Origin of the sequence: Corallococcus carmarthensis (genome assembly GCF_003611695.1) — a bacterium.
Lineage (GTDB): Bacteria > Myxococcota > Myxococcia > Myxococcales > Myxococcaceae > Corallococcus > Corallococcus carmarthensis.
Genome location: NZ_RAWE01000012.1, coordinates 56,528 through 99,904, shown reverse-complemented (window position 1 = coordinate 99,904; position 43,377 = coordinate 56,528). Strand labels below are relative to the sequence as shown.

Below are 43,377 nucleotides of genomic sequence, written 5' to 3'. Positions count from 1 at the left end.
GCTTCCCGCCCTCCCCGTCCAGCCGCGCGACGTCGCCGCATGGGAGCGCGAGCAACTCCAGGGCGCCACGCGTGAACGGCTGCTGGCGTACTGGACGGAGCACCTGGGCGGCGAGTTGCCGGTGCTGACGCTCCCCACGGACCACCCGCGTCCGCCGGCCCAGACGTTCCGTGGCGCCACGCTGACCCGTGACGTGCCCCGGGGAATGCTCGCGGACCTGGAGGCGCTGGGGCGTCGAGCGCAGGCCACACCGTTCATGGCCCTGCTCGCCGCGTTCTCCGCGTGGCTGTCGCGCTACTCAGGACAACGGGACGTGGTGGTGGGCACGCCCTTCGAGTCCCGGGCACCTTCCGAGTCGAAGGGCCTGATGGGCTTCTTCGTCAACACGCTCGCGCTGCGGGTGGACCTCCAGGGGACGCCCTCGTTCCGCGAGCTGCTCGCACGCGTGCGCAAGGTGGCGCTCGATGGCTACGCGCACGGCGCGCTGCCGTTCAACGACGTCCTGGGAGCCTTTGGCGCGCGGCGCGAGCTGTCCCATGCACCGCTGTTCCAGGTGATGCTGGTGGTGCAGGACCGCCTCGCGCCGGCCACGCTCCAACCCGGGCTGACCGTCGCGTCGGGCGGAGAGGTCCACACCGACAAGGCCCGCTTCGACCTGACGCTCGTGGTCGACTTCCCACCGGAAGGGCCCACCTTCTCGCTCGAATACAACACCGACCTGTTCGCGCCCGGCACCGCCGCGCGAATGCTGGAGCACTTCACGGCGCTCCTGGGCGCGGCCATCGCAAGGCCGGATGCGCCCTTCGACACGCTGCCGATGCTCTCCACGCAGGAACGCCAGCGGATGCTGGAGTCCTGGAACGACACCGGCAGCCAGCCTCCCACGGGATGCAGCCACACCCTCTTCGAGGCACAGGCGCGGCGTGAGCCCGGCAAGGTCGCCGTACGGTCCGGCGGCGTGTCGTGGACCTACGGAGAGCTGGACGCTCGCGCCAATCAGGCCGCCGCGCATCTGAGAAGTCTGGGCGTAGGCCCGGAGGTGCGCGTCGGGTTGCTGATGGAGCGCAGTCCGGAGCTGGTCTGCGCGGTGCTCGGAATCGTGAAGGCGGGCGGCGTCTACGTGCCGTTGGATCCCGCGCATCCTGATGACCGGCTCACGTTCATGATGACCGACTCGCGGATGCGCGTCGTCGTCTCCGGCTCCGGCTTGGGGGCGCGCGCGGAAGCGTTGGCCGCGGGCCTTGCGTCGAAGGGCGAGCCCGCTCCGACAGTGGTGGATTGGGTGCGCGACGCGGAGGTGCTGGCGCGGCAGCCGACGACGCCCCGGGACAGCGGCGTGGGGCCGGAACACCTCGCGTACGTCATCTACACCTCGGGCTCCACGGGACGGCCCAAGGGCGTGGAGGTGGAGCACCAGGCCTTCTACAACCTGGTGCTCGCGAAGATTGATGGCTTTGGCATCTTCCCGGACAGCACCGTGCTTCAGTTCGTGTCGTTCGGGTTCGACGTCTCCGTGTCGGACGTGTTCATGACGCTCGCGGTGGGCGCGACCCTGCTGCTGCGTCCGGCGGACGTGGTGGGCGGCGCGGAGCTGGCCACCCTGCTGCGCGATGAAGCCGTCACCGTCATCGTGTTGCCCGCGTCGGTGCTGGCCACCCTGCCCTCCACGGAGCTGCCCGCGCTCAAGTCCGTCATCGCGGGCGGCGAAGCGTGCTCGGCCGGGCTCGTCGACCGCTGGGCCCCGGGCCGCCGCTTCATCAACGCGTATGGGCCTACGGAGACGACCATCTGCACCACGATGGCCCGTTGCCAGCCGGGCGGCGGCGCGCCACCCATTGGCCGTCCCATCCCGCATGCCCGGGTGTACGTGCTCGACGCGCGGCTGGAGCCCGTGCCTCCCGGCGTCACGGGAGAGCTGTACATCGGGGGCGCGGGGCTCGCGCGCGGATACCTGGGCCGGCCGGACCTCACCGCGGACCGCTTCATTCCCAATCCGTTCGCGCAGACGCCAGGAGCGCGGCTGTACCGCACGGGCGACCTCGCGCGGTTCCTGCCGGACGGCTCGCTGATGTTCGTGGTCCGCGTGGACGACCAGGTGAAGATCCGCGGCTTCCGCATCGAACTGGGAGAGATTGAAGCCACCCTGCGTCAGCACCCCGGCGTGCACGAGGCCCTGGTGGCCGTCCACGAGCGAGGCCCGGGCGGCAAGCAACTCATCGCCTACGTGCTGGGCACGCCCGGCACGCCCGTGGCCCTGGACGGGCTCCCGCGCTTCCTGCGCGAGCGCCTGCCCGAACACATGGTGCCCTCCGCCTTCATCGCCCTGGATGCGTTCCCCCGCACGCCGAATGGCAAGGTGGATCGCCGCGCGCTGCCCGTGCCCGCGCACGACGCCAGTGCACGGACCTCACCGCCTGTCGCGCCACGCACGCTCACCGAGGAGATCCTCGTGGAGCTCTGGTGTGAGGTGTTGCGCCTGCCCACCGTGAGCGTGGAGGACGACTTCTTCGCGCTGGGCGGCCAGTCCATCCTCGCCGCGCAGGTCATGTCCCGCGTGCGCGAACGCTTCGAGGTGTCCCTCTCCGTCAGGGTGCTCTTCGAGTCCCCCGTCCTCGCCGCCCTCGCCGAACGCATCGAGCAGGCCTTGATGGCCGACATCGACGCCCTCAGCGACGAAGAGGTCGCCCGGGAGTTGGACACCGGCACCTCCCGCGCATCCTGAAGCTCCGCTGCCTCCTCGTCTCCACCCCCGAGAAGCCATCACGATGAGCGATCCGAATCCGACGTTGGATGCCCGTAGGGCCTTGCTGGAGAAGCGCCTGAAGAAGGCCAGGGCCAAGGAAACAAACGCCCCCGTCATTCCGCGCCGTCCCACGAACGAGGAGCCGCCCGTCTCCTCCGTGCAGCGGCGGCTGTGGTTCCTGGGCCAGTGGGAAGCGGACAGCGCGGCGTACAACATCCCGCTCGCGCTGCGCCTCACCGGGGCCTTGCACGTCGACGCGCTGGAGGCCGCGCTCCAGGAGGTCGCGCGCCGCCACGAGGTCCTCCGCACGACCTACGCGACCCGCGATGACGCCCCCGCGCTGGTGACACATCCGGCGACCCAGGTGACGCTCACCCGTCACGAAGTGGCCCCGGACGCCGCCAGCCGCGAACAGGTCCAGGCCGCCGTCGATGCCCGGGCGCGCCGTCCCTTCGCCCTGGAGCAGGACCTGCCGCTGCGCGCGGACCTGTGGCGCGTGGGCGACGCGGAGCACGTGCTGCTGCTCACGCTGCATCACATCGCCGCGGACGGCTGGTCCATGGGCGTGCTGCTGAAGGAACTGAGCGCGCTCTACGCGGCGTTCGTCGCGGGCCAGCCCTCGCCATTGGCGGAACCCGTGCTCCAGTACGCGGACTTCGCGCACTGGCAGAACGCGAGCATGTCCGGCGACGGCCTCACGTCCCACCTGGAGGCGTACAAGGCCCGGCTGCAAGGTGCCCCCGCGCTGCTGGAGCTGCCCACGGACCGGCCGCGCCCTTCGGTGCGCACCTCGAATGGCGCCATCGAGTCCTTCGACCTCACGCCCGCGCTGTCCCAGGCGGTGCGGGCGCTGGCGCAGCGCGAGCGCGTCACCCCGTTCGTCGTCCTGCTCTCCGGCCTGAGCGCGCTCTCTCACCGCTACACCGGCCAGGAGGACATCGTCCTGGGCACCACCGTGGCCGGGCGCGACGCCTCCGAGCTGGAAGGATTGGTGGGCTGCTTCGTCAACACGCTGGCCCTGCGCACGCGGCCCGTGGGCAGGACGAGCACGCGCGAACTGCTCCAGCGGGTGCGCGATGAGTTCCTCGCCGTCGCCGACCACCAGGCGCTGCCGTTCGAGAAGCTGGTGGAGGCGACGACGTCCGAGCGCAACCTGGCGCACGGCCCGCTGTTCCAGGTGCTGCTCTCCGTCAACAACATCCCCCGGAGCACGCCCGCGCTCGGGGACCTGGGCGTGGAGGAACTGCCGCTCGACACGCGCACGTCCAAGTTCGACCTGAGCTGGTCCGTGGACGACGTGGACGCAAGCCTCACCGGCTCCGTGACGTACAACACCGACCTCTTCGAGCGGGACACCGTCGTGCGCATGGTGGGCCACCTGCGCGAACTGCTCGCGGGCATGGCGGCGCGGCCGGAAGCGCCCCTGGCCACCCTGCCCCTCCTGCCACCGGACGAGTACGCCCGCGTCGTCCGCGACTGGAACGCGACACGGACGGAGTACCCGCCCGCGCTGGACGTGGTGCAGCGCTTCGAGTCCCACGCGGACCGCACGCCGGACGCCCCGGCCGTGGCCTACGAGGGCCGCCGCTACACCTACCGCGAGCTGGATGCGCGCGCGTCACGGCTGGCGCACCACCTGCGGAGCCTGGGCGCGGGGCCGGAGTCACGCGTAGGCCTCTACCTGGAGCGCTCGTTGGACACGATGGTCGGAGTGCTCGGCATCCTGAAGGCGGGCGCGGCCTACGTGCCCGTCGATCCGTCGTATCCGGCGGACCGCGTGCGCTTCATGCTGGAGGACGCGGGCGCGCGCATCGTCGTGACTGAAGGGCACCTCGCGGATCCGCTCCACGGTTCGTCCTCGCTGAGCGCCGTGTGCCTGGACCGTGACGCGGAAGTCCTCGCGCGCCACCCGGCCACGCGGCCCGAGCGCCTCCACGGACTGGAGCACCTGATGTACGTGCTCTTCACGTCCGGCTCCACCGGCAAGCCCAAGGGCGTGGCCGTGGAGCACCGCACCTACGGCAACTACCTGGAGGGCATCCTGCGCCGACTGGACGCGCCGCCCGCCAGCCACTTCGCCATCGTCTCCACCTTCGCGGCGGACCTGGGCACGACCATGGTCTGGGGCGCGCTCACGACGGGCGGCTGCCTGCATGTCCTGTCGCACGACCGCGCGGCGGATCCAGCGGCCTTCGCGGACTACCTGAAGCACCACCCCATCGACGTGCTGAAGCTGGTCCCCAGCCACTTCGAAACGCTGCGCTCACTGCGCGCGCTCCCGGACCTGCTGCCCCGCGCGAGGCTCGTCTTCGCGGGCGAGGCCTGCCCGTGGGACCTGATCGCCACCCTCCGGCAGGCCGCGCCGGACCTGATCATCCAGAACCACTACGGCCCCACGGAGACGTCCGTGGCCACGCTGACCTACGTGCCGCCGCCCACGCTGCCCGAGCACCGAGGCCCTTCACTGCCGCTGGGCAAGCCGCTGGGCAACACGCGCGTGTACGTGCTGGACGCGAGGGGACAGCCCGTCCCCGTGGGTGTCCCAGGCGAGCTGCACGTCGGAGGCGCGGGCGTCACGCGCGGCTACCTGGGGCGCCCGGCCCTCACCGCAGAGCGCTTCATCCCGGATCCCTTCGGCGACACGCCGGGAGGCCGCCTGTACCGCACCGGCGACCTGGCGCGACTGGGACCGGACGGCACGGTGACGTTCCTGGGCCGCATCGACCATCAGGTGAAGATCCGCGGTTACCGCATCGAGACCGGTGAAATCGAAGCGCTCATCCAGACCCACGCGGGCGTCCGCGACGCGGTGGTGCTTCTGCGCGAGGACACGCCCGGCGACAAGCGGCTGGTGGCGTACGTGGTGCTCGCGGAAGCCGAGGCGTCCACGCCGGACGCGGTCCTCACGGCCGTGCGCACGGGCCTCCGGGCCGCGCTGCCGGACTACATGGTGCCGACCGCGTTCGTGATCATCCCCTGGCTGCCGCTCAACCCCAACGGCAAGCTGGACCGCTTCGCCCTGCCCGCGCCCAGCTCGGAACGCGCGCCGTCCGCCGGCCCTCGCGTGGCGCCGCGCAACGAACTGGAGGCCAGCATCGCGGCCGTCTGGGCAAGCGTGCTCGGCGTGAGCGAGGTCGGCATCGACGACAACTTCTTCGAGCTGGGCGGCGAGTCCTTCAAGGCAGTGCGCGCGGTGCGCGGCATGGGCCGCGACGTGAGCGTGATGGACCTGTTCCGCTTCCCCACCGTGCGCAAGCTGGCGGAGCACCTGTCGCGCGGCACCACGGAGAAGCAGGGCCTGCTCCACCGGCTGACGAAGGCGGAAGCAAAGGCGGACGGCGTCACCTGGGTGTGCGTGCCCTTCGGCGGTGGCAGCGCCATCTCCTATCTCAACCTCTCCGAGCGGATGGCGGCGAAGGACGCGCTCTACGCGGTGGAGCTGCCCGGGCACGACTACGCGCGCCGCGACGACGCGCTCCAGCCCTTCGACACCGTCGCGCGCCAGGTGGCGGACGAAGTCCTCCAGCGCGTGACGGGGCCCATCATGCTGTATGGCCACTGCCTGGGCGCGGCGATGGCCGTGGCGGTGGCGCGGCACCTGGAGGAACGCGGAGCGCCGCTGCTGGGCATCATGGTGGGCGGCTCGTTCCCGATGCCCCGGCTGCCGGGCGCGCTGTTCGACATCATCAGCAAGGTGCTGCCCACGGACGGTCTGGTGTCCACGCGCTCCATCGTGGACGGCCTGCTGGTGACGGGCGGCGCCTCCGGTGGCGAGGACCCGGTGGAGCTGGAGTTCCTGGCGCGCAACATGCGCCACGACGGCCGCGAGGCAGAGGACTTCTACACGCGCGCCTACCGCGGAGAGACGGGCCCGCCCCTGCGCACGCCCCTGGTCTGCGTGGTGGGCGAGCGCGACCGCGCGACGGAGTTCCACCAGGAGGAGTTCCTGGAGTGGGGCCGCTTCAGCCAGTCCATCTCGCTGGAGGTCATCCCCCACGCGGGCCACTTCTTCCAGAAGCACCAGGCGACGGAGCTGGCCGCGTTGGGGCAGCGTCAGGTCGCGCGCTGGAAGCACGGCCCCGTCGCGGACATCGAGACCGCCACAGCGGCAGTGCCTCGCGAGCCCGAGCGGACCGCCGCGCCTGGCTTGGGCACGTTCCTCACCGTGACGGTGGGGCAGCTCGTGTCGATGGTGGGCACGGGCCTGTCCACGTTCGCGCTGGGCGTCTGGGCGTACCAGCGCACGGGCGCGGTGTCCGGCTTCGCGCTGATGTCCACGCTGGGCCTGTTGCCCGGCATCCTCGCGCTGCCCATCGCGGGGGCGCTCGCGGACCGCTGGGACCGGCGGAAGATCATGATCGCCTGCGACGCGCTGACGCTGGGCACGGCCGCCATCGCCGCCGCGTTGTCATGGTCCGGGGCGCTCCAGATGGGGCACCTGTATGTCCTGGCCGTGGTGAGCGCGGTGACGAGCGCCTTCCGGCAACCGGCGTACACGGCGGCCGTCGCGCAGCTCGCGCCCAAGCGCTACATCGGCCATGCGAACGGCTTCGCGCAGCTGGGCGGCGCCACGGGCGTGATGCTGTCGCAGATGCTGGGCGGTGCGCTGATGCTGGCGCTGGGGCTGCACCGCATCCTGCTGCTGGACGTGGCGACCTACACCGTCGCGCTGGTGACGCTGCTCGCGGTGCGCTTCCCCTCCGCCCTCTTCCGCAAGCAGGAGGAGCCCTTCCTCCAGGAGGTGACGCAGGGCTGGCGCTACCTCCAGAAGCGCAAGGGCCTGCTCGCCCTGGCCGTGTTCTTCGCGCTGGGCAACTGCCTGGCCAGCGTCGCCAACGTGCTGGTGACGCCGCTGGTGCTGTCCTTCTCCTCGGCGGCGCAGCTGGGCTCGGTGATGGCCATGAACGGCGCCGGCATGCTCCTGGGCAGCCTGGTGATGAGCCTCTGGGGCGGCACCCGGCGGCGCATGGACGGCATGATTGGCTTCATCGCGCTGTTCGGCATCTCCGCGGTGGGCATGGGGCTGCGGCCCGCGCTCGGCTTCCCCATGGTGGGCATGCTGGGCATCGGCGTGTGCACGGCCTTCATCAACGCGCACTGGCTGTCGTTGGTGCAGGTGAAGGTCGGCCTTGAGTTGCAGGGCCGCGTGCTGGCGGCGAACCAGATGCTGGCGCGCTCGCTGATGCCGCTGGGCGCGTTCGCCGCGGGCCGGTTGGTGGACGGACTCTTCACGCCGCTCCTCGCGGATGCACGCGTGGCTTCCGCGCTGTCGCCGCTGTTGGGCGAGGGCCCGGGACGCGGCATCGCGCTGCTGGTGGTGCTCACCGGCGTGCTGTCCCTGGTGCTGACCGTCCTGGGCTTCCTCTACGCGCCCCTGCGCCGCGTGGAGGACGCGCTGCCAGACGCCATTCCCGATCCCGTCATCCTGGACAAGGACGCCCTGCAACAGCAGGCCGACCTCCAGCTGTCGAAGGCCGCCTAGTCATCGTCCCCTTCGAGGAACCCCTTCATGCGCGTTCACCCCGACGACGCCTCCTGCTGGCTGTTTGACTTGTCCGACCTCTCCGGCGACGGAGACGCCCCTCCCGGCACCGACCTGCACGTGGCCCGGCAGACGGTGCACTGGGCCCGGACCTACCTCTCCGCGCCGCACGCGGAGCTGGGACGGCCGGGGCTGGTGTGTCCCTTCGTGCCCCGCTCCCTGGACCTGTCGCTGTTCTTCCCCACCGTCCGCCGTGGCGCGGACCTGACGCCCGGAGACATCGAGGCGACGGTGCTCCGCTACCGCGAATGGTTCCCCCAACTGGAGCCTCGCGAGGGCCGGGATGCGCAGTACAAGTCCATCCTCCTCCTCTTCCCGGACCTGAGGCCGGAGGACTACACGCGCCTCATCGACGAACCCCAGGAACGGCTCAAGCCCGTGTTCGTGGCGGACGGGTTGATGGTGGGCCAGTTCCACGGCGCGCCGCCCACGAACCCCGGCCTGTGGAACCCGGACTTCCGGCCGCTGAAGAGCCCCATGCCCATGCTCGTCATCCGCCACATGGTGACCAGCGACCTGCCCTTCCTCACCGACGCGCGCACGCTCGTGGAGTCCTACCTGGCCCGCTTCAACGGCAGGCTGTCCGCGAAGCAGCAGGAGCTGATCGCCCGGCTGCACCCGGGCGTCCTCGAACGGCGCTGACGAGGGCGGCCGCCCTGTGCCGAAGACACGCATGGGACCTGAGTACAACCTGCAGCCCGGCCTCGCGCCGGGCCCTCGAAGGCCCGTCCCCCTTCGCCGCCAGAGGAGGACTGGACCTTCAGGGTAGGCTCCGTCCTCGTGACTCCAGAACCCTGAGCTGTGACAATGAATTCATGTTTTACGTTGTTATCCAGGCGTGTTCCGGCGTCCGGAGACGGGGCGCGGGACACGATGCCCGGAGGCACGGCGGGCGAGGCATCAGGGACCCATTTTACTTTGGACCCCCTGGCGCTGGAGCATGTGTCTCGAATGTGTCGCTCCCGCGTCTCTGCTCTCGACTTTCGTCCCAGCTCCACCACCTTCCGCGGCCCCCGGAAGACCCACGCCTCGAAGGTCGCGGCCGTGGCGTCCGTGCTGCTGATGCTCCTCGCGTTCGCGCCCACCGCGCACGCGGAAGCGGCCCGGACGGCGGCGCAGCCCGCGCTCGACGGGTGGCGCTTCCGCTGGGGGGACTCGCCGCTGGGGCCTGACGGCGTTCCCACGTGGGCGACGGAGCCGGAGGACGCGGCGGGCTGGCAGGCCGTGGACGCGCTCAAGGAGCCCCCGGGCCGCGGGACGAACACCTTCCTCTGGCTGAGCATCCCCGTGCCGCAGGGCCCCTGGTTGGAGCCCGCCCTCTTCCTGGGCAACGTCGCCAACGCCGTCGAGGTCTACGCCGGCGGCCAGCGCGTCTACGTCAGCGGGACCCTGACCCCCACCGGCCAGGAGACGATGGAGAGCATGGTCTGGCACCTGGTGCCCGTGCCGCCCGCGTCGTTGGGCCACCGCGTGCTCCTGCGCATCCAGGCCCATGGGCCCGCCATCGGCATCACGCGCGACGCGAAGGTCGGCTCGCACCGGGATCTGCTCGCGGAGGTGACGCGCACCGGGCTGGCGCCCTTCGTCATGGGGACGCTGCTGCTCGGCATTGGCGCGGTAGCCCTGGGCGCCGCGCTCCTGCGCCGCCAGTGGCGGATGCTCGCCGCCCTGACCGTGTTCTCCGCGGGCTCGGGCGCGCTGCTGCTCGGCTCCAGCGGGCTGTTCGCGGCGCTCTGGAACGGGGCGGCCCAGGGCAGCGTCGTCACGCTGCTGGGCTCGTACGCCATCCTCCCCTCCCTGGCGTGGTTCATCTCGGATACCGTCGGCGCGGACAAGCTGCGCTGGCTCCGCCGGGGCGCGGCCGTCGTCACCGTCCCGGCCATCCTCCAGGCGATCATCGTGGTCGCGGACCTGGGCGCCGCGTGGCGGCTCCTGCCCGCCTTCATCCTCTACTCGCTGCCCGGGCTGCTGGTCTGCGTGGGAGTCGCGGTGGTCCAGGCGTGGAAGGGAGACAAGGACGCGCGCATCTTCGTCGCCGGCCTGGGCGTCCTCACCTTCGTGCTCCTGCTCAGCACCCTGCCGATGCTGGGCCTGATGGAGGTCACCGACAGCCAGGTGCACTGGGGCTTCTTCGCGCTCACGCTGTCGCTCGTGGGCATCGTGGCGCGCCGCTCGTCTGAGGTGGTGCGCTCGCTGGCGGAGTACACGCACCAGCTGGACGCGCGCCGCAAGGACGTGCGCCTGCTGGCCGAAGGCATGGGCCGCGGCGCGGACGAGCTGGCAGCCGTCGTGCAGCAGCTGCACACCTCCAGCGAGGAGCAGACCGTGGGCATCAGCCGTCAGGCGGCGGCGCTGCGCGAGCTGGAGCAGACCGTGGAAGAGATCCGCCAGGGCTCGCACCTGACGGCGGACAAGGCGCGCCTGCTCGCGGCGTCGGCGGAGAGCGCGGAGGCGGTGGGCCGCGAGGGCGGAACGGCCCTGGAGCGCACGCTGACGGACCTGGCCGCCATCCGCACCGAGGTGTCGGAGATGGCCGCGCGCATCCTCGCGCTCGACGCGCGCACCCGCGAGGTGTCCGGCATCGTCGACGACGTGAAGACGCTGGCGGACCAGTCCAACATGCTGGCCATCAACGCCGCCATCGAAGCGGTGCGCAACGGCGACAGCGGCAAGGGCTTTGGCGTGGTCGCCAAGGAGATGCGCCGGCTGGCGGACCAGTCCATCCGCGCCACCGAGCGCATCCGCGACGTGCTCGACGGCGTGAGCATGAGCATGCGCGAGGCCGCGCAGATGAGCGAACAGGGCGAGGCGCGCGTGCAGGTGAGCCTGGACGCGGTCCGCAACTCCGGCGCCCAGCTGCAGAAGCTGGCGGGCATCATCGGCGACACCAGCGGCAGCGTGCGGCAGATCACCCAGGCCGTGGCCCAGCAGGACTCGGGCACGCATCAGATTGCCCAGGCCATCCAGGAGCTGTCCGGCCAGATGCAGCGCACGCTGCAGGCCGTGGAGGAGACGCGGACCGTCACCCGCTCCGTGCAGACGCTGGCGGAGGTCATGTCGGGGGCCGCGGTCAAGACGCTCCGCTCCGGCACGCTGGACGAGCAGCAGAAGCCCGCGGCCGCGTGAAGCCCGGGCCCGGCCCGGCTACACTCAGGGAATGGTGCCCCTGACCGACCACTCCGGACTGCCGCCCGAGCGGCGCGCCACCCTGGAGCGGCAGCTCGCGCCGCTCACCCTGCTCCAGGACGTGGTGCGCTGGGGCTTCGCGAGCACCCCGCCGCGCGACGTGGCGGCGGTGGTGGTCCAGGACGAGTTCACCCACGACGTGGTGCTGCCCTGGGAAGAGACGCGCTACCTCGTCTTCGACACCACCTGACTGGGCGGAGTCACCTCGGTCTCCGTGTGGGACCACTGCCCCAACGCCGATGAACTGCTGGACGCGCGGCTGCGCGCTGGCTGGACGCCCACGCCGACGAGCACCGTCGACGGGGACGTCGTCCTGGGCCACGCCGCCTGCCGGGTGCCGGCCCGGGCCGCGCGCTGACGTCCCGAGGACACTCCGCCAGGGCGATGCGTGGAGAACGCGACGTCCGGAGCGCGCAGACGCGCGGACGCTGACGAAGCCATGACGTGCCGGAAGTACGAGCACCGCATGGAAGAGAGTGTGAAGCCCCGGTTGCGCGGCCTGTCGCACATGATCGCGTTCGTGGCGGCGCTGCTGGGCTGCGTGCGGATGGCGCTGGTGCCGGTGCAGGGCGCGCAGTACGTGGCGAACCTGGTGTTCGGCGGCAGCCTGGTCCTGATGTTCGGCGTGAGCGGGGGCTACCACTGGCCCACCTGGAGCGCGGCGACGTACCAGCGGATCCGGCGGTTCGACCACGCCGCCATCTTCATCCTCATCGCGGGGAGCTTCACGCCCATGGCGACGCTGGCCCCCATGGGCGGCTGGAGCCAGCGGCTGCTCTGGCTCATGTGGGGCGCAGCGCTGACGGGCGCCACGCTCACGCTCGCGGGCATCTCCGCGTCACGAGGGCTGCGCTCGGGGCTCTACGTGGCCCTGGGCTGCGTGGCGGCCCCGGTGATGTGGCACCTCCCGGGGGTGATGGGCCCGGGCCGCGTGGGGTGGCTGTTCTTCGGGGCCGTGCTCTACGCCGTGGGCGCGGTGGTGTACGCGCGCCGTTGGCCAGACCCCGTCCCCCACGTGTTCGGCTACCACGAGCTGTTCCACCTCATGGTCGTCGCCGCGGCCGCCACGCACTACGCCGTGCTGATGGACTTCGTGGGGCGGTAGGGCGCGTCAGGGATTGCCGTGTCCGCAGCGCCCTTCCTTCGATAAAAGACCGTGACCATGCATTTCGGCGCGTGTATCGCAATCCTGCTTCTCATTTCGGGCTGTGCTGCGACAGAGCCCATCACGAAGGAGCCCGCCGCCAACGGTCCGCGGCTTGCCAACCTTCAGCGAGCCGCGGCGCTGCCCTGGAGGGACGGTGGGCGGTGCGTTGTTCGCGAAGTTTCTCGGCCTTGGCCCGTGTTGGTGGAGCGGTGCTATCAGGCGCTCGACCATGACCGGGTCGAGTTCCACGACAACACGGGGAGATGCGCGGTCGCATCCACGGGCGCCGCTGCCGTGGGACTCGGGTTCTGCGTGCTGGCGGCTCCGGAGATCAAGGAGGAACTGGATGCGTATGAGCTACGCCATCTCTACCCCGAGGAAGCAGGGACCTCACGAGGAACGATGGTTGCATCCCGAGATGCTGTAGCGAAGCGGAAGCCCGAGTTGGAACCGGAGCCAGCGGGGAAGGACTGGCCGCCCCCGATGCCCCCCATGCCTGTGGATAGGACGCGGCGCGCCAGTTGCGAGCCTGTACCGGTACCTCACGCAGGCGAGGACAACGCGCACAACGAATGCGCCGACAAATTCCCACCCAACCGCTACCCCGGTAACGACGTGCTCGTAAACGGCAAGCGCTTTGATGCGCTGCAAGTCGGCGTGCGTGTGCTGTGGGAGATCAAGACGTATCAATTCGATACGTACAGTGACTACCTGCGAGAACGGGTGATCGAACAGCAGGTGGAAGAGTTCCAGGAGGATCGGAACATCGCGGAGGCATGTGGGTATCGCTTCGTCGTTGGGGTGAGCAGTGCCGCACACAAGGAAGCGCTGATCCGACTGGATTCCAGCCTCCAGATCGTCGTCACGGGATGCAAACGATGACCACACGAAAACGCCTCGAGCTGAACGTCTACGCGCCCGCGCTCGTGCGGGATGACGGCCGGACACTCGCTGTCGTCCGTGGTGTGGAGCTGGCGCTGCCTGGCTTGCGCTTGGATTGGGAAATAGACAAAGAAGGGCGTCCCATTGAGGTACTGCAACGCGAAGCCTGGCTCGCTGAGGCAGCAACACGCGGAAAGCTCCCATTGCTATGCAATGGCGACGAGAGCCACCCCGTGACTATTTCCGGGCTGCGACGATTCGCCAGCGCGAGCGCTGGCGGTCAACCACAGTTCCAGGTCCATGCGAAGTTGCCATTGGACGCGCCCGTCGTCACGGCAGCAGCGGACGTGCTTGAAGCTGTGGCAGAGGGCGTACGCGCATACTGGGGACAGGCAACGCCGGACGGCGCTGCTCTGGACATCGCGTATCAGGTCGCCCCCACACTGGAAGGACCACCGTCCCCACGCCGGGGGTTGCCCGCCCTGAAGCTTTTCCAGCACATCCGTTCGCCCGAGATTCCCTACTACCTTGGCTGGCTGAACTACTGGTCGGCCGCTTCCGCAGGGGCCATCGGGTTTCCGGATCCTGCTCGCGACACGGACTTGCTCTCTCGAGCGCGGCGCACCGCGACGGGCGGGTGGATCGTGCAGCTCACCGAGTCGCCCCTCGACCTGGACGACCCCGCCCATCTGGAAACGCTCAAGCGGGCCTACGGGCGCTTCCCCGAAATCGGCGGGCGTGGGGCGCCTTGACCTGGCTGGTGAGCGCCCGAGTCATCCGACCAGGACGCGTCAGGGATTGCCGCGTCCGCCAGACGCGCCGTAGATCTGCCCGGTGGTGTAGCTGGCCTGGGCGCTGGCAAGCTCCACGTACACGGAGGCGAGCTCCGCCGGCTGGCCGGGGCGGCCCATGGGCGTGTTCTCCCCGAACTTGACCAGGTTCTCCTGCGTCTGGCCTCCGCTCACCTGGAGCGGCGTCCAGAACGGCCCCGGCGCGACGCCGTTCACCCGGATGCCCTGCTTCGCCAGCTGCTTCGCCAGGGCCTTGGTGAAGATCATGATGCCGCCCTTGGTCATCGCGTAGTCGAGCAGGTTCTCCGACGGGTCATACGCGTTCACCGACGTGGTGTTGATGATGGCGGAGCCCGGCTTGAGGTGCGGCACCGCGGCCTTGGTGATCCAGAACATCGCGTAGAGGTTCGTCTTCACCGTCCAGTCGAACTGCTCGGCGGTGATGTCCAGGATGTCCAGCCCGCCCACGACCTGACGGCGTGAAGGCGCGTTGCTGGGGGAAGGCATCCGACGAAAGCGGGTCCGGGAGCCATGGGGCAAAGGCATTCACATCAACGGACCGCCAGGCGACAGCCGGGCCCTTGGGGTGGAGAGGGATTGTCGGACACCGCACGCCGCATCGGCCGTGGCTCCAGGTGTGGCGCTCCGTGGCGGGTTGGAACCTTTCCCCCGGAGGAACCACCATGGCCGACCCGACGCTCACCACGCAGTGCTGCATCGCGGGCGGAGGCCCGGCGGGGATGCTGCTGGGGTTGCTCCTGGCCAGGGCCGGCGTGGAGGTGAAGGTGCTGGAGAAGCACGCGGACTTCCTTCGCGACTTCCGGGGCGACACCCTCCACCCGTCCACGCTGGAGCTGATGCACGAGCTGGGATGGCTGGACGAGCTGCTGGCCCTTCCCCACTCGGAGCTCCTGGACCTGCGCTTCCAGATCGGCGCGCACCTCCTCACCGTGGGGGACTTCCGCCACCTCCCCACGCACGCGCGCTACCTCGTGTTGATGCCGCAGTGGGACCTGCTCGACTTCATCGCGCGCAAGGCGGCCCTGTACCCCGGCTTCCAGCTGCTGCGCCGCACGGAGGTGACGGACCTCGTGCGTGACGGCAAGGGCCAGACGGTCGGGGTCCGCGCGCGCACGCCGGAGGGTCCGCTGGAGGTGCGCGCGTCGCTGGTGGTGGCGGCGGACGGCCGGAAGTCCACGCTGCGCGAGCAGTCCGGCCTGAAGGTGAAGGTCCTGGGCGCCCCCATGGACGTGCTCTGGTTTCGCGTGTCGCGCAGGCCCGAGGATCTGGATCCGCCGCTGGGCCGCTTCGTGCGCGGAGAGTTCTTCCTCCTCATCAACCGGCGTGACCAGTGGCAGTGCGGCCGGGTCATCCGCAAGGGAGGCATCGAGTCCGTTCAAGCGCGCGGACTGGACGCCTTCCGGGCCGACTTCTCGAAGTCGATGCCGTTCCTCGCCGACCGCGCAGGAGAGGTCACAAGCTGGGACGACGTGAAGCTGCTGACCGTGCGGGTGGATCGCCTGCGCACCTGGTATCAGCCCGGCCTGCTGTGCATTGGCGACGCGGCGCACGCGATGTCACCCGTGGGCGGCGTGGGCATCAACCTGGCGGTGCAGGACGCCGTGGCCACCGCCAACCTGCTCGCGGGCCCCCTGCTAGCCCGGAACGTCACGACCCGGGACCTGCGCCGCGTCCAGCAGCGCCGCGAGCTCCCCACTCGCCTCACCCAACGGGCCCAGGTGCTCATCCAGAACCGCGTGGTGGAGCGCTCGCTCCAGGGCCGGGCCTTCAACACCGGTGGGCTGCCGCTTACCCTCCGCCTGCTGCAGCGCATCCCGGCGCTGCGCCGCATCCCGGGGCGACTGATCGGCCTGGGCGTCCGTCCCGAGCACATCCACTCGCCGGCCGCTCCGCCCCTTCACTGAGGAACGCCGAACCGCCTCTCCCCACGGCCCGGCTCCGGGCACGGTTGTTCCGCAGCCGCCGTGCCCAAAGCTTCGCGGGGAGTGCCTGACGCATGTGCATGTCAGGCCGGGAGGAACCATGGCGAGCTCACGAACGATGGCCTTGCATGAGGCCCGGCCCCAGGAAAACACCTCCGGGGAGGACCTCCTTTCCCAGCGGTGGAGCAAGACCGCTTCGGCGGTGGTCGCCGGGACGCTGATGTCCCTGGGCCTGAAACGCCGCTCGCTCGGGGGGACGCTGGTGGCCCTGGCCGGCGGCGCCCTGCTCTACCAGGGCCTGGGCTCCCGGCGGCATGCGCCGGCCACGGTGGCTCGGAGGGCACGCCGTGCGCTCAAGGGTGGGGAGGCACGGCGCGGCAAGCACCTCCTGGAGGTGGAGCGCACCATCACGGTGGGCCGTCCGGCGGACGTGCTGTACCGCCTGTGGCGCGAGCCCTCCACGCTGAGCCGCCTCATGGCGAACTTCGCGGACGTCACGCCCACGGACGGCGACGGACGGCACTGGCAGGTCCACGGGCCGCTGGGACGCGAGATGAGCTGGGACTCCCACCTGGTGGAGGACCGTCCGCCGGAGTTCATGCGCTGGGAGTCCACGGGGAACAGCCCCATGGAGACCGGGGGCTGGGTGCGCTTCAAGCCCGCGCCCGCGAACTGGGGAACGGAGGTGACGCTGCACCTCGCCTTCTCGCCGCCGGGTGGCGTACTGGCGGAGGCGCTGGCGAAGCGGCTCCACGCCATCCCCGCCATGCAGATGATGAAGACGCTGCGCCGGTTCAAGAGCCTGGCGGAGACCGGAGAGATGCCCACGCTGGACCACAACCCCTCCGCTCGCGTGAGCGCGGACTGACCCCGGGAGCACGAAGCCATGCGAGCCCTCTGCTGGAATGGAGTGAACGACCTGCGCGTGGAGACCGTCCCCGACCCGGAGATCGTCAACCCGCACGACGCCATCCTCCGCGTCACCATGTCGGCGACCTGCGGCTCCGACCCGCACTTCATCGACAGCTACCTGCCGACGATGAAGCCGGGCGCCATCATCAACAAGGGCCTCACCCTGCGCACCGCGCAGCAGCACGGGCAGAAGTACATGCACCGCCTGCGGGAGCACGTGGTGAAGGGCGAATTGGACCCTGCGTTCCTCGCCACGCACCGCTTCTCGCTGGAGGACGCGCCCAAGGGCTACGAGCTCTTCAAGAAGAAGGAGGATGGCTGCGGGCGCGCCGTGTTCACTTCTTGAGCGGCGGGCGCGCGCCCTTCCCACAACTCAACACCCGCGCGAGGGGCGGAACAGCCAGTCATCGCGGGACCGGGATGAGCCCCATAGAGCAGGGAACATGACCGTGTTCCTTCGAGCCTCCTTCTGCTTTGGCGCCGCGCTGTTCCTGACGGACTGCGCGCACCGCTCCGCCCCTGAATCCTCCGCCGCGTCCTCGAAGGCGCCCGCGCTGCCCGCGCCCGACCCCCGCTTCAAGGTGGAGCGCTACAGCGCGGTCGTCGGCTGGCCGGAGGGCAAGCGCCCCACGGCCCCGGAAGGCTTCGAGGTGACGCGCTACGCGGACGGCCTGCGCAACCCGCGCTGGACCTACGTGCTGCCCAACGGCGACGTGCTGGTGGCGGAGGCCAGCTCGGAGTTCAAGAGCGAGCAGGACAAGGAGGAGGCCATCGAGTCCGGCAAGGTGCGCTCGCAGAACCTGGGCCACAGCGCCAACCGCATCACGCTGCTGCGCGACGCGGACCACGACGGCACGCCGGAGGTCCGCGAGGTCTTCCTGGAGGGCGTGAAGCAGCCGCTGGGCATGCTGCTCCTGGGAGACCGCTTCTACGTGGCCGGCACGGACGGCGTCTGGCGCTACCCGTACACGGCCGGTGAGACATCGCTGCAAGCTCCGGGCAAGGCCCAGGGCGAGCAGCTCCTGGAGCTGCCGGCGGGCGGCTACAACAACCACTGGACGCGCAACCTGCTGGCCAACGCGGACGGGACGAAGCTCTACGTGTCGGTGGGCTCCGCGAGCAACGTGGCCGAGCACGGCCTGAAGGAAGAGGAGCGCCGCGCCAACATCCTGGAGTTCAACCCGGACGGCACCGGCGAGCGCATCTACGCGAGCGGTCTGCGCAACCCCGTGGGCATGGGCTGGGCGCCGGGCACGCGCACGCTGTGGACGGCGGTGAACGAGCGCGACGACCTGGGCGAGGACCTGGTGCCGGACTACCTCACGCACGTGGAGGACGGCGGCTTCTACGGCTGGCCCTACGCGTACTTCGGCGCGAACGAGGATCCGCGCATGGCGGGCAAGCGCCCGGACCTGGTGGCGAAGACGCGAGTGCCGGACGTGGCCCTGGGCGCCCACACCGCGTCCCTGGGGCTGGCGTTCTACGAGGCGCAGGCGTTCCCGGAGAAGTACCGGGGCGGCGCGTTCATCGGGCAGCACGGCTCGTGGAACCGCTCGGAGCTGTCTGGCTACAAGGTGGTGTTCGTGCCGTTCAAGGACGTGAAGCCCTCCGGTCCGCCGGAGGACTTCCTCACCGGGTTCATCGCCAACGCGGCCCAGGCCCAGGTGCACGGCCGTCCGGTGGGAGTGACGGTGCTGCCGGATGGCGCGTTGCTGGTCGCGGATGACGCCAGCAACACGCTGTGGAAGGTGGCCGCGAAGCGCTGAGCGGGAATGCCTCGCACCCCGCAGTCCGGCAGAAAGCGATATCCTGCGCAACCCTGACGACTGGCTTCGACCCTGGCTGTTCCTTTCCCGCCCTGGTGAGCGCAATGACTCTCTTTCGTGCACGGGTGACGTCCCAATCCCTGACGCGGTGGTGCCTGTGCCTCGTCATGGCCACGGCGGCTGGCGCCTGCCGCTCCGAGAGCAAGCCCGAAAGCCCACCGGAAGCGCCTGCCGCGTCGGTGCAGGCCGCCGCGGCGGAAGAGCCCGTGGACCTGCATGGCACGGGAGGCGTCGAAGGCGTCGATGCCGCGTACGACCGCTCCCGTCAGCCCGCGAAGTTCATCGCCGCGCTGGGCATCGCTCCGGGGCAGCGCATCGCTGACGTCGGCGCGGGACAGGGCTACTTCACGCAGCGGCTCGCGGAGGCGGTGGGCCCCACGGGGCGGGTGGTGGCCACCGACATCAACGACGAAGCCATCCGGCGGCTCCGCGAGCGGGTCCTTGCACGCAAGAACGTCGAGGTGCGGAAGGTGGAACCGGACGCGCCGGGCCTCGAAGCGGGAACGTATGACCTGATCCTCCTGTCGGAGGTCGACCACTTCCTCTCGGACCGGGTGGACTACCTCACCCGGCTGCGCGCCGCGCTCACGCCCCAGGGCCGCATCGCGGTGACGCACCTGAGGGCCATGCGTCCCCCGCTCGCCGCCGCCGCCCAGACCGCGGGCTACGCCGTCGTCTCCGAGTACAACGACCTGCCGGACCACTACCTGCTCTTCCTGCGCCCCACCGTCAGTCCCTGACGGTAGCCCCAACCGTCCAGAACCCAGGCCTTCGCGCGCGGGAGCGTCCACTCCACGGCAGAACCCGGCCCCGGGCCTTCAACGGCGCCACCGGGCTTCGTCGAGCGGCCTACCCTTCCGCCGCGCGAACGCAACGGACGCGGCAGGCCGCCGCGCCGCTCAAGGGGAGACGAACGCCATGGGTATCAGCAAGGGCAGTGCGCAGTGGAACGGCGGGCTGAAGGACGGCAAGGGTTCGATGAAGCCGGGACACGCCGCGGAGGTCCCCTTCTCGCTCGGCACCCGCTTCGAGGGTCAGCCCGGCAGCAACCCGGAGGAGCTCATTGGCGCGGCGCTCTCCGGCTGCTTCTCCATGGCCCTGTCGGTGGGGCTGGAGAAGGCGGGCCTGAAGCCCACGCGCATCCAGACGAACGCGGACGTGCAGCTGGAGAAGCAGGGTGAAGGCTTCGCCATCACCACCATCGCGCTGAGCACCGAGGCCGCCGTCCCCGGCGCCAATGACGCCCAGTTCCAGAAGATCGCCGAGGAGACCAAGAAGGGCTGCCCCGTCTCCAAGGCGCTCGCGGGCGTGAACATCACGCTGAAGGCGAAGCTCGCGACCTGACGCTCCCCCGCCGGCCTCAACCGCCGGCGCACGCGTCGCGGCAGTCCTGCCGGCACGCGACGACCTCGGGCGTGTTGCCCACGCAGGTCGTGTAGCACTGGCTCAGGCACGGCGTGAGCTCATGCTCCGCCGTGCCAGGGTCCTCCACGTCCCCCGGGCTGACCTCCTCCGGAGGGCTGTCCTGCGAGGGGGCGTCCGCGGGACCACAGGCCGCCAGGAGACAGGCCACCGAGACCAGCGCCACCCTCAGCTTCCGCCGCATGAGCCGCCCCTTCCGCTGGACGTGAAGGGCGTATTCTAGCCCGCGAAGCCAGGTGGAAGAATCCAGGCCCGTGGCCGATTCGTTCCAAGGAGGTCTTCTTCGCAGGTGGGTGAGACGGACGACGTCACGGACGCGGTTCGGCGCGCGACGCAAGGGGAGTCGTCCGCCTTCAGTGAGCTGTACCGCCTCACCCGTCCCCTCGTGGCCCGGATGGTCGCGGGTTTCGGCACATTGGATCCCGACGAGGCGGAGGACATCCTCCAGGAGTCCTACGTGCGGGCGTTCCGGGGACTGCCCCAGCTGAAGACGGCGGGGGCCTTCACCCCGTGGCTGTTGACCATCGCGCGCAACCGGGCGCGCACGCGGCTGGAGCGCCGCAACCTGCTCCAGCGGCTGGAGGAGGAACGGGCGGACCCGACACCGGAGACGGTGCCGGCCCTGCCGCCCACGCTCCAGGTGGAGCGCGACATCGAGGTGGTGCGGCAGCTCATCGCGGAGCTGCCCGAAGGCGAGGAGAAGAAGACCGTGCAGCTCTTCTACATCGAGGGTCAGCTCTCCGCGCGGGAGATCGCCGAGCAGCTCGGCGTGGGCAAGAGCACGGTCACCATGCGGCTGGAACGGTTTCGTGGGCGCATCAAGCGCGAGCTCCTCCAACGGGTGCTCGCCGGACGGTGGGACTGAGCCATGAGACACCTGGATGCCGCCGCGATGGCCGAGCTCGCCCAGCGCGACCCCGCGGCGGTCGCCTGGTTCCGTGAGCACCTGGCCTCGCCCTGCGAGGTCTGTGAGACGTTCCTCGCCACGCACATGGATCCGCTCGACGGGCATGCGGACGCGCTGCTGCTGGCGCTCGCTCCCGCCCGGAAGGCCGAGGCGCAAGGCGCCACTGTCGTCCCGCTGCGCACCCCGCCCCGCGCCCGCCGCTTCACCCCGCCATCCGGACGGTATCTGGGCTGGATGGCCGGCGCGCTCGCCGCCTCCGTATTGATGGTCGTGCTGGTGCCCCTGGTGAAGGGGCCCGCGCGAGGCACCACGGAGTGGACCGGAGAGAAGGGACCCGGCCGCATCTCCCTGGAGCTGGCCGTGGTCGCCCGGGGCACCGACGGCGGCCTGCGCCGGTTGGACTCCGGCGCGGACGTCACCAGCGACGAGGTGCTGCTCCTGCGCTACCACGCGACGGAGTCCGGCACCGCGCTGCTCTACCAGCAGCGGGAGCACCAGGCCCCGGAGCTGCTCGGCCGCTTTGCCCTGGACGCGGGAACGCACGACCTGGAGGGGCCCGACGGCCTCACGGGCGTGAGCCTGGAGTCGGACGAAGGCCGGCTGTCGTTGGTGCTGGTCGCCTTCGCTCCCGGTGAGTCGGCAACGGAGCAGGACGCACTCGCCGCGCTGGACGCGGACGGAAGCCCGGATGCACGCCCGGGCACTGTTTCGAGGTTCGACGTGCGGGTCCAATCCGGTCAGACTCTGGCTCCGTGAGGCGCCTCCTTCCCCTGCTGCTCGTCTTCCTCTGCGCCTGCGCGGGTCCTTCCGCCACGGCCGGAGACAAGGGCGGGCTCGTGCCGCTGCGGCTCGACGCGGCGGACCTGTCGCGCGCGTACACGCCCCGGCGGCTCGCGCTGCTGGTGGGCGTGTCCTCGTTCGATGATCCGCAGTGGCGCACGCTGCGCTTCTCCGCCAAGGACGCCACCGACCTGGCCGCGGCGCTGAAGGACCCCGCGCGAGGCCACTTCGACCAGGTGCGCGTCCTCACGCGCCCGGAGGAGACGACCCGCGACGCCATCCTCGCGGCGCTCCGGCAGCTGCGGCGTGAAGCCACCCGGCCCGACGACGTGGTGATGGTGTACCTGTCCGCGCACGGCACGCTCGCGCGCGACGGCAAGGGTGAGCTCACGCGCTACCTCGTCACCCGCGACGCGTCCTACCGCGCCATCCCGCAGACGGCGCTCTCCATGGACGCGCTGAAGGCGGAGTTCGAACAGCTGCCCAGCCGGCGGCGGCTGCTGGTGCTGGCCACCTGCCACAGCGGCAGCGGCAAGTCGCTGCTGCCCAAGGAGCTGGAGGTGGAGCTGGCCGGCATCAAGTCCGGCTTCTACGCGCGGCCCCTGGAGGAGTCCTCCCGCGCCTCCATGGTGTTCGCCGCCAGCGACTGGGGCGAGACGGCGCGCGAGGACGAGGGCCTGCGCAACGACATCTACACGTACTTCCTCATCGAGGGCCTGAACGGCCCGGCGGACCGCAACGCGGACGGCGCCGTCACCGCCACGGAGGCGCACGACTATTCACGCCGCCGCACCTTCGCCTTCACGGAAGGACGGCAGCGTCCGTCCGCGGAGATTCTCGAAGTGGGCGCGGATCCGGTCATCCTCGCGGGCCGCATCGACCGCACGGGCCAGCCGGAGCTGTTCTCCTACAACCCGCGCCTGGACGGCTTCCTGCTCAAGGTGGACGGAGAGCCACGGCTGGAGCTGCCGGGCGGCGCCGCGGTGGGCCCGGGCCGGCGCACGGTGGAGCTCACCAAGGGCGACGCTGTCCTGGTGCGGCGCGAGGTGGACGTGGCCCGGGGCGAACGTCTGCCATTGGAGCGCCTGCTCGCGGACGCCATCCCGCGCCGTGCGCTGTCGCTCGTGGGCGGCATGATGTCCTTCGCGGACGGCAAGAGCCGGCGCGAGCTGCTGCCCGCCGCGCCCCAGGTGGGCGTCGTGCTGCGGCTGGAGGATCTGCCGCTCCAAAACCTGGGCCTGCTGGTGGACGTGGGGCTGGGCCACGGGAGGAAGAAGCTCCAGGTGGCGCCCGGCAGCGAGGTGCCCTTCGGCTACACCGCGCTCACGCTGGGCGCGGCGGTGCCGTACCTGTGGCGTTGGGAGCGGCTGACGCTCTTCGCGGGCCCGCGTGTGGCCGCGTTGTACCTGGGCAGGTCTTTTGACGTGGAGGCCTATTCGGGAGGCCAGCGCTACTTCACCGTCAGCCCCGGTGTGGTGGGCGGACTGGCGTGGCGCCTGGGTGAGCGGTTGGAGCTCACCGCGCAGGGCCACGGGATGCTGACGTACGTGGTGGTGGACGGGCAGGGACAGGCCGTGGGCTTCATCGGCGGAAACGCCGGCGTGGGGTACCGCTTCTGATGCGTCGCCAATGCCTGTTCTTGACGCTGTCCTCGCTCGGCCTGGGCCTGGGCGCATGCGGAAGCCTGGACAACGAGCCCTTCCGCGCGGGCACCGTGCGCGGCCGGCTCACGGAGTTCGACCCCGCCGTCGCGCTGGTGTCCGTCATCGGCGCGCCGGGCGTGCGCGCCAGCGTGGACGCGCAGGGCCGCTTCACGCTGGAGGACGTGCCCGCGGGCCCGGCGGAGCTCTTCGTCGTGGCCACCGAGGACAAGGCCGCGCGCGTGCCGCTCACCGTGCAGGGCGGTCAGTCCGTGGACGTCCCGGACGTGGCGCCCCGGCCCGCTGGCAGCTTCTTCGTGAAGCTCCACACCCAAGGCAGCCCGAGGGTGACGGACGCGAAGGCCTCCGTGGACGGCACGCCCATTGACGCCACCCAGCTCGATGACAGGGCGCCCCGCCGCCTGGGGCCGCTGCCGGATGGCTGCTACGGACTCAGCGTCTCCGCGCCCGGCTTCATCTCCACGGCCGTGCAGGGCTGCGTGGACGAGGGCAAGCAGACGGCGCTGAACGTGGAGCTCGTCCCGGAGGAGGGCTTCGCCGAGGAGGGTTGCGCGCGGACGGGCTGTGACGATGACAGCCATTGCGCGCTGGATGGCCACTGCGTGGAATGCCTCGACACCATCCATTGCGAGTCATCAGAAGTCTGCAACGGCTTCCGCTGCGAAGAGACCATTCCGTAAAGACACATCAATCCGGACCCCGGGTGGCCGCGCACTTCGCCGCCCGTCTGGAGTTGTGGCCACCGGGCAAAGCACCGGGTCTTCCTGACAACGAGGCACTCCCGCTCCCGCAGGGGACCCCCCACCGCCTCGTCTCACAGGAGGATGACCATGCGTAACCCGACCGCTCCCTCTTCCGCGGCATGGATGGTGTTGTGCGCGGCGCTGCTGTCCCTGGGCTGCGGCGGCGGCCCCACGCCGTCGGAGGATCCGTCGCTCTCCACGGGCGATGACAACCTGGGCGGCGCCGCCGGAGAGGCTCCCGCCACGGATGGTGGCACGGCACCCGGAGGCACTGGCCACGTCACCCTGTGCCACATTCCTCCCGGCAATCCCGCCAATGCGCACACCATCACGGTGGGCCTGCCCGCGATGGCCGCGCACCTGCGCCACGGAGACACGCTGGGCGCCTGCGACGACGGAGGTGAAACGCCTACGGACGGCGGCACCTGTGAGTCCGACGGAGGCACGACGGACGCGGGCACGGGCGGTGGCATCGACGCCGGTCCCCAGTGCATCCCCGAAGGCGGCGAGTGCCCCACCGCGGGCGAGGAGAACTGCTGCAATTCGCTGTCGTGCCAGGAAGGACAGTGCTGGCCGGTCATCGGCTGACACGGCGCTGTGGCCAGTCCGGACGTGGGCGGGTCTTCTGCTGCGTTCACCCCTGATTCCAACAGAGGCCCTCCCATGACGACCCTGCGACACCTGACCTCCACCCTGCTCCTGGCCACGGGGCTGCTGTGCCTCGCGGCCTGCGGCGACGGCGGCAAGTCCCACGTCACCCTGAAGCTGACCGACGCTCCGGGCGACACCTTCGAGAAGGCCGTGGTGACCATCTCGAAGGTGTATCTGAAGGGCAGCGTGGACGGAGACAAAGACGGCAAGGGCGATGTGGTGCTGCTGAGCGAGCCCGTCACCACCGACCTGCTCACCCTGGCCAACGACACCGCGGACCTGGTGAAGGACGCGGAGGTGCCGCCGGGCACGTACAAGGAGCTGCGCTTCGTCATCACCGGCGGCTACATCCAGGTGAAGCAGGATGGCGGAAGCCGCATCTTCGCGACGTCCGCCAACTACGAGGGCCTGCCCGACGGGGCCCAGGTGGACGGCGACCTGCAGATGCCCAGCGCCAGCAGCTCCGGCCTCAAGGTGAAGTTCGACAAGGACGCGGACGTCACCATCACCAGCGATGACGACCAGAAGGTCATCCTGGTGGACTTCGACGTCGCGCAGAGCTTTGGCAAGGAGGCCGGCGGCTCCGGCAAGTGGGTCATGCGGCCCGTCATCAAGGGCGCGGACCTCCAGTTCTCCGGCAACGTGGAGGTGTCGCTGGAGGCAGGCAGCGTGTCGCTGCCCATGGGCCCGACGCAGCTGGGCAGCTTCTCCGCAGTGCTGATCAACGCCGACGGCAGCCGCGAGACGCTGTCCTTCAGCGCCAGCACGGCCACCCGCTACGTGGCGGACTTCAAGTACCTGCTGCCCGGCACCTACCAGGTGGACCTGGTGGGGCCCGCGGGCGTGTCCTTCAGCACGGACATCACGCGCCCGGCGACCGCGACGGTCAGCTCGGGCGCGGAGTCCGACGTGCACTTCGTCCTGACGTCCTTCACCGTCGAGTAGCACTCCTCGGGTTCAGGCCGCCTTCTCGCCCGACTGCGCCTGGGCGGCCTGGACCTCGAGGGCGATTTCGATCTTCTCGCCCACCAGCACGCCGCCCGCCTCCAGCGCCTGGTTCCACGTCAGGCCGAAGTCGCTGCGGTTGATGGACGTCTTCGCCTCGAACGCGGCCTTGGTGTTGCCCCACGGATCCTTGGCGACGCCCAGCTGCTCGGTCTCCAGGACGACCTCGCGGCTGATGCCACGGATGGTGAGCTGGCCCGTCACCTTCAGGTGCTTGCCAGCGGGCTCCACCTTCGTGCTCTGGAAGGTGATGGCCGGGAACTTCTCCACGTCGAAGAAGTCCGGCGAGCGCAGGTGGTTGTCGCGCTGCTCCACGCCCGTGCCGATGCTCGCCGACTCGATGGAGACGGAGACCGCCGAGGCCGAGGGGTTCGCGTCATCCAGCGTAATGGTGCCGCCGAACTTCGTGAAGCTGCCGCGCACCTTCGCGACCACCATGTGCCGGACGCTGAAGTGGATGCCCGTGTGCGTGGTGTCGATGTTCCAGAGGGTCGAGGCCATGGTCGTCTTCCTTGTCGTGAGCGCCGCGTCCCGCGGCGGTGTGTTTCAACGAGGCGTAAGGTAGCGGCCCCCCACGTTCCGGATTAGACGGGACGGACAGGAAGCACTGTTCCACGGCTGGAACAGTCTCCTCCGCACGAGGGCACGGCCATGGACCTGAACGAACTCCTCGTCTTCGCCCGGGTGGTCCAGGCGGGCAGCTTCACGGCGGCGGCGAAGGCGCTGCGCATGCCCAAGTCCACCGTGAGCCGGAAGGTGTCCGAACTGGAGGAGCGCGTGGGCGCGCAGCTGCTCCAGCGCACCACGCGCACGCTGCACCTCACGGAGGTGGGCCGCGCGTACTACGCGCACTGCGAGCGCATCGTCGCGGAAGCGGAGGCCGCGGAGCTGGCGGTGACGCGCCTGCAGGCGGGCCCGCACGGGCTGTTGCGCGTGACGACGCCCCTGTCCGTCCATTTCCTCGCGCCCATGGTGGCGCGCTTCATGGAGCAGTACCCGGACGTGCAGGTGGAGATGCTCTGCACGGACCGCGCGGTGGACCTGATGGAGGAGGGGTTCGACCTGGCGGTGCGGGCCGGGCGGCTGCCTGACTCGTCGCTGATGGCGCGGCGGCTGGGGGACATCGAGCGGCTCGTCGTGGCCTCACCGGAGTACCTCCAGGCGAGGGGCGCGCCGCGCACTCCCTCGGACCTGGCAAAGCACGACTGCCTCTTCTTCGGTACGGCCCTGCAGGGGAACGTCTGGACGCTGCATGCGGCCGGGCGGGCGGTCGAAGTGAAGGTCTCCGGGCGGCTGGTGATCAACGAGCCGGACATGCTGCGCGCGGTGACGTTGTTGGGCGCCGGGGTGGCCCTCATCCCCGGCCAACAATGTGTCGAGGACCTGGAGTCCGGCCGGCTTCAGCGCGTGTTGCCTGACTGGAGCTCCGCGGGCGCGCCGGTGCACGCCGTCTACCCGCCCACGCGCCACCACGTGCCCAAGGTGATGGCCTTCGTGGAGGTGCTGCGCGAGCACTGGCCCCAGCTGCAGGGAGCGCTCAAGCGAGCGAAGAAGTGAGACGGTGGCGGCGTTTCGTTCCGTGGATGGAACGATGTGTCCCGAGGTTCACGGCTGGCCAGGTGGCGTTCTGGAGCGCATGTTGTGTCTCGAAAGGAAACACACACCATGATGAACGTTCGCCCTTCCGAAGCACGCGGTCACGCCAACCACGGCTGGCTGGATTCGCATCACACCTTCTCGTTCGCGAGCTACTTCGACCCTGAGAACATGGGCTTCCGCTCCCTGCGCGTCATCAACGAGGACCGCGTGCAGTCCGGCGAGGGCTTCGACACGCACCCGCACCGGGACATGGAGATCATCACCTACCCGCTCAGCGGTGCCATCGCGCACCGGGACAGCACGGGAGGCCAGGGGCTCCTGCGCGCCGGTGAGGTGCAGCGCATGACGGCCGGCACGGGCGTGATGCACAGCGAGATGAACGGCTCCAACGAGGACGTCCACTTCCTGCAGATCTGGATCATCCCGGACAAGAAGGGTCTGAAGCCGGAATATGAGCAGAAGTTCTTCCCGGAGAATGACCGGAAGGGACGCTGGCGCGTGGTGGCAAGCCCCGACGCGCGCGACGGCAGCCTCACCGTGCACCAGGACGTGCTCCTCAGCAGCACGCTGCTGAGCCCGGGTGAGAAGGCGGAGTACACGCTGCCCAAGGGGCGTCACGCCTGGGTGCAGATTGCCCGGGGCACGGGCACGCTCAACGGCGTGGCCCTGAAGGCCGGTGACGGCGTCGCCGTGACCGACGAGTCGAGCCTCGTGCTCACCGCCTCCGAGCCGCTGGAGGCCCTGCTGTTCGACCTGGCCTGATGCGCCGGCACGAAGAAGGCCCCCGGATCCTCAAGTGGACCCGGGGGCCTTGTCGTATCCAGAGCCTTACGGCGTGAACGACGTGGGGTTGGGAACGGGAGGAATGGTGACCGCCTGTCCGTACACCAGCGTGTTGCCCGTCACGGTGCCGGTGGCGTTGAGCTTGCTCGCATCCAGCAGCGTCCCCTGGATGCCTTGCGCGTTGAACGTGCACGGGGACGATGAATCACAGTCATAGGCGACGAGCTTCGCGGCGTTGCTGGAGTACACGGCGATGTCCTTCGCCGTGGTGGTGCCGGAGTGCATGAAGAAGTGGCCGTCGCGAGGCTGGTAGCTGCTCACGTTTTCGACACGGGGACCCGGCGTGACGGACTGCCACAGGCGGAAGTTGCGCTTGCACTCGGCGGCGACGGTGTCGCGGATGAGCATGTTGCGCACCTTGGTGTCCACGCAGCCGTCCTCGTTGCCCCGGAAGTAGCTGTCCTCCAGGACGACGTCGCTCGCGGTGCTCTCCCCGTCGATGCCGTCCCCTTGCGTGTAGCCCGTCTGCATGCCGGTGACGTTCAGCACGGTGGCGCGGCGCAGGGTGACGTTGTTCGTGGCGTCGTAGAGGGCGATGCCCACGGGGTAGTCACTCCCCTGCCCGCCAATCTGGTCCGGCTCCATGTCGATGTAGACATCCTCCACGAGCGACTGGTTCGTGCCGGACGCGAGGAAGATGCCGCCGCGCGTGAACTGGAGGATCATCGCGTTCCGGATGGTCAGGTCCGTGAAGGCGGTGGTGCTGGAGCGCTCCACGTCCACGCAGGTGGCCACGTTCTCCGCGCGGAACTGGCTGAGCGTGACGTGAGACACGGGTGACACGGCCTTGAAGCTGAAGCACGTGCCCACGTGCCGGAACTCCAGGTTGTGGAACACCAGGTTGCTGGCCTTGACCGTGAAGGCCACGGGCCCGGACTTCGCGCGAGTGGAGGCCTCGAAGGTGGACTGGAAGACGGGCCGCCCCTCCACGCCCTTGAGGGTGACTGGCGAACCCACGGCGCCGCCCTGGGACACGGTGGTACCGGTGCCGTAGGTGCCGCCGTGGATGCACACCAGACCGCCGGGGCCCACCGCCTGGATGAAGGCGTTGAGGTTCGCCAGCGTGCCCGCGCTCTGGGCTGTCAGGCCGTCCTTCAAGCCCGAGCCGGTGACGGTGATGTGGCGGACGGAGGTGCCAGCACACTCGTCCGCGGTGGGGGTGGCGGACAGGCCGTTCGAGTACCCGGAGGTCGTGTCGCCCGTGGAGCCCTTGATGCGAACGTGGAACTCGTACTTCGTGCCGTTGGTGAGGCCCGTGACGGCGTAGGTCGTGTTGTTGCCCGCGCCCCGGTACACCCAGCTGCCGGAGCCCACGCGGAAGCGCACCTGGTAGCCCTGGGTGCCCGCGGGGCCCGCCGTCCACTGGAGCGTCACCTGCCCGTCGCCGGGCACGGCTTCGAGCAACGTGGGGGCAGCGAAGGCCGCCTGGGAGACCTCGCCGGTCTCATCCGGCTCCAGGGAAGTGTCACCCTGGGAACCACAGGACAGCGACAACAGCAGCGCCCCCGTGAAGCACAGCACGTCATACCGGGGGAGATGGTTTTTCTTCATTTCCCCGTTTTATCAGGGAGCCCATTGGATGCGGTAGGAGCAGGCGTGGCCGTCGAAGTCGAAGGGCTCCACGCGCAGGTTCTTCGCGCCAGCCCGCACGAGCCCCGCCTCGATGATGCCGCGCAGGTAGCCCGGGTTCCCGTTGCACTCGTTGACACGAATGAGGTGGTGGCCGGGTCCCTGGGTGAGCAACTCCGACTTCATGTAGTTGTTCACGGTTTCGAAGCTCTCCTGGATGCGGACCACGACGCGCTGCGGGCCGAAGATGGGCCACATCGACACGAGCGACTTGCCGAGCACGGTCTGCTCCAGCCCCTGGATGATGCCTACGCCCAGGCGCCGGTAGCCTTCGCTCACGTCGAACTCCGGGTACAGGTGCTCCACGGTGACGCGAAGGGAGTCCGCGAAGACCGTCCGGGACGTGTTGCGCGGGGACTGCGCGTCCAGGTCCAGGCCCACCGCGGTCAGCTTCGCGCGGAGCTCCGGAGTGAGACGGTCACCGATGGAGCGGAACAAGCCCTCCACCGTGTGGCGATAGACAATTTCCTCTTCCACGAATCACCCCAGCAACGGCCCGGCGGTCCCATTCCGCCGTGTCGCGTTGAAGTGTAACCCATCCGGACCGTGAATCCGAAAGCCCCCGGCCTCCGACCCGGGTCTGAGACGTCCCACCTTTGTTTCACGGCTGGCCGTGATGTTTCATAAAACTTGGATTACACGTTCTCAATGACTCAGCGAGTCCGTGTGACCTCGGTGAGCCTGTCCGAGGAGACATGGAACACAGCGAGTGACTCAAGCCCCTGGCGCACGCTGGCCAGGCAGGCCACGTCCGACACCTGTCCAGACGGGTGCCGGATGGTGGCGCGATACGCCCGGTGCATGTGGCCGCAGAGAACGAGGCGGGGCCGGAGCGCCTCCACGAGCATGCGGGCGTAGTCATTCCCGACCGTGTCGTGGCTCACGCTGCGCCGCTGGTGCTCGAACGCCGCCGCGTCCGAGGCCGCGATCAGCCCAGAGGGCCAGTCGTGCAGCAGGAGGACGTCGATGTTCCGGAGCCCCATGGCGCGGTCCACGTCCTCCTCGTTGAAGTACGCGAAGGCCTTGTGGGACACGGACCTGGGGTCCAGGAGGGACGGACGTGCGGTCCGGAACACATCCTCGCGATGGATGCCGGAGAGCCCGGCGACGCGAAGGCCCCGTGGTTCCACCTGCCCTACGCGCCCCAGGTAATGACAACCGGGAGTGACCTCAAGGCCCTGAGGAGCCTGGGCATCCAGGAAGCCGTACGGCTCATGGTTGCCGCCAATGAAATACACCGGCCAGGGGAAGCCCGTCTGGCGGCGGTGGTAGGCAGGGAAATCGCCCAGATGTTTGTATTTGGCGGGCGCCGCCATGGTGGCCAGGTCCGCTTCGTCGCGGTGGGGTTCGAAGTCGCCCACCTGCACCACGAACGCCAGGGGCTTGCCCGTGCGCGCGGACCAGCCCTCCACCAAGCGCACCATCGCGTGCATCTGGCCATGCACGTCGCCCACGGCCGCGAAGTACCATCCGCCTTCAGTCCCACCCATTCCCGCCTCCTGGCGTGCCCGACGGTCATGGCCCGGCGCGGCCGTCGACGGTCCAGCGTGGGCCGGCCTGACAACGCGACTTCCGGCGTCCGTGGACGCTCGCCGGGTCAACGGGAACCACCCAGCCAATGAATGTCATGCTAGTGGTTTCCCCTGACATGAACCCTCGACCCGCCGTGACATGACAGGAATTGCCTCCGTTTGATAGATGGCACGTCCTGGGCGGGGGGCTCCATGGACAGACAGGCCCCTTTTTCCGCCCAGCCCGGGAGACGCCGAATGCGCACGCCGTCAGTCCTTGCACGAGAAAACCAGTCCGCGAAGTCGCTGTCCACGCAGCAGGGAAACCAGCTCAGCCATGAGCTCTGGTCCCTGGTCCAGCGAGGCCTGGTCTACCCTTCGCCCTACGCCGTATTCGCGACGTTCTGGCGCACGCCAGGTGGGTCCGGTGAGCCGCTGACCAAAGCACTCCTCCAGAAGCTGATGCAGGACGTGCGCGAGGAGATCCACGCCCACTACGGGAGCGCCAACACCTCCGCCATCGTTGGGGTGGGCTTCCAGCTCTGGCAGGAGTGGTGCGCCGAGGAAGGGACCGACCTTCCCGAAGGCATGAAGCTGGCCTTCCCGGAGGAGTCCTCGCCAGCCTGCCGCTCCGCCGTGTTCTCCCGCTCGAACGGGACGTTCGTCGACTCGCAGGGTGACCTGTGGTTCCACATCAAGTCCGACGAGGAGGCCCACTGCGACGCGGTCTTCGCCTTCATCCGCGCGCGGCTGGAGGAGGAGGCGCGCTGCGTGCGCTCCGGGCCCCATGACCACCAGAAGGCGGCCACCAAGTCCACGCGCCCGGACAAGCGCGGAGGCAAGGTGCTGGGTTGCCGCTTCTCGGAGAACCTCAACAACCCGTCCGACCCGGTCTCCATCCAGGAGCAGACCCTGGTCGGGTTCGAGGACCCAGCGCACCTGGGTGCCTCCTTCGTGCTCGCGCAGCGCTTCGCGCTCAACTGGGAGCACCTGCTCGACATGAGCCCGCAGCAGGTGGAGGACCTGGTGGGGCGCACCACCGAGGACATCCTCATCCCCACCCAGGACCAGCGCAGCCACATCAAGAGCGCCCGCGTGCAGGACGCCCACGGCAACACGCTGCAGGTGCTCCGGCTGGGATTGCCCTTCGGGCAGGCGGACACCACGAAGAACGCCGAACTGCTCGCCAAGGGCGCCAGCCTCCGGGACGAGGCGGGCATCTACTTCGCGGGCTACGCCCGGAGCGTCCGCGCGCTCGAAGCCATCATGAACCAGCAGATTGGCGACCAGCGCGGCTTCATGCGTGACCGGCTCCTCTCCGAGGTCCGCTCCAACCTGGGAGGCTTCTATTACATCCCCAGTCAGGCCGACCTGGGCCTGGCCCCGGTGACGCTCCAGGCCGCGGAGCAGCAGGACTGGAAGCGCTTCCCCGGCGTGGACTGGAGCCGGTTGGACCGTCACTTCGACGTGGCCTCGTCGAACGGGTACATGCATTACAACCACAAGGACTACCTGTTCCAGATGGCGACGATGTCCGGCGAGAAGCGCCGGACGCACCTGCCCCCGTCCAACCGGGTGCTGCAATTGCTGTCGGATGCCTTCTCCCGCTGGCAGGACAACTGGTACGTCAACCGGGCACAGCAGGAATTGGAGCACCTGTGCGCCTACGTGGCGCGCCAGTACGGACCCGCGAAGGCACGGGAGGTGATGGGGCTTTCCGTCGTCGAGCGCATGGGTTGGGCCATCAAGGTCAGCCTGGGGAGTGTCTTCGCCAGTGACGCCTATGGCTTCAGGGGCCGGCGCCAGGACGCGCAGGGCAACTGGATCAACGGCGCGGACACCTACCGCATCCATCCCGTGGAGCTCATCGTCGGGGCCATGCCCAACCTGGGGCTCGGACAGGGCCGGTATGTGATTGACTACGCGCGCAAGGACGAGCAGCTGGGCAACTTCTTCGCGGGGCTGAGCTCCGCGTCGGGTGTGGGCCACCTGGTGCCAGGCTTCCAGCGCGCCCTGGACCGGGGGCTCGGAGGACTGATGGCGGACGTCCAGGCCCGTCACGACACGACCCAGGATGAAGGCAAGCGCCAGTTCTACCGGGGCGTCGTGCTGTCCCTGGAGGGCGTGCGCGACAGCTGCCTGGCCTACGCGGCGCTCGCGGGGAAGATGGCCTCGGAGCTGCCCCTGGGGCAGCACGCCGAGCGCGACAATCTGCTGAAGATCCAGGAGCGGATGCAGCGACTGGCCACGGAGCGGCCCCAGACGATGCTCGAGGCCGCCCAGTTGCTCTTCACGCTGCACGCGGGACTGCACCTGATTGGCGAGCCCACGGCGGTGGGCCGGTTGGATCAGATGCTCTTCCCCTTCTACGAGCGCGACGTGGCGGCGGGCGTGCTGGACGACGAGCAGGCGCAGGAGATCATCGACTGCTTCTGGCTCAAGCTGGGGGAGAAGGTGCAGCTCAACCGCCAGTTCGTCGAGGACCACCAACCCTTCGGAAACCTGGCCATGGGTGGGATGAGCGGCAACTACCCGCAAGGGGCCGCGAACAACCAGTGGATTCAGCAGGTGACGGTGGGAGGGACGCTCGCGGATGACATGCCAGGGGACGGCCGTCCCGCGTACAACCGCGTCACCCTGCTCTGCCTGCGCGCGGCCCGGCGCCTGCCGCTCAACGCGCCGTGTCTGTCATTGCGCGTGCGCAAGGACATCCCGCCCGAGTACCTGCACGAGGCGGCGCTGGCGCTCCTCAGCGGCGGCGCCCACCCCATCCTCCTCAACGACGAGAAGATCATCCCCGGGTTGCTGCACAGTGGCGATGGCGTGGGCCAGGGCGTCCAGCCCACGGCCTCCACACCGGTGGCGCAGAAGGCCGGCGGCGCGTGGAGCAGCGAGGTGGTGCTCCAGGCGGCGCGGGACTACGCATGCGATGGCTGCTACGAGCCGCAGATCGTCGGGCAGAACTGGTTCACGCTGGGCGGGATGACGGCGCTGTCGCCGCTGGAGGCCGCGCTCAACCAGGGCAAGAACTGGAGCACGTCGGGCCCCATGTACTTCCGGGGCCAGCGCGTGTCCTTCACCTCGCCTCCACCTTCGGAGATCCACTCCTTCGAGCAGCTCCAGGAGCTGTTCTTCCAGCACCTGAGCTGGATGTATGCCAAGCAGGCGGATGGCATGGTGGGGGTCTTCGGCACCATGAGCGCCGTGTGCCCATCACCCTTGCTGTCGGTGTTCGTCGACGACTGCATCGACAAGGGGTTGGACCTCTATGGGGGTGGAGCCCGCTACAACATGGTGGCCCCGTGCATCACGGGGCTCTCCACGGTGATCGACTCGCTGTACGCCATCCGGAAGATGGTGTTCGAACCAGACACGGCGGTGACGTCGCTGCCGGAACTGGTGGAGGCGCTGCTGTGCGACTGGGGCTACAAGATGGACGAGCCCTTCATCAGCACGTTCGCGGGGCCCGCACGCATCGAGGCGAAGGCGGAGCGCTACAAGACGCTGCGCAACGTGGCCCTGGCGCAGCCCCGCTACGGCCGGGGTCACGAGGAGGTGGACCGCTTCGGCAACACCTTCATCCAGCGCGTGGCGGAGACGGTGGTGCGGGTCTTCACGGAGCCAGCCGAGCCCACCGCCCAGAAGATGGTGGACCTGGCGCGGAGGTTCGGGACGCCGGAGAAGCCGTTCGGCGGATTCCAGATCCAGCCAGGTGCGGGCACCTTCGAGAACTACCTGGAGTTCGGTGCCACCTGCGGCGCTTCCGCGGATGGGAGGCGGCTCGGGGAGACGCTGGCCTCGGACTTGAGCCCGTCACCCAGCATCGCGGATCAGCCCGTGGATCATCAGGTGGAGGGCTTCCTGCGAGCGCTGTCTGGCTACACCGGCGCGGGTGCGGAGGGCTTCACGAGCGGAGCGCCCACGGACTTCAACATCCGCGAAGACTTCCCCGTGGACTCGCTGGAGCGGGTGCTGCACGCGTTCGCGCAGGGGCAGGGTTCGAACATCCTGACCATCACCTGCGCCAACCCGGAGACCTTCGAGAAGGCGGCAAAGGATCCAGAGAAGTACGACGTGGTCCGGGTGCGCATGGGAGGCTGGTCGGAGTTCTTCGTCTCCATGTTCCCGGGCCACCAGGCCCAGCACCAGCGCCGGCCGCTCAGCACGCCTGACGCGGAGCCCTGAGCCGCGAAGGGCCTGAAACGACAAAAGCCCCCGAGTCTTTCGACTCGGAGGCTCTTGTTCGGAGTGCCCAGGGCGGGATTCGAACCCGCACACCTTTCGGCGCCACCCCCTCAAGATGGTGTGTCTACCAGTTCCACCACCTGGGCGTTCGGCGGGGTCCATGTACCGGACCCCGTGGATTCACGCAACAACCAATTCAACCGTCGCGTGAAGCCGATACTTCCTGACGGCTACTGCGCGGGCGCAGGAGCCGGCGTCGCGGGAGCCTGCTGGCCCTCCGCCGGAGGCGTCGCGGAGCGCTCCTGCTCCACCGCACCCGGGGCCGCCGGAGCAGGCGTCGTGGCACCCGGGGTCGCCGGGGCCGTCTTCGCCGGCGTCGCCACGGAACCTCCCGCGGCCACGGAACCGCGCAGGCCCACGAACGACAGGCCCAGCGAGGTCAGGAAGAACAAGGCGGCGCAGATGCCCGTCAGCTTGCTCAAGAAGGTCACCGCGCCGCGCCCACCGAAGGCGCTCGTCGCGGCACCGCCACCCAGGGCGGAACCCATGCCGGCGTCCTTCCCCGGCTGCAACAAGATGACGAAGATCATGAACACGCAGAGCAGGACGTGCACGATCGTGAAGAAGGTCAGCATGGGTGTTCCAAACGCTCCGTGAAAAGAGGGCGCAACCTACACAAAGTGGTCAACGGGTGACAACTTCTAACGGGAATGCCGACGTCAGCCCGCCGCCTTCACGATGGCCACGAAGTCGGCCGCCTTGAGGCTCGCTCCCCCGACCAGGGCACCGTCCACGTCCGGCTGCCCCAGCAATTCCGCAGCGTTGTCCGGCTTCACGCTGCCGCCATACTGGATGCGGACCCTGCCGGCCGTCCCCTCGTCGTACAGCCGGGCCAGCAGCCCCCGGATGGCCGCGTGGACCTCCTGCGCCTGCGCCGTGGTCGCCGTCCGGCCCGTCCCAATGGCCCACACCGGCTCGTACGCCATCACGAACGTGGCCACGTCCGCCCCGGAGAAGCCCTCCAGCGCGCCCCGCACCTGGCGCTCCACCACCGCCAGCGTCTGGTTCGACTCGCGCTCGGCCAGCGTCTCACCCACGCACACGATGGGCGTCATCCCGGCGGCCTTCACCGCCTTCGCCCGCTTGTTCACCGTGGCGTCCGTCTCCCCGAAGAACTGCCGACGCTCCGAGTGCCCCACGATGACGTAGGCACACCCCAGCTCCGCCAGCATCGGCGCGGAGATTTCCCCCGTGAAGGCGCCCGAGGACTCCCAGTGGCAGTTCTGCGCCGCCAGCTGGAGGGGCGCCCCCTCCAGCGCGACGTGCAGGGGCTGCAGCGCCACGAACGGCGGGGCGATGGCCACCTCCACCTTGTCGCCCAGCGCCGCCACCGCGCCGCGAAGCTCCCGCACCAACGCGAGCGCTTCCGGCACCGTCTTGTTCATCTTCCAGTTGCCAGCGACGATCTTCCGACGAGCCATCGTGGTGTCTCCCCCGGTGCGTACCGCGTGGGTGCCCTACTTCGTCTCCAGCGCCTTGATGCCGGGCAGCTCCCGGCCCTCCAGGAACTCCAGCGACGCGCCACCGCCCGTGGACACGTGGCTCATCTTGTCCGCGTAGCCCATCTGCTCCACCGCCGCCGCGCTGTCGCCGCCGCCAATCACCGTCGTCGCGTCCTTGTTGATGGACATCGCCGCGGCCACGGAGCGGGTGCCCTCCGCGAACTTGGCCACTTCGAAGAGACCCATGGGCCCGTTCCACACCACCGTCTTCGCGTCGCGGATCCGCTGCGTGAACATCGCGCGCGTCTTCGGGCCGATGTCCAGGCCCATCATGTCCGCGGGGACGACCTGATCCGGCGTCTCCTTCACCGGCCCCTTGCCCTCCAGGTCCGCGCACACGATGTGGTCGATGGGCAGCACCAGCGGCGTCTTCAGGCGCTTGGCCGTGTCCAGCAGCTTCGCCGCCAGCGCCAGCTTGTCGCCCTCCTCCACCCGGCTCTTGCCCACTTCGATGCCCTGCGCCTTCAAGAAGGTGTACGCCATGGCGCCGCCCACGAGCAGCGCGTCCACCTTGGGCAGCAGGCTCTCGATGACCTTGATCTTGTCGCTCACCTTGGAGCCGCCCAGGATGGCCACGAAGGGCTTCTGCGGATTGCGCAGCACCTTGTCGCCCAGGTACTCGATCTCCTTGCGCATCAGGAGGCCGGCGGCCTTCTCCTTCACGAAGGGCACCATGCCGGCCGTGGACGCGTGCGCGCGGTGCGCCGTGCCGAACGCGTCGTTGACGTAGACGTCCGCCAGCGCCGCCAGCTCGCGCGCGAAGGTCTCGTCGTTCGCCTCCTCCTCCTTGTGGAAGCGCAGGTTCTCCAACAGGAGCACCTGCCCCGCCTTCAGGTCGTTCACCTGCTTCTTCACGTTGTCGCCCACGCAGTCGTCCGCGTGGATGACCTCGTGCTTGCCGCCCAGCAGCTCCGCCAGCTTCTCCGCGACGAGCACCGTGGACAGCTTGGGGTCCGCCCCCTTGGGCCGACCGAGGTGGGACGCCAGGATGACCTTGCCGCCCATCTCCAGCGCCCGCCGGATGGTGGGGAGCGCCTCACGGATGCGGGTGTCGTCGGTGACGCGGCGCCCCTCCAACGGGACGTTGAAGTCCACGCGGATGAAGACGCGCTTGCCGGTCAACTGCAGGTCATCGATGTAGCGGATCATCTTTGGTGTCCCTTGTGCCTGTCTCGGTCAGCCCAACAACGTGCCGGGATGCGGGGTGCGGCCTTAAGCCACGCCCTTGGACACGAGGAACTTCGCCGTGTCGACCATGCGGTTGGAGAAGCCCCACTCGTTGTCGTACCAGGCCATGACCTTGAGCAGGTTGTCGCCCATCACGTAGCAGTTGGTGGCGTCGAAGATGGCCGAGTGCGGGTTGCCGTTGTAGTCCACGGACACCGTCTGCGCGTCGCTGAACTCCAGCACGCCCTTGAGCGGACCATTGGCGGCGGCCTTCATCGCGGCGATGACCTCTTCCGCGGTGACCTTCTTGGAGGTGTTCACCGTCAGGTCCACCAGGGACACGTTCGGGGTGGGGACGCGGACGGACAGGCCGTGCATCTTGCCCTTGAGCACGGGGAGGACCTCACCGATGGCCTTCGCGGCGCCGGTGCTGGTGGGGATCATGGAGAGCGCGGCGGCGCGGGCGCGGCGCATGTCCTCGTGGGTGAGGTCCAGGATGCGCTGGTCGTTGGTGTAGCTGTGCACCGTCGTCATCAGGCCCTTCTCGATGCCGAAGTTGTCCACCAGCACCTTGGCGATGGGCGCCAGGCAGTTGGTGGTGCACGAGGCGTTGGACACGATGTGGTGCTTGGCCGGGTCGTATTCGTGGTGGTTGATGCCGTACGCGATGGTCATGTCCGGGCCCTTGGCCGGCGCGGAGATGATGACCTTCTTGGCGCCCGCGGCCAGGTGCTTGGCGGCGGCGTCGCGCGCGGTGAAGCGGCCGGTGCACTCCATCACCACGTCCACGTTCATGTTCTTCCACGGCAGGGCGGAGGGGTCTTTCTCCGCGGTGACGGCGATCTCCTTGCCGTTCACCACGATGCCCTTGTCCGTGTGCGACACCTCACCCGGCCACGTGCGGTGCACGGAGTCGTACTTGAACAGGTGGGCCAGCGCCGACGGCTTGTCGAGGTCGTTGATGGCGACGATCTCGAGGTCTTCCTTGCGGCTGAGCGCGGCGCGAAGGATGCAGCGACCGATGCGACCGAAGCCGTTGATGGCGAGCTTGATGGCCATGGTGTTTTCCGTCTCCTTGAAGGAGTGGGCCTTCGCGGCCCACCGTCATGAGTCTCGTAAAGAAGGCGGGCGACCGTAGGCAGGCGCCCCCGCCGAGTCAACGCTTCGCGTGGGCCGCTTTCGAGCGCGCACGCCGGAGCTGAACAATCACCCCGACCAACAGCCAGAGCCCGGAGGCCGTTCCCGCTCCCGCCCCGCACCCACATCCGCTGTCTCCCTTGGGGGAATAGTCATTGGGGAGCACCGGAACGACCGTCGGTTCCGGCGGCGGGTCCACCGGGCCCGGGTCCACCGGCGGATGCGGATTCACCTCGCGCACCGCCACGCAAGACGACAGCGGCCGGGGGCTGACCGCGGGCGTCACGTCCGCGGCGGGAAGGGCCGGCGCCTGGGCAAGAATTCCCGAGCGCACCAGGAGCGCGCCCACCAGCCGCGAACGCTCACGATTGGACGCAAGGCCCTCGAACGGGAAGCCCAGCACCAGCACCTGCCCCGCGGGCGCCGTGCCCGCGGACACCACGCCCGCGCCCAGCGACGTCCCGGTGTAGCGCAGCACGCCCGCGCCGCCACCCGTGGGTGCCAGCACGTCGGTCACCCCCACGGGATAGGCCCCGAGCAGCCCATCCGCCAGCGGCGTGGCGGCCAGGTCCGAGAGGAAGCCGCCCGCCGAGCCTTCCACCCGGGCCGCCGGGGCCCCCGCCGCGATGGACGCCCGGAGGATGTCCGCGAGGAACAGCTTGTCGTCCGCGCTGCCCGCCGCGAGCGTGGACACCGTGCGGCCACCCGACAGCATCAGGTGCCCGCCGCCGGTGACGAACGCGCGCAGGGCGTCCTGTTCCGTCCGTGGCAGACCCACGCCCCCCACGCCCCCGCGCCCGGTGGACCAGTCCACCAGCCGGTAGCCCGTGGGCGACACCAGCCCCGCCGCCACCGCGTTGCCCGTCGCGCTGTCGAACGCCACCGCCGACTGCGCGAACGCCGCGCCATGCTGGCGCAGGTAGCTGCCGTCGTTCATCGCCTCCAGGTAGACGCGCAGCGGGGCCTCCAGGTCGTACGGCGTCTCCAGCTCCTCGCCGCAGGCCACCGTCGCGTCCAGCCGCTCGTACGCGTTGACGAGCAGCACCGGCGCAGTGCTCCCCACGCGCACGCCCACCGTGGCGGACGGGAAGGACTCGCCGCCCGCGTTCACCGCGGCCACGCGGAAGTAGCGCAGCGTGCCGGCCGCCAGCGTGACGGTGGCGGAGGTGTTCTGGACCTCCGTGCCCTCGTCCCAGCCGAAGCCGTCCGCGCTCTGGTACAGCCGGTAGGCCGTGGGGGCGTCGCGGCCCTCCTCCGCTGCGACCTGCGGGGGCGCCGACCACTTCACCTCCACCGTGCCCGGCGTCGCGTTGCGCGCCACCACCGCGCCCGGCGTCTCCGGCGGCAGGTGCACCGCCGCGCCGTCGCGGGTCGCGAAGTACTTGATCAACCCCTGCACGATGGCGCGCGCGGCCACGTGCCGGAAGCGGGCCTCCTTGAGGTTCGCCGCGTCCGTCGTGTTGTCGTGGTACGCCATCTCCAGGAGCACGCTGGGCATCTCCGGGTTGTGCGTGGGGTTCACCTCGCCCAGGTTCGCCGAGCGCAGGCTGCGCACCCGCCAGTTCGGATCCACCTCGCGCTTCAGGTCCGCATCAATCTGCGACAGCAGCGCCCGCGCCATCACGTCACCGCCCGCCACGCCGGTGAAGTTGAGCGTGCCGTCCACCGGGTTCGGTCCGTAGACGTAGCCCTCCGTGCCCCGCACCGTGCCGGACGTGCCCGCGTTGGTGTGCCACGCGACGTAGACGGCGTCCTCGCCCTCTTCGTGCAGCCACGCGGCGAAGCGCGGCCGGGACGTCACGTCCGCGTTGCGCTCGTTGGACAGCGCGTTCGCCCCCGACGGCGCGTACACGCTGAAGGGCGCCCCGCTGTACTGCACGTGGTAGCGCCCGCTCTCCTCGAAGCGGGGACGCAAGAGCGGCCCCTGCGCCGCGTCGCCCAGCAGGCCCCGCCCACCGCCCAGCCGCACCGCGTCCACGGACAGCGTCGCGCCCGTGCCCGCCGTTGAGTCGTTCTCCAGCACCACCGCGCCCGACTCCGGGTGCGCTCCCGCCTTGAAGTAGAAGCGCCCCAGCAGCACCCACGTGCCTCCGTGGCGCTGCTGGTTCACGCGGAAGTGGCTTTCGCCGCCCGCGTGCTTCACCACGTAGTGCGCGTCCGTCGCGCGCGTGGGGTCGGAGCCGTACGAGACGTAGACGTTGTAGGCCGCGTCCGCCGGTACGTCCGGGGTCCACGTCACCTTCGCGGTGGAGGTGGCCGCCGTGTCCAGCGTGCGCGTGGTGCCCAGGGCGAAGGGCTCCACGCCGTTGCCCATGGGCACGGGCGGCGGGGCCCAGCCCTTCTGCGCGGAGGCGTGGAAGCGCGCCGTGTCCCCGCCTTCCACATAGCCCGTGCCGCCGTTGTCCACGGTGGCGATGAGCGGGTTCAGGTCCGTTTCGCGCACCGACACCACCGTGGCGCCCGCCGCCATCAGCAGGGGCTGCAGCTCCTGCGCCACCACCTCCGCGGAGATGAAGTCCTCCACCACGCCCCAGGTGTTGGGCCGCTGCGTCGCCCAGCGCTTCAGCCCGTTGTCGCGGTAGAAGCCGTGGCCCGGGCTCAGGTAGATGACCTTGCCGGACAGCGCTCCCTCGCCCAGCCGCGTCTGCGGCACACCCGCGGTCTTCACGCCAGCCTTCGTGGCCCGCGGTTCGCGGCGCACCACGGCGGGCGCGTCCGGTGACAGCCGGCGCTGCTCATGGGCCCGGGGCGCCGGAGCTGGCAGGTATTGAACACCTGGCGGCTCCAGCCCCAGGTCGTCGCCTTCGAAGGCTTCGGGAGTGTCCTGCGCTTGAGCGAGGACGGAGGTGCACAGCAGGGTCAGCGCCAGCGTGCGCGACCAGGACGGAAGGGACGTTCGCATCACGCGGCCGACCTTACCCGTTCACTCCCCCGCTTCAATCGGACCCGTGGGTGCTAGCCTGCCCACCCCTTCACCTTCCGATGACCGTTCCTGCACCCTCCCGTCCCCAGTTTCCCTCCCGCCGCAGCAACGGACTGTTCGCCTCGTTCGGACATGCGTGGGCGGGCCTCATCCACACCGTGGCCTGGCAGCGCAACATGCGCATCCACCTCATCTCCGGCGTCCTGGTGGGGCTGGTGGGCAGCGGCATCCCGCTGGGGCTCGCGGAGAAGGTCACGCTCATCTTCTGCGTGCTGCTCATCTTCTTCGCGGAGATCCTCAACAGCGCGCTGGAGCAGCTGGTGGACCTGGCCGTGCAACAGTTCGACGAGAAGGCCCGGCTCACCAAGGACGCGGCGGCCGCGGGCGTGCTCGTGCTCGCGGGCGGCACGGTGGTCATCTTCGCCGCCATCCTGATCAACTACTGGGAGACGGTGCGCACCAACACCGACGCCATCTTCCGGCAGGTCGCGCTGGGCGTACCGCTGGCCGCCTGCGCCACGGTGCTCGTGCTGCCCCAGCCCAGGCCCGCCGCCGTGGACGTGCTCGCGTTCATACTGGCCATGGGGCTGCTCGCGCTGACGGCGTCCACGTCCGCGAGCCTCGTCTTCACCGCGCTCACCGCCGCGCTGCTCGTCATCGCCGCCGCGGCGGCCCGCGAG

At 69.7% G+C, this 43,377-nt stretch carries 36 protein-coding genes and 1 tRNA gene (1 of these 37 running past the window's edge); 25 read left to right on the top strand and 12 right to left on the bottom strand.

The window, feature by feature from the left end:
- The 9 genes from D7X32_RS05965 to D7X32_RS05930 all read left to right on the top strand — a co-directional run.
- The coding region (locus tag D7X32_RS05965; protein ID WP_120601530.1) for a non-ribosomal peptide synthetase at nt 1-2,722 on the top strand (2,722 nt) is incomplete at its 5' end.
- A 43-nt stretch (nt 2,723-2,765) separates the two neighbouring features.
- On the top strand, nt 2,766-8,225 hold the full coding sequence (locus D7X32_RS05960) for a non-ribosomal peptide synthetase/MFS transporter (protein WP_120601529.1): 5,460 nt from the start codon (nt 2,766-2,768) through the stop codon (nt 8,223-8,225).
- Between the two features lie 27 nt (nt 8,226-8,252).
- Nucleotides 8,253-8,927, top strand: a complete 675-nt coding sequence (locus D7X32_RS05955) for a DUF6875 domain-containing protein (RefSeq protein WP_120601528.1) — start codon at nt 8,253-8,255, stop codon at nt 8,925-8,927.
- Nucleotides 8,928-9,236: 309 nt separating this feature from the next.
- Entirely contained in the window at nt 9,237-11,411 is a 2,175-nt protein-coding gene (locus tag D7X32_RS05950) for a methyl-accepting chemotaxis protein (protein WP_120601527.1), read from the top strand.
- A 31-nt stretch (nt 11,412-11,442) separates the two neighbouring features.
- Nucleotides 11,443-11,661: a hypothetical protein gene (locus D7X32_RS05945; protein WP_120601526.1), complete on the top strand. Its 219-nt coding sequence runs from the start codon at nt 11,443-11,445 to the stop codon at nt 11,659-11,661.
- A gap of 24 nt (nt 11,662-11,685) precedes the next feature.
- Nucleotides 11,686-11,829, top strand: coding sequence for a hypothetical protein (locus tag D7X32_RS45340; protein ID WP_158625617.1), 144 nt, complete (start codon nt 11,686-11,688; stop codon nt 11,827-11,829).
- Between the two features lie 108 nt (nt 11,830-11,937).
- Nucleotides 11,938-12,576 (top strand): PAQR family membrane homeostasis protein TrhA, encoded by a 639-nt coding sequence (gene trhA, locus D7X32_RS05940; RefSeq protein WP_120601536.1) that lies wholly within the window; start codon nt 11,938-11,940, stop codon nt 12,574-12,576.
- Nucleotides 12,577-12,813: 237 nt separating this feature from the next.
- Nucleotides 12,814-13,500 (top strand): DUF6310 domain-containing protein, encoded by a 687-nt coding sequence (locus D7X32_RS05935; protein WP_341868119.1) that lies wholly within the window; start codon nt 12,814-12,816, stop codon nt 13,498-13,500.
- Nucleotides 13,497-14,252, top strand: a complete 756-nt coding sequence (locus D7X32_RS05930; protein WP_120601524.1) for a DUF5953 family protein — start codon at nt 13,497-13,499, stop codon at nt 14,250-14,252. Before D7X32_RS05935 ends, D7X32_RS05930 begins: the two co-directional genes overlap by 4 nt.
- Nucleotides 14,253-14,291: 39 nt before the next feature.
- Here D7X32_RS05930 and D7X32_RS05925 read toward each other — a convergent pair whose 3' ends face one another.
- Nucleotides 14,292-14,798, bottom strand: a complete 507-nt coding sequence (locus D7X32_RS05925; RefSeq protein WP_244238864.1) for an SDR family oxidoreductase — start codon at nt 14,796-14,798, stop codon at nt 14,292-14,294.
- 176 nt (nt 14,799-14,974) lie between these two features.
- Between D7X32_RS05925 and D7X32_RS05920 the strand changes: the two genes are divergently transcribed.
- From D7X32_RS05920 to D7X32_RS05895, 6 genes are all read left to right on the top strand, one after another.
- Nucleotides 14,975-16,216, top strand: a complete 1,242-nt coding sequence (locus D7X32_RS05920; protein ID WP_120601523.1) for an FAD-dependent oxidoreductase — start codon at nt 14,975-14,977, stop codon at nt 16,214-16,216.
- A 118-nt stretch (nt 16,217-16,334) separates the two neighbouring features.
- Nucleotides 16,335-17,102, top strand: coding sequence for an SRPBCC family protein (locus D7X32_RS05915; protein ID WP_120601522.1), 768 nt, complete (start codon nt 16,335-16,337; stop codon nt 17,100-17,102).
- An 18-nt stretch (nt 17,103-17,120) separates the two neighbouring features.
- The gene (locus D7X32_RS46565; RefSeq protein WP_120601521.1) at nt 17,121-17,492 is read left to right on the top strand and encodes a hypothetical protein; all 372 of its coding nucleotides are present in this window, start codon (nt 17,121-17,123) and stop codon (nt 17,490-17,492) included.
- Between the two features lie 97 nt (nt 17,493-17,589).
- The gene (locus D7X32_RS05905; protein ID WP_120601520.1) at nt 17,590-18,912 is read left to right on the top strand and encodes a PQQ-dependent sugar dehydrogenase; all 1,323 of its coding nucleotides are present in this window, start codon (nt 17,590-17,592) and stop codon (nt 18,910-18,912) included.
- Between the two features lie 104 nt (nt 18,913-19,016).
- Entirely contained in the window at nt 19,017-19,712 is a 696-nt protein-coding gene (locus D7X32_RS05900; protein ID WP_120601519.1) for a class I SAM-dependent methyltransferase, read from the top strand.
- A gap of 178 nt (nt 19,713-19,890) precedes the next feature.
- A complete protein-coding gene (locus tag D7X32_RS05895; protein WP_120601518.1) occupies nt 19,891-20,316 on the top strand; it encodes an OsmC family protein in 426 nt (141 codons plus the stop codon).
- A 16-nt stretch (nt 20,317-20,332) separates the two neighbouring features.
- On the opposite strand, the gene D7X32_RS05890 is transcribed toward D7X32_RS05895, so the two are convergent.
- On the bottom strand, nt 20,333-20,578 hold the full coding sequence (locus D7X32_RS05890; protein WP_120601517.1) for a hypothetical protein: 246 nt from the start codon (nt 20,576-20,578) through the stop codon (nt 20,333-20,335).
- A gap of 105 nt (nt 20,579-20,683) precedes the next feature.
- Here D7X32_RS05890 and D7X32_RS05885 point away from each other — a divergent pair, with 105 nt between their 5' ends.
- The 6 genes from D7X32_RS05885 to D7X32_RS05860 all read left to right on the top strand — a co-directional run bounded on the left by D7X32_RS05885 (nt 20,684) and on the right by D7X32_RS05860 (nt 26,081).
- On the top strand, nt 20,684-21,259 hold the full coding sequence (locus D7X32_RS05885) for an RNA polymerase sigma factor (RefSeq protein ID WP_171446854.1): 576 nt from the start codon (nt 20,684-20,686) through the stop codon (nt 21,257-21,259).
- Nucleotides 21,260-21,262: 3 nt separating this feature from the next.
- Nucleotides 21,263-22,057, top strand: coding sequence for a hypothetical protein (locus D7X32_RS05880; protein WP_120601515.1), 795 nt, complete (start codon nt 21,263-21,265; stop codon nt 22,055-22,057).
- The gene (locus D7X32_RS05875) at nt 22,054-23,700 is read left to right on the top strand and encodes a caspase family protein (RefSeq protein ID WP_120601514.1); all 1,647 of its coding nucleotides are present in this window, start codon (nt 22,054-22,056) and stop codon (nt 23,698-23,700) included. The genes D7X32_RS05880 and D7X32_RS05875 overlap by 4 nt, the downstream gene beginning before the upstream one ends.
- Nucleotides 23,700-24,422 carry a carboxypeptidase-like regulatory domain-containing protein gene (locus tag D7X32_RS05870; RefSeq protein WP_120601513.1) on the top strand — a complete coding sequence of 241 codons (723 nt, stop codon included), beginning with the start codon at nt 23,700-23,702 and terminating at the stop codon, nt 24,420-24,422. The genes D7X32_RS05875 and D7X32_RS05870 overlap by 1 nt, the downstream gene beginning before the upstream one ends.
- 150 nt (nt 24,423-24,572) lie before the next feature.
- Nucleotides 24,573-25,073, top strand: a complete 501-nt coding sequence (locus D7X32_RS05865) for a hypothetical protein (protein WP_120601535.1) — start codon at nt 24,573-24,575, stop codon at nt 25,071-25,073.
- Nucleotides 25,074-25,148: 75 nt separating this feature from the next.
- Nucleotides 25,149-26,081, top strand: coding sequence for a DUF4382 domain-containing protein (locus tag D7X32_RS05860; protein ID WP_120601512.1), 933 nt, complete (start codon nt 25,149-25,151; stop codon nt 26,079-26,081).
- A 12-nt stretch (nt 26,082-26,093) separates the two neighbouring features.
- On the opposite strand, the gene D7X32_RS05855 is transcribed toward D7X32_RS05860, so the two are convergent.
- The gene (locus D7X32_RS05855) at nt 26,094-26,642 is read right to left on the bottom strand and encodes a YceI family protein (protein ID WP_120601511.1); all 549 of its coding nucleotides are present in this window, start codon (nt 26,640-26,642) and stop codon (nt 26,094-26,096) included.
- 150 nt (nt 26,643-26,792) lie between these two features.
- Here D7X32_RS05855 and D7X32_RS05850 point away from each other — a divergent pair, with 150 nt between their 5' ends.
- Entirely contained in the window at nt 26,793-27,698 is a 906-nt protein-coding gene (locus D7X32_RS05850; RefSeq protein ID WP_120601510.1) for a LysR family transcriptional regulator, read from the top strand.
- Between the two features lie 108 nt (nt 27,699-27,806).
- Nucleotides 27,807-28,502 (top strand): pirin family protein, encoded by a 696-nt coding sequence (locus tag D7X32_RS05845; RefSeq protein ID WP_120601509.1) that lies wholly within the window; start codon nt 27,807-27,809, stop codon nt 28,500-28,502.
- Nucleotides 28,503-28,568: 66 nt separating this feature from the next.
- Here D7X32_RS05845 and D7X32_RS05840 read toward each other — a convergent pair whose 3' ends face one another.
- From D7X32_RS05840 to D7X32_RS05830, 3 genes are all read right to left on the bottom strand, one after another.
- Nucleotides 28,569-30,134: a fibronectin type III domain-containing protein gene (locus tag D7X32_RS05840; protein ID WP_120601508.1), complete on the bottom strand. Its 1,566-nt coding sequence runs from the start codon at nt 30,132-30,134 to the stop codon at nt 28,569-28,571.
- Between the two features lie 12 nt (nt 30,135-30,146).
- Nucleotides 30,147-30,689, bottom strand: coding sequence for a DUF2378 family protein (locus tag D7X32_RS05835; RefSeq protein ID WP_120601507.1), 543 nt, complete (start codon nt 30,687-30,689; stop codon nt 30,147-30,149).
- Between the two features lie 176 nt (nt 30,690-30,865).
- A complete protein-coding gene (locus D7X32_RS05830; protein ID WP_120601506.1) occupies nt 30,866-31,702 on the bottom strand; it encodes a metallophosphoesterase in 837 nt (278 codons plus the stop codon).
- Between the two features lie 279 nt (nt 31,703-31,981).
- Between D7X32_RS05830 and D7X32_RS05825 the strand changes: the two genes are divergently transcribed.
- The gene (locus D7X32_RS05825) at nt 31,982-35,908 is read left to right on the top strand and encodes a Dyp-type peroxidase (protein ID WP_120601505.1); all 3,927 of its coding nucleotides are present in this window, start codon (nt 31,982-31,984) and stop codon (nt 35,906-35,908) included.
- A gap of 64 nt (nt 35,909-35,972) precedes the next feature.
- Here the strand turns inward: D7X32_RS05825 and D7X32_RS05820 are convergent.
- The 6 genes from D7X32_RS05820 to D7X32_RS05795 all read right to left on the bottom strand — a co-directional run bounded on the left by D7X32_RS05820 (nt 35,973) and on the right by D7X32_RS05795 (nt 42,676).
- Nucleotides 35,973-36,054 (bottom strand) — tRNA-Leu (locus D7X32_RS05820).
- Between the two features lie 84 nt (nt 36,055-36,138).
- Nucleotides 36,139-36,543, bottom strand: a complete 405-nt coding sequence (secG, locus tag D7X32_RS05815) for a preprotein translocase subunit SecG (RefSeq protein ID WP_120601504.1) — start codon at nt 36,541-36,543, stop codon at nt 36,139-36,141.
- Nucleotides 36,544-36,627: 84 nt separating this feature from the next.
- The gene (gene tpiA / locus D7X32_RS05810; protein WP_120601503.1) at nt 36,628-37,389 is read right to left on the bottom strand and encodes a triose-phosphate isomerase; all 762 of its coding nucleotides are present in this window, start codon (nt 37,387-37,389) and stop codon (nt 36,628-36,630) included.
- Between the two features lie 36 nt (nt 37,390-37,425).
- Complete coding sequence (locus tag D7X32_RS05805) at nt 37,426-38,619, bottom strand: phosphoglycerate kinase (RefSeq protein WP_120601502.1); 1,194 nt, start codon at nt 38,617-38,619, stop codon at nt 37,426-37,428.
- A gap of 63 nt (nt 38,620-38,682) precedes the next feature.
- The gene (gene gap / locus D7X32_RS05800) at nt 38,683-39,696 is read right to left on the bottom strand and encodes a type I glyceraldehyde-3-phosphate dehydrogenase (RefSeq protein ID WP_120601501.1); all 1,014 of its coding nucleotides are present in this window, start codon (nt 39,694-39,696) and stop codon (nt 38,683-38,685) included.
- 97 nt (nt 39,697-39,793) lie between these two features.
- On the bottom strand, nt 39,794-42,676 hold the full coding sequence (locus D7X32_RS05795) for a golvesin C-terminal-like domain-containing protein (RefSeq protein ID WP_120601500.1): 2,883 nt from the start codon (nt 42,674-42,676) through the stop codon (nt 39,794-39,796).
- 80 nt (nt 42,677-42,756) lie between these two features.
- Between D7X32_RS05795 and D7X32_RS05790 the strand changes: the two genes are divergently transcribed.
- Nucleotides 42,757-43,377: the 5' portion of a diacylglycerol kinase gene (locus tag D7X32_RS05790; RefSeq protein WP_120601499.1), read on the top strand. Its footprint extends 24 nt past the window's final position; only the first 621 of its 645 coding nucleotides appear in the window; its start codon is at nt 42,757-42,759; its stop codon lies off the right edge, out of view.

Coding starts and splice junctions, on each gene's coding strand:
- D7X32_RS05870 (WP_120601513.1), top strand. CDS start 23,700: ATGCGTCGCCAATGCCTGTTCTTGACGCTGTCCTCGCTCGGCCTGGGC.
- D7X32_RS05825 (WP_120601505.1), top strand. CDS start 31,982: ATGCGCACGCCGTCAGTCCTTGCACGAGAAAACCAGTCCGCGAAGTCG.
- D7X32_RS05855 (WP_120601511.1), bottom strand. CDS start 26,642: ATGGCCTCGACCCTCTGGAACATCGACACCACGCACACGGGCATCCAC.
- D7X32_RS05945 (WP_120601526.1), top strand. CDS start 11,443: ATGGTGCCCCTGACCGACCACTCCGGACTGCCGCCCGAGCGGCGCGCC.
- D7X32_RS05860 (WP_120601512.1), top strand. CDS start 25,149: ATGACGACCCTGCGACACCTGACCTCCACCCTGCTCCTGGCCACGGGG.
- D7X32_RS05865 (WP_120601535.1), top strand. CDS start 24,573: ATGCGTAACCCGACCGCTCCCTCTTCCGCGGCATGGATGGTGTTGTGC.
- D7X32_RS05930 (WP_120601524.1), top strand. CDS start 13,497: ATGACCACACGAAAACGCCTCGAGCTGAACGTCTACGCGCCCGCGCTC.
- D7X32_RS05805 (WP_120601502.1), bottom strand. CDS start 38,619: ATGATCCGCTACATCGATGACCTGCAGTTGACCGGCAAGCGCGTCTTC.
- D7X32_RS05950 (WP_120601527.1), top strand. CDS start 9,237: ATGTGTCGCTCCCGCGTCTCTGCTCTCGACTTTCGTCCCAGCTCCACC.
- D7X32_RS05795 (WP_120601500.1), bottom strand. CDS start 42,676: ATGCGAACGTCCCTTCCGTCCTGGTCGCGCACGCTGGCGCTGACCCTG.
- tpiA (WP_120601503.1), bottom strand. CDS start 37,389: ATGGCTCGTCGGAAGATCGTCGCTGGCAACTGGAAGATGAACAAGACG.
- D7X32_RS05845 (WP_120601509.1), top strand. CDS start 27,807: ATGATGAACGTTCGCCCTTCCGAAGCACGCGGTCACGCCAACCACGGC.
- D7X32_RS05925 (WP_244238864.1), bottom strand. CDS start 14,798: ATGCCTTCCCCCAGCAACGCGCCTTCACGCCGTCAGGTCGTGGGCGGG.
- secG (WP_120601504.1), bottom strand. CDS start 36,543: ATGCTGACCTTCTTCACGATCGTGCACGTCCTGCTCTGCGTGTTCATG.
- D7X32_RS05895 (WP_120601518.1), top strand. CDS start 19,891: ATGGGTATCAGCAAGGGCAGTGCGCAGTGGAACGGCGGGCTGAAGGAC.
- trhA (WP_120601536.1), top strand. CDS start 11,938: ATGGAAGAGAGTGTGAAGCCCCGGTTGCGCGGCCTGTCGCACATGATC.
- D7X32_RS05900 (WP_120601519.1), top strand. CDS start 19,017: ATGACTCTCTTTCGTGCACGGGTGACGTCCCAATCCCTGACGCGGTGG.
- D7X32_RS05955 (WP_120601528.1), top strand. CDS start 8,253: ATGCGCGTTCACCCCGACGACGCCTCCTGCTGGCTGTTTGACTTGTCC.
- D7X32_RS05850 (WP_120601510.1), top strand. CDS start 26,793: ATGGACCTGAACGAACTCCTCGTCTTCGCCCGGGTGGTCCAGGCGGGC.
- D7X32_RS05920 (WP_120601523.1), top strand. CDS start 14,975: ATGGCCGACCCGACGCTCACCACGCAGTGCTGCATCGCGGGCGGAGGC.
- D7X32_RS05840 (WP_120601508.1), bottom strand. CDS start 30,134: ATGAAGAAAAACCATCTCCCCCGGTATGACGTGCTGTGCTTCACGGGG.
- D7X32_RS05915 (WP_120601522.1), top strand. CDS start 16,335: ATGGCGAGCTCACGAACGATGGCCTTGCATGAGGCCCGGCCCCAGGAA.
- D7X32_RS46565 (WP_120601521.1), top strand. CDS start 17,121: ATGCGAGCCCTCTGCTGGAATGGAGTGAACGACCTGCGCGTGGAGACC.
- D7X32_RS05960 (WP_120601529.1), top strand. CDS start 2,766: ATGAGCGATCCGAATCCGACGTTGGATGCCCGTAGGGCCTTGCTGGAG.
- D7X32_RS05830 (WP_120601506.1), bottom strand. CDS start 31,702: ATGGGTGGGACTGAAGGCGGATGGTACTTCGCGGCCGTGGGCGACGTG.
- D7X32_RS05880 (WP_120601515.1), top strand. CDS start 21,263: ATGAGACACCTGGATGCCGCCGCGATGGCCGAGCTCGCCCAGCGCGAC.
- D7X32_RS05890 (WP_120601517.1), bottom strand. CDS start 20,578: ATGCGGCGGAAGCTGAGGGTGGCGCTGGTCTCGGTGGCCTGTCTCCTG.
- gap (WP_120601501.1), bottom strand. CDS start 39,696: ATGGCCATCAAGCTCGCCATCAACGGCTTCGGTCGCATCGGTCGCTGC.
- D7X32_RS05905 (WP_120601520.1), top strand. CDS start 17,590: ATGACCGTGTTCCTTCGAGCCTCCTTCTGCTTTGGCGCCGCGCTGTTC.